This window comes from Maribacter sp. R86514, assembly GCF_044597005.1.
In the GTDB taxonomy this organism is placed as follows: Bacteria; Bacteroidota; Bacteroidia; order Flavobacteriales; family Flavobacteriaceae; genus Maribacter.
The window spans coordinates 3,467,785-3,525,455 of sequence record NZ_CP138999.1 but is presented as its reverse complement, the minus strand read 5'-3'; the positions used below and the strand labels follow the sequence as shown (position 1 = coordinate 3,525,455).

The window sequence follows — 57,671 nt, the reverse complement described above, 5'->3', positions numbered from 1 at the left end:
CCCTTTTTTACTTTTTGTGCTTTCATATGAAGATATTGAGTAGAATATGTACCGTTATGTCTAATCTTTACATATTTACCGTTACCACCTCTTCTTGTAGATTCTACCACTGTACCATCTGCAGTGGCCATAATTGGCGTTCCTATAGGTGCCGCATAATCCGTACCCTTATGTGGGCGTAATTTATAACCGTAGTACTTTATTCTTCGTTTAAGATTATATCTAGATGATAGCCTACCGTACGCTACCGGCATTCTTAAAAAAGTTCTCCTTAGGTTATTTGCATTTTCATCGAAATAATCGACCAAACTTTTTAACGAATCGTTTTCATAAGCAAAAGCATAAATAGGTTTGCCGTTATGTTCAAAAAACGCAGCTTCAATAGGCTCTGCACCGGCATACACCGTATCGTTAATAAATCTCTCATTATAGATGATCTTGAATTTATCGTTCTTTTGTAATCTTGAAAAATCTATTGTCCATGCATAAACATTTGCAAGGTTGTGCGTAACATTATAATCTACACCTTGCTCTAATATGGCTTCTGACAAACTAGATTCTATGACCCCGGAAACTTCTCTTTGAACAAACTTAACTTTGTTCTTTTCTTTATAGACTTTTACACTATCTCGTAAATCTATTACCGTATAGTTTATTGGATCGTTCTCATAAATAAATACCTGAGCTTGTGCACTTGTATCTTTAGATTGTAAAATAGCGTAAGGCTTACCTACACGAATTCTACGCACATCAAAAGTATCTTTAAATTTTTCTGAAACCGTTAGTACTTTTGGGTATTCTACTTTATTATCTTGCATTAACTCACCAAAGCTATCGCCGTACCTGATAGTATCTAATTTAACATGGAATTCATCTAAATTAAAACCAAATCTTTCATTGATTTCCGGTACTTCTACGACCTTTAAGTTTTGAGCTATATCTTTCTTCTCATTATCGGCGTCTTTGCATGATGCAATTACTGTTAATGCCAATAATACCCCCCAATACTTCTGCATTATTCTACTCTTGATTTATCTGGATTCAACATATGGTCTACCCATTGTTTGCCCCAATTGTTTAATTCTTGTTCTGTATATAATTCTGGAAAAAAAACGATTTTTTGAAAACTAGGCGGCAAATACTCTTTCCAATTGGTACCACCCGTTGCATCAATATCACCAGTGTCTTTTCTTAAATATCTATGAGCCGACCCCATGTGCATTAACTGCCAATTTATATTGGCGTTTACATCTAAAGTCTTTAACCCTTCCACTAAGGCTTTATCTTCTCTCTGCTCTTTGGGCAAACTTAAGTATTTATGATATATTGTGGAATTCTCTACCTGTTTTGCTATTCTTATTAGCCTAGGCGTATACCTATACTCAAACTGTTTTAAAGTCAAGGTTTTTTCGCCCGTATCTTTATCTGTAGCGCCTTTTTTCCAATAGATATGTTCGTACAATTCTTCTATAGTAGATTCTGATGAAAATTGAGCTCTTTCTGAAATATGAACCAAATTTTCTAAAGGCGTAGCATATAATTCGATCATTCTAAATTGTGCAGATTGAAAGCCACTTGCAGGCAACAATGCCATACGATACTGTAAAAACTGCTCACGCTCCATACCCTTTATCATTACACTGAATGAAGATATCAGAACTTTATAATAACTGTTGACCCTTCTGACTTTTTCTATAAAAAAATCTAAGTTGTCGCTTTTATCATCTACCAATTGTTTTTGCTCATGCAAAATTAGCTTAAAGTACAGCTCGGTAATTTGATGATACATGATGAAAATCTCTTCATCTGGGAAATGTGTTCTCGGAACTTGTAGACTTAATAATGTATCCAGATGAATATAATCCCAATAGGTAAGATAACGTTGGTGCAATAAACCATCTAAATAAGAGCTTAGATCTTGCCCTGAATCTTTGTATTTTTCTTCTAGCTTAGAGATTTGGGATTTGATCTTCTCTTTATCTTCCATTTAGGGTCTAGTCCATTATAATTTTAAACTGATGCTTAAGACCATTATACCCATCAATATCTGCTTTTATAGCACCTACAGCTAAATCTGCTTTAATTCTTATAGGAATTCGATTGTCATCGTTCGAAACCCATAATGATAAACTTTCTTGCTCTTTAAATACACGCCCAGATTGTACCAAGGGCCTAAATTTTAAGCATTCTACTTTACCATATTTTGTATTCAAAACCTCTAAACCTAAATACTTAAGCTTAAAGTTAAAAATACCATCATCGTCATAAAGCATTTTCAGGGTAATCGCTTTTCCTACCTCAAGGTCTTCTGTTTTATAGTTATTCCTTAAAAAATAAAAAGCGGATATTAGATCCTGTATATTGTTCTCTAATGTAAAATTAAGCTTTTTCTTGTTTTTCTTATCATTAAGTTCTGCATTAGACGCATTATGATCAAAGTTTATCTCTACATCTTTCTTATAACCACCTTCATTAATTTTACGAACAAACCTATATGGTTTACCATCTTGCTTGTCAAAATAACTTTCATAAGTATCGTCTACTTTGAAAAACCAACTAGCTACACCAGTTGTTTCCCCATGCCCTACCACATGATAGACAGATTTATCATCTATTGTGGCAGAATTAACCTGCAGGGTCGCATAACTTGCATTTAAAAATCCGTAATGCATTCTAAATTTCAACCATTCCCCTGTTTTAAAAGCAGTTTTAGGAGCTTGACCTTGGACACCAAAATATGTTAAGATAAGGGCGAGTAAAATTAATTTTTTCATAGTCCGTAGTTTAATGTAAAAATAGCAATAGTTAACTCTCTACAGCTTTGATTACAATAACTTAAACAAAATTTATTCCAAAGTATTGTGGTATAAAAAAAGCCCAGCTTAAAAACTGGGCTTTTCCTAAATAACCAACCAAACTTTAAATTATGAAAAACCACTACTTAAAGTTGTAAGGGAACCACCCCTTAGCTGATGTAAATTTAAGGTACATAATTCTACCCGCAACACTGTTTAACTTACTTTAAGGATAACCTTAACAGTTATTCACAATTAGCATATGTAATTGGGAAACTATTAAGAACTTTAGCGTGATTATGATCACTTAACCTATTAATTATAGTAGGTATGATTAGAACCAATAACCTATACTAACAAAAAATTGAGATTTATCCCTTTCAGGTGTCCAAGAGTACATTAGATTAATAGGACCCAAAAATGACTCTAAGCCATACCCAATACCATAACCAGAATACGATGGTGCCTTAAACCAGTCTCCTGTTCTAAAAAGATCGTCATCAACATTCGCATAATTTGCACTGAACAACACATGGTTATTTTGAGCAAATTCATAATCTAGCCTTGCGTATGCCTTAACAAAACTGTTACCCGGTAAACTAATAAAGTCATACCCTACAAAAGGCACAAAGTTGTTAATGAAATCTGTACCGTAGCCTCCTAATAAAAAATCAAAACTGGTAACACCAGATGTACCCAATTTAAAACCGCCTTCTGTTTCTATATTTATAGACAGATTATTAACTATAGGCATTGCCATACCCATACGGGCTTTAGAAATAGAGAAGTCTTTAAAGTTGTTATTAAAATCTGAAGACAACACATAATAATGCATATCACCATCAAAATACAAGCCCCTAGACGGAAAATACTTATCATCATAAGTATCTAATTTCAATGAACCAAATGCACTTATGAAATTACTTCTTTCGAAATAGGTTCTACCATTACTAGATGTTGTACCGGGCGTAGTTATATTTGGAGTGTCGCCAAATGTTCTAGTACTGTATTGTAAATGCTTAAACTCTGCACCAAGAGTAAATGCAAACTCTTCTTTTACTACGGTCTGTAGATAGATCTGATTTGTAAAATCAGACACATTTAAACTAATTCTATTTAGTGTTGTTTCTGTACCCACTTCAAAATTACCCTCTATCAAATCAAAATCTATTTCTTGATTAAAATCACTAAATCTAGAGTTGACCCCAAAGCTCCAATACGACCCTTTATCTACATAGTACTCAAAATTATACCTAAGATTATCACCTAAAATAAAATCAAAAGAGGCTACATCGTCTTTTGATAATATTCTCTTCTTTGTAATGTTTATAAGGGCAGCACTCTTATATAAATCATCGAAATGGGCACCTAATCGCAAAAACGATGTGTTTTTAGTCTCATCTAACGGAAGAATCAAATCTTCGCCCCCGTTTATATTATCCAATAACTTATACTTGATAGTTCTAAAATTACCTGTTGCCGATAAATTACTAATACCCTGTTGTAATTTTTTAAAATTCGTAGGCTCGTCTAGACTAAACCTTAATTTTCCTTTGACATAACCCCTAGTGTGATCGGTATCACCATCTATTAACAATCTATTGATCGTTAACTGTTTGTTTGGGTTTACTACAGAAATTGAATTTGTATTCTTACTATAGTTGGTAGAAAGCTTTTTTAATTCATCAATTTTTAATTTTGCCGCATCTTCACCAGTTTTTACAATCTCATTCAGCCTATTAAAGTCAATAACCGAGTATTCTTCTATATTTGGTTTAATATAAATATCCGTTTTGGTCGACTTTACTTCCATATCCGCAACGGTTCTATAATTATTGATTTGTAACAAAATTTCCGTAGCCGATAATAGCGCATCGCGATCAGCCAAATCATGTTGAACATCTACGCCTATAATAATATCGGCACCCATGGCCCTTACTTCATCAATAGGATAATTATTGACCACCCCACCGTCTATTAACACCTTATCGTTTATGACAGTTGGTTCAAAAAGAGAGGGCAAAGTTCCGCTAGCCAAAATTGCTTCGGGCAAATAACCTTTGTTTAAAACTACTTGTTCACCCGTTTCAATATCAGTTGCAATACAAACAAATGGCGTAGGCAACTCATTAAAATCATCTATATCTTTTACATGATATAATAATCTCACAAATTCATTATATATATTTTGACCTCCAGAGATTGCAGGAGGCACTGTTACCTTAAAATTCTTGAAAGGCAGGGTCAATGCATATCTTTCAGAATCTTCTTTTTCATAAAAGGTTTTGGCACTTCTAGGTAAATTATCTTGAATTAACGAACCAACATTAGTTACCTTAAAAATAGAGTCTAATTCGCTCGCGTTATAGCCCGCGGCATACATTGCCCCAATAATGGCCCCCATACTAGAACCGCCAATATAATCTATTTCAACACCAGCTTCTTCAATAATTTTTAACGCACCGATATGGGCCATTCCTTTTGCACCCCCACCACTAAGTACCAAGCCAATTTTAGGTTTTTTCTTCTCCTTAAAATTTTGAGCAGCCATAGACCAGGCACTTAAAAGAAGTACCGACAACACTAACAATATTCTATTCAAATTATTTTTTACGAAAAGATTCATATATCTTTTTTGCCTTTGAAGCCCCAACCTCTTCAGTTAGGCCTTCTATGCTAGCTTCTTTAATGCGTTTTACCGATTTAAATTTCTTTAATAATTGCTGTGCGGTTTTTTCACCGACGCCTTCAATACCTTCTAATTCAGAATTAATTGCCCCTTTACTTCTTTTGTTTCTATGAAATGTAATACCAAATCTATGGGCCTCGTTTCGTAAATATTGAATAATTTTCAGACTTTCAGATTTCTTATCTAAGTATAATGGTATAGGATCTTCCGGAAAGTATATTTCCTCTAACCTCTTAGCTATTCCCACAATGGCGATTTTACCTCTCAACCCTAAAAGATCTAAACTTTTTAAAGCTGACGATAATTGACCTTTACCACCATCAATAACAATTAACTGTGGTAAAGGCTGTAGTTCTTCTTGCAGTCTTTTATACCTACGGTACACCACTTCTTCCATTGACGCAAAATCATCTGGACCCGTAACCGTCTTTATATTATAATGTCTATACTCTTTTTTAGATGGCTTACCGTCCCTAAACACTACACATGCCGCTACAGGATTACTACCCTGAATATTACTGTTATCAAAACATTCTATATGCCTAGGTTCAGCAGATAAGCGAATGTCTTTTTTCATTTGCGCCATTATCCTATTCGTATGGCGATCAGGGTCAATAATCTTAATTTGATTAAAACGTTCTTGCCTAAAGAATTTTGCATTACGTTCAGACAAGTCTAAAATTCGTTTTTTATCGCCCAATTTCGGTACCGTAACTTTCAAGCCAGGCGAAACGGCAATATCAAAAGGTACATAAAGCTCTTTAGAATCCGATTTAAATCGATCTCTTATTTCAACTATCGCCAGCTCTAGAAGATCTTCATCTTTCTCTTCAAGCTTTTTCTTAATCTCCATTGTGTGAGATCTTATTATTGATCCATGTGACAACTGAAGAAAATTCACATAGGCAAAAGCATTATCCGATATTATACTGAATACATCAACATTACTAATTTTAGGGTTTACAATAGTTGATTTTACCTGATAATTCTCTAGAACATCTATCTTGTCCTTGATTTCTTGTGCTTCTTCAAACTTCATTTCTTCTGCCAATGCTTTCATCTGACTTTTGAAATAAGTTATTGAAGACTTAAAGTTACCTTTTACAATTTCACGTATATCATCTATTTGCCTGTCATAATCCGTTATAGATTGATACCCCTCACATGGTCCCTTGCAATTACCCAAATGGTACTCTAAGCATACTTTATATTTTCCTGCATTAATTTTCTCTGCAGATAAGTCATAATTACAGGTTCTTAACGGATAAACACTCTTGATCAAATCTAACAGTACCCGCACCGTTTTCATACTGGTGTAAGGACCAAAGTACTCAGACCCGTCTTTGATTACTCTTCTAGTTGGAAACAATCTTGGAAACCTTTCATTTTTAAGACATAACCAAGGGTAAGACTTATCATCTTTCAACAAAACATTATACCGAGGTCGTAATTCCTTAATCAAATTGTTCTCTAACAATAGCGCATCAGACTCTGTTGGTACTACAATGTGTTTTATAGAACGAATTTTTTTAACTAAAACACGCGTTTTACCATATTCATGGTTTTTGTTGAAATATGATGAAACCCGTTTTTTTAAATTTTTCGCTTTACCTACATATAATATACCGTCATTGCTGTCATAGAATTGGTAAACTCCAGGGCTAGTAGGCAATGCACTTAACTGTATTTTTATAGGAATTTCTGTCATAACTTATTACCACTAAATTAGTATATTAAACCCATTTTAAATGATACTACAAAAGTATTTTATTCATGCGAAATCCTTTTGTAAGCGATTATCGATTTAATATTTTAACTACCCTTATATTTTCATATATATAATATTATAATACCTAAATTAGGTTATCTATAATATCAAAAAATATGTTTATATTTAAAACTTTGATTTTCAGGCAATTAATTGGTGTTGCGTTTCGTTATATGAATTAAATAGTTAATTTTTTTATAAAAAAGTGCATTTCAACGTGAAAAAAGTGCATTTCAAAGATGATTTATTAATTATTTTACCTATTTTTAACACAACAACAACAATTATTAGCTCATTTACAAATTTTAAGATTATGGACAGTTATATCATTACATTAGGAACCTACCTTATTTTAATGTTATTTTTCAAAGTATTTTTTGCTGTTGCAGGTAAAGAATAGATTGAAATATACATATGTAAAAATCACTTCAATATGTTGAAGAAAGATTTACGTATAAAATATTCAACACTACGAAGTTCCCTAACACCCTCTCAATTATCTTCAAAAAGTATTGCAATTGCGAATTCTATTTTGCAATTGCCTATTTGGCATCATCTATACTTTCATATTTTTTTACCTATTGAAAAAAAGTCTGAAATAGATACGGAAGGCATTATTTCCATACTCTTAGGTTTAGACAAGAATGTCATTGTACCCAAAATTATTTCTAACACCTTATTAGAGCATTATCTTCTAACCGACAACACGAAATTCACCACAAATAAATTAAACATACCCGAACCTGTTGATGGTATTACTATTGAACCTAAAAAACTGGATGTTGTTTTCATACCTCTTTTAGCTTTTGACGAGCTAGGAAATAGAATAGGATACGGAAAAGGATACTATGACCGTTTTTTAAGTGAATGTAAGAATGATGTTATAAAAATTGGTCTATCTTTCTTTGAAGCCGAACAGAAAATAGAGGATATCAACCCTACGGATATTCCTTTAGATTACTGTGTTACGCCCAATAAAATTTATTCTTTTACAACTTCTTGATCGTTGAAAATTTCTTTCTCTTCAGTCATCGTTTCTTCTTCCTTATTAAAAGCTCTTTTATTAAAAACCAATAATATACCTACACCTGTGCTTATCGCGGTATCGGCAATATTAAAAACAGGTTCAAAGAATCTAAAATTTTGACCACCAACCATAGGCATCCAAGTTGGCCAAGTGGAATCTACCATTGGAAAATATAACATATCTACCACTTTGCCGTAAAATAATTTGCCATAAGGCTCATCTGAAAACAAAGTGGCTACTTCATTATAACTTTCATTGAAAATAGCCCCGTAAAAAACCGAGTCTAAAATATTACCCAATGCTCCTGCAAAAATTAGAGAAACTGCCCAAATTAAAGTATTTGATGCTTTCTTCTTTATGACATCAAATAGCCAATACCCTATTCCGAAAATGGCGAACAATCTAAAAATGGTCAGCACTAACTTACCTACGTTATCTGAAATTGGTAATACATCACTCAATTTTGCACCCCAGGCAGCACCTTCGTTTTCAATAAATAGAATTTTAAACCAGCTAAATACTTCAACCGACTCTCCTAAAACAAAATGGGTTTTTATATAAATCTTACTCCATTGATCAATAATCAATATCAATAGAATAAACAGTACAGACTTTTTAATGTTCATGGGCTTTAATCAATGAGCGCAAAAATATAAATATTATTCGGTTTTAGAGAGATCAATATTTCCGGTAACGGTTTGTAGTTTAAAAGATGAATTACCTGTCGGTATTGGATTTTTAGAAACCGCACCATATTTGCTAACGGCATCAATAATAGCACCATTAGAATAGACTTTAATATTACCACTTTGTGTTTTTACATTAGTATTGCCCATAACATTGTTAAGTACACAGGTGCCGTCAGCCAAAGACACTAGTACGTCATTATATTCCCCTTCCAATACTATTCTGGTATTGGTGCCATAGACTTCTAAATTCTTAAACGAAGGCACTGTTAGTTTTAACAATATAGAAACTACTTTATGTGCATTTAATTTATCGTTAGGATTTTTAAAACTAGGGGCAAAACCCGTATCTACATAAAGCGTAGCCCCATTGGTTGAAACTTCTAAATCCAAATCTTGGCTATACTCCCCTTCCATCTGGGCTTCAACACTGATTTCATTATCTTTTGCAGTATACACCTCTACACTAAAGCAGTTAGTCGCATTTAACTGAATTAAACTAATGTGATCGGCAAGTATATTTTTGTACATTTTCTTTTGCGCACTAAGACCAAAAGAAAGCAAAAGCATAAAACACAATAGGGAAACTCTTACCAAAGAACTGATATTAAAAAACGCCCCTAAAGGCGTTTAAATTATGATTGCATATTCTTAGCTTCAATACTCAATGTAGCATGAGGCACAAGTTTCAATCTTTCTTTATTGATCAGCTTACCAGTTACACGACATATGCCAAAAGTTTTATTTTCTATACGCATCATGGCATTTTTAAGGTCTCGAATAAACTTCTCTTGCCTTATAGCCAACTGTGTATTCGCTTCTTTGCTCATGGTCTCAGAACCTTCTTCAAAAGCTTTAAAGGTAGGCGACGTATCATCGGTACCATTATTGCCATCGTTCATGTAAGCACTTTTCAAGAGTTCTAAATGGCTTTTCGCCTTTTCTATCTTTTCTTCGATCAATACTTTGAATTCTGCCAAATCTTTGTCAGAATACCTCACTTTTAAATCTTCTGCCATCTTTTAATGTTTTTCAATAAACAATTTAGTGTTCACCTCGTCAAAAGCGATTTCTACACCTTTGTCCAATTCTTGTACAAAATTTAATTTAGCCGTTAACGTTTCTGCTTTAATATAATCTACATTATTTTCTACAGCAACTTCAACAAAGCCATCTTTCAATATTTCAATTGCAATTTTATCGGTTACTTCAAAACCAGAATCTTTTCTAATATTTTGAATTCTGTTCACCAACTCTCTTGCAACTCCTTCATTTCTCAACTCCTCATTAATAGTTACATCTAGAGCAACTGTTAATTTACCAGAGGTTGCAACCATCCAACCTTCAATATCTTGAGAAGAGATTTCTACATCCTGTAACTGTAAAGTAATACTTTTATTTTCTAATTGGATTGTTAATTCGCCATCCTGCTCAATTTTTTGGATATCATTCTGATCAAAACCATTGACAATTTGAGCAATTTGCTTCATTTCTTTACCGAATTTCGGACCTAAAGTCTTGAAATTAGGCTTAATACGTTTTACCAATATTCCAGAAGCGTCGTCTAACAATTGAATTTCCTTAACGTTAACTTCAGATTTTATTAATTCTGAAACCGCTTCAATTTCTTCCCTATCCTTGTTATCAAGCACAGGAATCATAATTTTCTGCAATGGTTGACGCACTTTTATCTTCTCTTTCTGACGTATAGATAACACCAAAGATGATATTACCTGTGCTTTATGCATCTTCACTTCCAAGCTTTCATCGATCAAGGACTCATCTGCCACAGGAAAATCTGCTAAATGCACACTTTCAAAACCTTTTTTTACGGTTGCTTTATTTAAATCTAAATATAAACGGTCCATAAAAAACGGTGCAATGGGTGCAGAAAGTTTAGCTACTACATCTAAACAGGTATAAAGAGTTTGGTAAGCCGCAATTTTATCTGTAGCGTATTCTCCTTTCCAAAAACGTCTTCTACACAAACGTACATACCAGTTACTCAGGTTCTCTTGAACGAATTCTGATATTGCCCTTGCAGCTCGTGTTGGCTCATATTCATCATAAGCCATATCAACTGTTCTAATCAATGAGTTGAGCTCAGAAAGAATCCAACGGTCAATCTCTGTACGTTCTGCCATTGGCACATCTGCTTCAGCATACGTAAACTCATCTAAGTTCGCATACAATCCAAAAAATGAATATGTATTATATAAGGTACCAAAGAACTTACGTTTCACCTCTACTATACCTTCAGTATCAAATTTTAAGTTATCCCAAGGGTTGGCATTGCTGATCATATACCACCTAGTTGCATCGGCCCCATGCTCGTTCATCGTTTCAAAAGGATCAACGGCATTGCCTAAACGTTTAGACATTTTCTTACCGTCCTTATCTAAAACCAGTCCATTAGAAACTACATTTTTATATGCAACAGAATCAAAGACCATAGTTGCAATTGCATGCAAGGTATAGAACCAACCACGTGTTTGATCAACACCTTCCGCTATGAAATCCGCAGGAAATGTTTTTCCCTCATCTATAAGTTCTTTATTTTCAAACGGGTAATGCCATTGAGCGTAAGGCATAGAACCACTATCGAACCAAACATCGATAAGGTCACTCTCACGTTTCATTGGTTTTCCTGATTCGGAAACTAAAGTAATTTGATCCACAATATTTTTATGTAGATCTATTTTATCATAGTTCTCATCAGACATATCATCAACAATGAAGTCTGCATAAATATCTTTTTCCAACACCCCAGCTTCAACTGCCTTAGCCATTTCTGACTTTAGCTCGGCTACAGAACCAATGATAATTTCTTCTTTACCGTCTTCTGTTCTCCAAATTGGTAATGGAATACCCCAATAACGCGATCTAGAAAGGTTCCAATCATTAGCGTTTGCCAACCAATTACCAAATCTACCTTCACCAGTTGCTTTTGGTTTCCAGTTTATGGTTTGGTTCAATTCAAACATTTTATCCTTTACATCTGTCACTTTAATGAACCAAGAATCTAATGGATAATATAATATTGGTTTATCTGTACGCCAACAGTTAGGGTAACTGTGCACATACTTCTCTACCTTAAAAGCTTTATTCTCTTGTTTTAATTTAATGGCAATCTCAACATCTATAGAACGTTCTGGAGCTTCACCATCATCATAGTATTCATTCTTAACATACTTTCCTCCCAATTCTTTCAACTCTGGTCTGAACTTTCCTTGCAAATCAACCAAAGGAACCAAATTTGCATTTTCATCCAACACTAACATTGGCGGAATTTCTGGAACTGCCTGCTTGGCAACAAAAGCATCATCTGCACCAAAAGTTGGCGCGGTATGAACAATACCCGTACCATCTTCTGTAGTTACAAAATCACCTGCAATTATTCTAAAAGCGTTTTCTGCATTTTCATAAGGCAATACATAATCCATTAACTGCTCATACCTAATACCTAATAAATCTTTTCCTTTAAATTCTTTTACAACATAGAAAGGAATTTTTTTATCGCCAGACTTATATTCTAACAACTCTGACTTTCCTGACACCTCTGTGAACTTCCCTGAAAATTGTTTCCCTACCAAATTCTTGGCAAGAACTACATTCATTGGCTCAAAAGTATACTGATTATAAGATTCAACTAAAACATAATCTATTTTAGGACCAACAGTCAACGCCGTGTTAGAAGGTAATGTCCAAGGAGTGGTCGTCCAAGCTAAAAAGTAAACGGTACCTTCGTTCTGCAAGAAATCCGGCAATGTTTCTTCTACTGCTTTAAACTGAGCGGTTACCGTAGTATCTGTAACATCTTGATAAGTCCCTGGTTGATTTAGCTCATGAGAACTTAATCCGGTACCAGCTTTTGGGGAATATGGTTGTATGGTATAACCTTTATAAATTAAATCTTTGGAATAGATCTGTTTTAGCAACCACCATACCGTCTCCATGTATTTGGATTTGTATGTGATATATGGATCTTCCATATCTACCCAATACCCAACTTGTTCGGTCATAGAATTCCAGACATCGGTATACCTCATTACCGCTTTTTTGCAAGCAGCATTATATTCTTCAACTGAAATTTTAACTCCGATATCCTCTTTTGTAATGCCTAATTCTTTTTCAACCCCTAATTCAATAGGAAGACCATGAGTATCCCAACCAGCTTTACGTTTTACCTGAAAACCCTTCATGGTTTTATATCGTGGAAAGATATCTTTAATGGTCCTTGCCATTACGTGATGAATACCAGGCATACCGTTTGCAGATGGCGGACCCTCATAAAACACATAACTATCTTTACCCTCGCGAGTAGATATACTTTTATCGAAAATGGCATTCTTTGACCAGTAGTCAAGTATTTCTTCTGCGACCTTTGGTAAATTCAATCCTTGATATTCTGTGAACTTCATATGAAATGCTTATGGTACTGGGTTTAAAAGGCTGCAAAATTATAAAATTTTGATTAAAAAGGAGCGTCTTGACCTTACTGAAATACCTATAAACCATGTATTAATGATTTTATCGACCTTATAAACATCCAAATGTTAAATTTCTACGTATATTACCACGAACAAATAACCATTTAAGTTTACACAAATGAAAAAAGTAATTTTAGGATCATTAGCAATTTTAGCACTTAGTTTGTCTGTTTCTTGTAGAGATGCAGCCGATAAAGCAAAATCTGCAACAGAAGAAGCAGGAGCTGCATTAGAAAATGCAGGTGAAGAATTAAAAGAAGCTGGTAAAGATTTAGAAGAAGCTGGCGAAGGCGCAATGGATGCTGCTAAAGAAGCAAGCGAAAATGCAATGGATGCTGCAGAAGATGCTGCCAATACAGTAAAAGAAGCTGGTCAAGAAGGTATGGATGCCGCTAAGAAAGCTGGTGAAGATACAATGGACGCCGCTAAAGAAGCTGGTAACGATGTAAAAGATGCTGCTAATGATGCTGCTGACAAAGCAGCACAAAAAGCTGAAGACGTAAAAAATGCGGTTAAGCACTAAGAATAACCATTTTTTATAATATAAAAAGACCCGTTAATAGCGGGTCTTTTTTTGTTTAAAAATGATATCCTACTCCAAGAATAACATTTAAACCCGGCGCAACTATACCAGATGAATATGTTCTATAGCGCTGATCGGTTATATTTTCTAGACTGGTAGTGACCTTAAAATTATTGGTAACATCATATTGAGAACGAAAATTTAAAGTATACCAAGATGGGGAAAACGGATTACCGTTTTCATCTACTGCATATATATATTCTTTAGCTTGTTCTGATACCGCCAAATCTTCGCTTGCTATCTCTCCGTTATAATTCAAAAATACATCTGTTCGTAAACGTTGATTTTTCCATACCACATGAAAATCACCAAACGTTGGTGCCGCATGACGCGCAGGAGTGTCAGACCCATCATCTTCCTCTTCAACGCCCTCTGTCAATGTTAAGTTAGACGATAACGACCATTGCTCGGTCAAATAAGCCTCCAATCCGAATTCAAAACCATAGACATAGGCTTTAGCCGCATTTTGAATCGCCTGTACATTGCTTAATTCACCACCATATTCAATTTCAGAAACGCCGTTATAACTAAAATCTCTTCTCACCAAAGCATCTACCAAATAAGTGTAATACGCCGTTCCTTTTAAAATAATCTTATCATTAATATTACGCTGAACCCCAATTTCAGCATTATAAGCATATTCAGGTTCCAAATCTGGATTTGGAACTACTACCGACCCAGGCTCTGAATCAAAAATCTTACCTACATCATCTATATTTGGAGCCCTAAAACCTGTAGATCCATTTAAAGTGACTTGCAAATTAGCTCTTGGAAACCAGCTAAAACCCAAACTCCCCGTTAATGCGCCTGTACTTAAATCTGCTGTATCAAAAGGGAAATCATAAAAAGTATCATCAAATACCGCATCTACCCAAACATGGCTATACCTTAAGCCTGACATGATCGTGAAATTAGGTTTTGCTTTGTATTCCCCATTTACATAACCTGCCAAACTTTGCCAAGTAGAACCATCTGGATATCTGGAAGCCGCATTTGTTTTTTCCTCAGTTACAATATTAAAGTCATTTCCTGTAGACCTTACCTTGTTATAAATATACTCCGTACCATAATACAGTTTAAAATCTCCAATTTTCTTATTCTCAAAGTCTAAATTAAAGTTTACAGCATCTACTTTTTCTTTGTTAGTATTTCTTATCTCATCTTGAAAATCCCTATTAATTCTGCTTTCCTCAAAATGCTGATATGCCAAACCTAACTTTAAACCATCAATAACTTTTCCGTTTCCTTTTTTCTGTACTTGGGCATTACCCATAAACCACCTTTGAGGACCATAGTACCATTCTGATGAACGCAAGCCCAAAGCATCGCTTGCTGGTCTTATCAACCTATCATATCTAGAATAGTCTGACGTTTCAGTATAATATGCCCCTAAGTTTAAATTCCATTTGGCATTCGGTTTATACAGAAATTTTTGCATTAAATTCAGTTGATCATACCCCGTTGGCACTTGCTTTTTAGGAGAATCATTTACTACCAACTCATCAATACCATTTACGGTTTGTACGTATGTATTTCTTAAATAAGAATCTGGACCGTGTGATCCCATTCTTAAATCTTGAAAATTATTATAGGTCACACTAGTTAGCGAAGACCATGTTTTTTTTCCTAAATTAATATCTGCATGAAGGGTATTTTCCATGTTTGCCGATGCAAACCTATAATTGGCATTACCATGCACCAAGAGACTATCATTCTCAGATAATATTGGTTTTTTAGTGTAAAAATTCATCACACCGCCAATGGCATCGCTACCATAAATAACGGAACCCGGGCCAAATATGACCTCTGTATTTTTAATGGTAAAAGGGTCTATGGATATTACATTTTGGACATTACCTCCTCTAAATATGGCATTGTTCATTCTTACTCCATCTACCGACAACAGTAATCTATTAGTAGCAAAACCACGTATCATTGGACTACCACCGCCCATTTGACTTTTTTGCACAAAGACCTTACCACTATTTTGAAGCAAATCTGCAGAAGTCTGAGGTGCTGAAAAGGCTATAGACCTGGCATCCAAAGAAATTATTCTATTTGGGATATCTCTCTTTTGCTGTTCCCATTTAGAAACCGACATTACCACTTCATCTAATTGTTGAGCCTTCATTATTAAGTAAGCCCTTTTTCCTTGTCTTAGCAGTTGTATTTTTGTGGTTTTAAATTCTTGATAACCAATATGTTTTAAGGTAATGCGCTCTTTACCCATAAATACAGAAGCATCAAAAACCCCATCAAAATTTGATAATGCAATCTTAGATTTATCTTTATTGTATACGGCAACATTAGAAATCTCTTCTCCATTATCGGCATCTAAAACGACAATCTCTTGAGCATTTCCAAGACAACAACATAAAAAAAGTGTTATAAATAAATACTTATACATATGTATTGAAAACTTCATTTAAAACGGCAAGCGACTTTGGTTTCCTAAACCCCTGTAAATGCAATTCAAAATAAAGTATTAGGGATTTCAGTAATTCTTGGCGATTGGCTTTTTTCATCTTTACGGTATGCATTGCATCAAAATTTGTGCCCAATAAGGTTTTGAAATAATAAATATTTTCGCCTCTCAACATAGGATTCAATGATTCCACTGCCGCAAATTCACCTTCTAACAAATCAAAATAAGGCTTATCTATCTGATATACATCTGGGTAAAAACCTAAATACCGTGTCAATGACAACATAAAATAGAGATGAAAATTAGCAACATCCTTATGTATATCCAACCATTGTAATGATGCTTCTAGAAACTGAAACAAATCTTCGTTCATTTCCTCCTCACGAATACTATTACTCAATAGCTCTGCCAAGAACAGGGTCATGGCGTTTTTAGCCATATCTGCATATAATGTTTGATAATGATAGAACACCTTTGCTTCTTTCAGTGTTTCTAAAGTACCCTTGTTTTTGTGATTGGCTACAATCTCTAGCTGAGTTAAAGGCTGAAAATAAGCAGCCTTCAATTTCCCTTTTTTAGAAGACAACACACCACGTAATAGATAAGATTTAATTCCGTCAGATGCTGTAAAGGCTTTTACAATTAGGCTTGTATCCCCATATTTTAATGCAGAAAATACTATCGCCTTTGTGGTTACCTGCATATTATAACATCTGTTTCAACAAAGATAGTTGATTGAAGTTTGGTAATGAAAAGGTATAAAAAAATGCGAGGCTCTACTACAGAACCTCGCATTACAAATTTATATGCTTTAGTTAATCTAATTTCTAGATTACCCCTTGTGCAAGCATTGCGTCTGCAACCTTAACAAAACCAGCAATGTTAGCTCCTTTTACGTAGTTACAGAAACCATCTTCTTCTTTACCGAATTCAATACAAGAATCATGAATATCTTCCATAATATCTTTTAAACGCTCATCTACTTCTTCACGTGTCCAGCTAATTCTTAATGAATTCTGAGACATTTCCAATCCAGATGTTGCTACACCACCAGCGTTTGAAGCTTTACCAGGTGCAAACAATATTTTTGCGTTATTGAACTCATGAACAGCATCGGTATTACAAGGCATATTTGCACCTTCTGCAACACACATACAACCATTTTTCAATAAGTTTTTAGCATCTTGTTGATCCAATTCGTTTTGAGTAGCACATGGTAATGCAATATCACATTTAACATCCCACGGAGTTTTACCCTTATGAAATTCTGCAGATGGATATTTATCGGCATATTCAGAAATACGACCTCTTCTATTATTCTTAAGGTCCATTACATAAACAAGCTTCTCATCATTAATGCCATCTTTGTCGTAGACATAACCACTAGAATCTGAAAGGGTTACCACTTTTGCACCTAATAAAATTGCTTTTTCAGCAGCATACTGTGCAACATTACCTGATCCAGAAATTACTACCGTCTTACCATCAAAACTTTCGTTTTTGGTCTTCAACATACTTTGTGCAAAATATACAGTACCGTAACCTGTTGCTTCTGGTCTAATTTTAGAACCACCCCAAGAAAGTCCTTTACCTGTTAATACACCGGTAAACTCATTTCTAATCTTCTTGTACATACCAAAAAGGAACCCAATTTCACGGGCACCAACACCAATATCACCTGCAGGCACATCTGTATTTGGACCAATATGTCTATTTAATTCTAACATGAAGGCATGGCAAAAACGCATTACCTCATCATCAGATTTTCCTTTAGGATCAAAATCAGAACCACCTTTACCACCACCCATTGGTAATGTTGTAAGACTGTTCTTAAATACTTGCTCAAAAGCCAAGAATTTTAAGATACTTGCATTTACGGTAGGGTGAAAACGTAAACCACCTTTATATGGTCCAATAGCAGAATTCATTTGAATTCTATAACCTCGGTTAACGTGAATTTCACCATCATCGTCTACCCAAGCAACTCTAAAAGAAATTAAACGCTCTGGCTCAACCATTCTTAAAAGAATGTTCTTACCATTATATATGTCTTGACTTGCAATATATGGTATAACTGTTTCTGCAACTTCTTGCACCGCTTGAATGAATTCTGGCTCATGTCCATTTCTGGAAATAACCTCGTCCATAAATGCTTTTATTTTATTCTCCATAAAGCTATTTAAACTTATTTAAATTATTGATTTCAAAATATAACGTCAAAATTATGCTATTTGTGTAATTTGAATGCTTATTTTTTTAAAATTCGATAAAAATTGTTGTTTTGACAACAAACTACCTATACTTGCTACATTTAATTTAACATTTAAGCCATTATCCTATCGCTTGTTCTATATCTTCAATTAAATCATCAACATCTTCAATACCAACACTTAATCTTATCAAAGCATCTACCACACCACTACTAAGTCGTTCTTCTTTTGGAATACTTGCATGGGTCATACTTGCAGGGTGACCAGCTAAGCTTTCTACACCTCCTAAAGACTCTGCTAACGTAAATACCTGTAACTTTTCTACAATCTTAATCGCATCTTCATAACTACCTCCTTTAGGCACGAATGAAATCATACCTCCAAAATCTTTCATCTGCTCTTTTGCGATAAGATGATTAGGGTGATCTTCAAAACCTGGCCAGTATACTTTTTCAATTTTAGGATTGCCTTTAAGGTATTCTGCTATTGCTTTTCCATTCTCACAATGGCGTTGCATACGTACATGCAATGTTTTTATTCCTCTTAAGACCAAAAAACTATCCATAGGTCCACAAACGGCACCACTTGCGTTTTGTATGAAATAGAGCTTTTCTGCCAATTCTTTATCTTTTACCACTAAAGCACCAACAACGGTATCGCTATGACCACCGAGATACTTGGTAGCGGAATGCATAACTATATCTGCACCCAATTCTAAAGGCTTTTGTAAATATGGGGTAGCAAATGTATTATCTACCGCTAGCAAAATTTCAGTATTCACAGTTAAAGCAGCTATCGCTTTAATATCTATAATATTCATCATTGGGTTAGTTGGTGTTTCTACCCAAATTAATTTTGTCCTTGAATTTATTTGTTTTCGCACAGCATCTGATCCTTCCATTCCAACAAAATGAAAAACGATACCAAATTTTTCAAATATCTTTTTGAATATTCTGTACGTACCTCCATATAGGTCATTTGTAGAAATTACTTCATCTCCCGGCGCCAATAATTTAATGACCGCATCTATTGCCGCAATACCACTACCAAAAGCTAAACCATATTCTCCCCCTTCTATACTTGCCAATGAATTTTCTAATGCAATTCTTGTTGGGTTGGCACTTCTAGAATATTGATATCCCTTATGACCTCCTGGTGTAGTTTGTGCATAAGTTGAAGTTTGATAAATTGGTGGCATAACCGCTCCATAAGCCTCATCTGGTTGCTGACCTCCATGTATGGTCTTGGTATTAAATTTTAAGTTTTTAGAAGCCATATTCAAGTATTTACAACGTTTAGCTATGCGAAGTGCGGTAATAAGAAAACTTTTCTTTTCCGTCTACGCACGAAGCTAAAGCTTATTGTTTAGTTTTATTTTTTCTTGTTCAAAGCTAAATCCATAAGATTTAGCGACTTTATAAACCTGCCGGCAGGCAGGTATACACAGACCTTTCGATTTTGCCTGACACCCGTATTGTTTATATGTTGTGTTGTACGCACGCTTTTTAGTCAGCTGAATACCATTCTTTTTCCACCTTGTTATAATGATAGTCATAGCCATAATAAGATTTAAACCCTATAGAAAAATTTTCATTTTCATAGAGTTTGTAATTGTACTTTGTCCCAATACTTGTTCTTTCTGGCAAATCAACATTTGCTTCATTTTCAAGTTCAGTTAATGATTTAGGATAAGAACCATTTCTCTCTTTATAAGCCTCAACTATTTCAACTATAGCAACTCCGTTATGTTTTGAATTCTCAATTTGCCATTCTCTAATTGGATTTGAAACTAACCAAATAAAAAGTAACTGAATAATCGATATTATAAAATAGTATTTAAATTTTGTTGATTGCTTTATGTCAATGACAATTGATATTACAAGACCTATTAATAATACAATTAATAGGAAAATTAAATAAAAAAACAGTCCAAATCCTAATTCCCAAACAAAGGAAAAACTCCAGACATATAACACTAAAAACAGAAAGGATAAAATGCCAAAAAGTACTAGAGTAAACTTTTTTGGGTCCGAAATAATTTTCAATTGGTTTTATTTTTCAGCTTGCGTACATCACAAATGTATCGTTATCTTTCGGGGAATACAATGAAGCTGTATTTTTACATTAAATCTAATCTTTCCATGAAATCTAAGCTTACCTGCCTACTCCTTTGTTTTTTATTTTTTGCCTGTAACAACAAGAATTCTGTTTCTTTTGAACCCTTAATTATTGCAACGGATTCTTGTGAGAATTGTACGTCTGTACGTATAGAAATTCCAAAAGCGAACGGAGCAACAAAACTTAGCAAAACCATTAACGATGCCTTAGAAGGTGAAATTATTGCATTACTAAATTTTTATGAGGAGAGTAATGCACAAAACCTCGAAGAAGCAAAAGAGACATTTCTTAATGATTATGAGGAGGTAAACGGAAAATTTTCAGAAGAATCTATGCCTTGGGAAGCTACTGTTGAAGGGAATATCACTTTTGAAAACGAAAGTATCATCACCATTAAGTTAGCATCTTACATCTTTACAGGTGGGGCACACGGCTATGGCACCAACAGATTTCTCAACTTTGATAAAATAAGCGGTAAAGAGTTATATCAAGAAGATTTGTTCAACAGCTTAGACGATTTTAAAACGTATGCCGAAACACTTTTTAGAAAACAAGAAAACATACCCACAGAAGGTTCTATAAACGATACCGGTTTTATGTTCGAAACAGAACGTTTTTATTTACCCGACAATATGGGGTATACAGAAAACGGACTACTCCTATTTTATGAACCGTACGAAATAGCATCTTTTGCAGATGGTCCAGTTATATTGACCATACCTTACGAAGAAGCAAATACTTTTTTAAAGTACCCGAGTAAACCTTAAGTCAACTGTTTTAACAAAAGAGCGATTTGCCCAATATGAAGCCCTTCGTGAAATAAGTTAAAGGCAATTGCATCATCTACATTTTTGAGTGTTACACGCGCACTTGTGGTATACTCATTAAAATTTTGAAAGAGCGAAGTTTCGTAATCTTCTTTTAGCCATTCTGCCGTTGAAATCAAGAAATCTGCCACCATCATCATTTCCTCTTCTGTTGCCGTACCATCTGGTACGGTACCTTTTGCGAATTTGGCAACCAGTTCATTAGGTATGCGCATTTGAAGACCACTGAATTTATATATCAACACTTGCTGGGTCGCTATAGTATGTGCGATATTCCAATAGACATTGTTATTGAAACCTGCCGGAATTTTTAGTAACTTTTCTTTCGGAGTCTTAGTTAATATCGCATGCAGGTTTTTACGATTTTGCAACATTACCTCATATATATTCTCTGTCATCATTTCATATTTTATGCTTGGTAAAAATAGCACAATTAATGATATTTAGGTTTCTTTGTATTTCCAAAGTATACATCAAACAAAGGTGTTTTACTTTCGGAAAGACTAAAAAGCATCTTCCTTACAAATCATACCCATGAAAAAAATATATCACTTAAGCACTTGTTCTACTTGCCAACGTATCATTAAAGAATTGCAACCTCTTTCTGATTTTGAACTTCAAGACATAAAAACAGAACCTATAACCACTTCTCAACTTGAAGAAATGCATAAGCTTTCTAACAGCTATGAAGCGCTATTCAGTAAAAGAGCTGTTTTGTACCGAGAACGTAACCTTAAAGAACAAAACCTTTCTGAAGACGATTTTAAAGCGTTGATTATAGAACAATACACTTTTTTAAAACGACCAGTGATCATTGTTGATGAACAAATATTTATTGGTAATAGTAAAAAAGTGGTTGAAGCCGCTAAAACGGCAATTCATTCGTGAGTAAAAGACTGTTAGCCATATTTGCCGCTATTGGAGCTACAACAATATATGCTTTAAACCACACCATTGCAAAAGGGGTTATGCCCCACTATGTGCAACCCTTCGGGTTTATTATTCTTAGAGTTCTAGGTGCTGCAATTTTATTTTGGTTGATTTCCCCTTTAGGACCAAAAGAACGTATTGACCGTAAAGATTATCTTAGAATGCTAGTTTGTGCGTTATTGGGCATGGCTTTTAACATGTTGGTTTTCTTTAAAGGCCTATCGCTTTCAACTCCAATTAATAGTGCAGTATTGATTACAACTTCACCAATTATTGTACTAATATTGTCTGCGGTCATTTTAAAGGAAAAAATTTCCAGTAGAAAAATCATTGGTATTACAATAGGCCTGCTAGGTGCACTAGGTCTCATATTATTTAGTGCTGAAGTTAGACAAGACGCCCCCAATATTCCCCTTGGCAATTTTCTGATTTTTTTGAATTCTATGTTTTATGGATCTTATTTGGTACTTGTTAAAGTGCTGATAAGCAAGTATCATCCGTTTACATTTATGAAATGGTTATTTTCTTTAGGTGTGCTCATTTGCCTTCCTTTTGGATATCAAGGATTCATGGAAATTTCTTGGAGCACATTACCTTTTGAGGCTTATTTTGGAATTGGCTTTGTAATTATAGGAACCACTTTTTGCACATACCTATTCAATATTTTTGCGCTCACCCAATTGAAAGCTTCTACATTAAGCGCCTTTGTTTACGTACAACCATTATTAGGTATAGCTTATGCAGTTCTAACAGGTCAAGATTCTATTACAACCCTTAAAATTGTTGCCGCTTGTTTTGTATTAGTTGGTGTGTATCTTTCTAGCAAAAAACCTAAAAGACCACTACAAGAGAATTAAACATGCGATTGCTTTGCGTTTTCTAAATTCAAGGTCAACAATTCGACAGCTTTGTTTTCATCACGGTGATGCATAGCGGATACCAGATCAAGATGCTCTTGCAAAATTATATGTAAAGGTCTATTTAACCCGACCAAATCCATAAATGACAATATTTTAGCCGACTTGTACATTTGATACAATGTTCTATTACCACAATTTTTGACAATATACTCGTGAAAATATCGGTCAATTTTATAGAACACATATCCGTTTTTTGGTCCACTTTCAAATGGTACCAAAAGACTTCTTAAATCGTCAATTTTAGATTGCGGGGCATTGCATGTAAATAATTTTACCGCCATGGTTTCCAACGCAATTCTACAATCGAACATTTCTGTGATTTCTTGTTCACACAATTCTCTAACTGAAAGATCATGATCTAAACTACCTACTAAAAGACTTTCTTGTTTTAATTGTAATAGTACTACTGGCACAGTATCATCTTTAATATTTAAAGTATGTGTCAGCCTATGTTCGGTAATGAGTTGCCCTGGAACCAATTTTTTGGTTACAATCAATTTTTTTACTTTACCATAGGTTTCTTTAAAAATTTCTTCTGGTAGACTGACCATTAAATATAAATGTTAGCGTTGTTGGTTATTATAACTTAACAGTCAAAGAGGGGGGTACTAACTGTAATTCATTCGAATATTTAAAAATAAAAAAATTAACACTATAATTCTTATATATGTTTAGGAATTTTCAAAAATCGTCTTGTATCTTGCTTGGTCAAAACCTTGAAACCATCTGCTTTTTCTAGCTCACTGAACCTACTTAACAATTCTTCAACTAGACCTGTTAGTTTTCTTGATTTTAAATCGATCCAAGCGCCCATCATTTCGCAACGCGCTATATTTTCTCCTTTTTCGTTATAAAAATCATGATTGAATTCAAAAAACTTTCCATCTTCACTCAATCCTTTTACTTCCAAAGAAACTTTAATCACATTTCCTAAAAAGGCTTCCTTAAAATAATACATATGTTCATAAAATGCCACGGGACCTATTTTATAGTCTACCATAGTCTTTTGATCAAAACCAAGTTCCATTAAAAAAGCCAATCTTGTGTGGCTCATAAAGTTGACAAACGCAGAATTCGCCAAATGACGATTCGCATCAATATCACTCCACCGTACTTCAAAATCCTTTGTATACATTCTAATATTTTTTGCTATGCATGCATAATACTTTATAAAAATACCATAGTTTTGAAATGTAAGAACTAAAGAACATCGTTTTTTATAGTTATTTTTAAATCACGTTCAAAATTCACATCACTATGTCAAATAAACCCGCATTCATTAAAGAGTTATCCTTGCCTGCAGTTGCAGCACCAATGTTTTTAATTTCTGGACCACAATTGGTTATTGAATGTTGTAAAAATGGCATAGTTGGTACTTTTCCTGCATTGAACCAACGTACTAGCGAAGGTTTTGAAGAATGGCTTATTGAAATAAAATCTGCCTTAAAGACCTTTGAGGAAGAAACAGGTAAGAAAGCTGCTCCGTTTGGTGTAAATTTAATTGTACACGCAACAAACCCAAGATTAGAAGCAGATGTAAAATTATGTGTTAAGCACAAAGTACCATTGATCATTACTTCGTTAGGTGCTGTTTCTGAAGTAGTAGATGCTATTCACAGTTATGGTGGTCTGGTTTTTCACGATATTATTAAAAAGCGTCATGCAGAGAAAGCAGCCGAAGCCGGTGTGGACGGATTAATACTTGTAGCTGCCGGTGCCGGTGGTCATGCAGGTACGATCAACCCAATGCCATTGGTTGCTGAAATAAAGAAATTCTACCATAAGACTATTCTTCTTTCAGGTTGTATTAGTACCGGGAGAGACATTGCATCTGCCCTACAAATGGGTGCTGATTTAGCTTATATGGGTACCAGATTCATAAATACAAATGAAAGCAAAGCCACCCCTGAATATAGACAGATGATTATTGATGCAGGTGCCAGCGATGTGGTTTATACCGCTTCAATTTCTGGTGTACACGCCAATTTTTTAGGTGCTAGTTTAAAAGCTGCGGGTATCACAGAAGAAGACCTTAAAAAAGATGTAAAAATTGATTTTGGAAAAGAAATGAATACTGAAGCCAAAGCTTGGAAAACCATTTGGTCTGCAGGTCAAGGTTCTGCACTCATTGACGATTCCATAGCTGTAACTGAATTAGTATCTCATTTAAAAACGGAATTTAAAGAGGCTATAGAAGAGCAAATTAAAGTTTTGGAAATATACCCTAAGTAAATATCATTTTAGCTTTTACAAATAGATGCCTTTAATTGACTCTACATATGATCCGCCATTGTTTTTCAAGAGCGGACACCTATCTACCATATATTCAGGTTTAGTCAGAAAAGTAGATGAATTAGAGCAAATTCGAATTCGGATCACCCTACCAGATTCTGATTTTTTAGACACGGACTGGAGCTATGCTTCATCTCCATCCCAAAAATTGGTTATCATAATCCATGGTCTGGAAGGAAGTTCAAAGAGAGCCTATATTAAAGGTAGTGCTAAAGTTTTAACACAATCTGGCTATGACGTTTGCGCCATTAATTTAAGAGGATGCAGTGGTACCGCCAATAAACTATTCAGGTCTTACCACTCTGGAGCAACCGAAGATTTACAAGCGGTTATTGAACATGTTCTAAATTTAGATGAATACCAAAGTATTTACCTTCATGGTTTTAGCCTTGGTGGCAACCTACTTTTAAAATATTTAGGTGAAAAAAGAGAAAGGGCTACAGAAATTAAAGGAGCAGTTGCCATTTCAGTGCCTTGCCAATTGGCAGATTCACTGCACCAGTTACTTCAGTTTAAGAATGCAATTTATGCCAAACGGTTCAAGGGAAACCTCATAAAAAAACTAAAGCTAAAGCAAGAATTATTTCCTAACCTTATTACAAATTCAGATATCGAAAACATTAAAACACTTAAAGATTTTGATGATTTTTACACCAGTAGAGCACACGGTTTTAAAGATGCTATGGACTACTATGCCAAAAGTAGCAGTCTTCAGTTCTTAAACAAGATCAAAGTACCTACTCTAATAATCAATGCACTAAACGATTCTTTTTTAGGGCCCCAGTGTTATCCTATAGAAATTGCCAAACACCACAGCAAACTTTTTCTTGAAATGCCTAAATATGGTGGTCATGTTGGTTTCTACGGCATCAATAACTTAACATACGCGGAGCAGCGTACATTAGAATTCTTAGATAATATAAACTAAGGTTAGCGCACAAATATAAAATCGCTCGCACAAATTGTTACTTACTTAAAAATATTAGTTAAAAACTTAACTACATACATATTAAAACATACTTCAACCCGCAAAAATTCATATATTAGTTGCTCATTTACAGACAACACTTAAAAGATAGTAACGTATGCGCAAATTATTCACTTTATTAGCTCTTAGCACAATGATCATTAGTTGTGGTGAGAAAAAGGAAGAGAAAAAAGATGGTTTTGAAATGAACAGAACCAAAAAAGAAGTTAAAAAAGAAACGGCAAGTGAAGGCGTTCCTGTTGATTTAGATAACAAAGGTGTTGGTCCGATAACCAGCGTTACTTTTGACGAGGCAGTAAACGAAGAAATGGCCGCTGCAGGTAAAGAAAAATTTCAAGCTATATGTACGGCTTGCCATATGGCAGAGCAACGTATGATCGGTCCGGCATTGAAAGGTGTTTACGAACGTAGAAGCCCAGAATGGGTAATGAACATGATTATCAATCCTGATAAAATGTTGAAAGAAGATCCTATTGCTAAAGCATTATTGAAAGAATACAACAATGCAATTATGCTTAATCAGAATTTAAATGAAGAGGAAGCTCGTAACTTAGCAGAGTATTTGCGTACGCTATAAAGTTAAACGCCAACCTAATATCGAAAACCCTTTCATGACCATGAAAGGGTTTTCTTTTTACCAATTACTCGTTGTCATTTTATAAAGTATGTTTTTACTACTTTTTACGACCAATTAGGTACTAAATGATTGATATATGCAAAACGATAAAATAAAAATAGATATAGTTTCTGATGTTGCTTGCCCATGGTGTTATGTTGGTAAGAAAAGATTAGAAAAAGCAATAAAAGAATGGGATGGCGCCGAGATAGAAATTGAGTGGCACCCATTTCAATTAGATCCAAATATACCAAAGGAAGGACTAGACAGGGATACTTACCTTACCAATAAATTTGGTAGTGTAGACGGACCTCTGGAAATGACGAAACGTTTAGAAGAAAGCGGAAAAGAAGAAGGTATCAACTTCAACTTTGGAAAGGAATGGTTGGCGGTAAATACATTACCGTTACATCAACTTTTACATGTGGCAGGTGAAGAGGGTTTTAAAGATGCTTTGAAAGAACGTTTTATGAAAGCATACTTTGATGAAAATCTTCATTTAAACGATTTTGCCGTTCTAAGTTCCATTATGGCAGAATATGATTGGACGGCAGAAAAAACAGAAAAAGTTATAAATGACGACGCTATTGCCTATGCAGTAAAACAAGAAATTGCGCATTACCAGCAACGCGGTGTCAACAGTGTGCCTTTCTTTATTATCAATGACAAGTTCGGTATTAGTGGTGCACAACCACCCGCAGCTTTTCTAGAAGCTTTTCAACAAGTAGCACCATTAAAAATAATCGCTACGGGTGATAGTTGTGATCCTTCTACAGGAATTTGCTAATTCAATACTAGCTAAAAATTATTATTAATTATAAAACAAAAGATATGAAAGCATCATTTTCTGATATCATCAAAGGGGACACTCCAGTTTTAGTAGACTTTTTTGCTGACTGGTGTGGACCTTGTAAAACGCTAGCTCCTATTCTAAAGGACGTGAAAACCGATTTAGGAGACGCTATTAAAGTCGTAAAAATCGACGTAGATAAAAATCAAACATTGGCATCTCAATACCAAGTTAGAGGTGTGCCTACCATGATTCTTTTTAAAGATGGAAAGAAGGTTTGGAGACAATCTGGGGTAGTGCCAAAAAATGACTTATTACAAATTATAAATTCTAATTAATAGAATTTTAAACATACTGGACTAGGCAAATCAACTTGGCTTACAAAACGTAGAGTGCCATTTACTGCATCTCTATTAAAAACAACAATATTGTTGCTACGTTGATTTGCTACCAGTACATATTTACCAGTGGGGTCAATAGTAAAGTTTCTTGGCCAATCGCCCTTAACAGACGCTCTACCTACCAATTCTAATTTTCCAGTAGTATCATCTACCTTGAATATTACTACTGTATTCTCCCCTCTATTTGTTCCATATAGAAATTTACCATCTGGTGATAAATGAAGATCGGCACAAAAACTCTCACCTTCAAAATCTGATGCTACAGTATCATACGTTTGTTTACCATAATACTTTCCATCTTCTTTCTGAAACATGGTAATAGTAGAGTTTAATTCATTGATTACATAAAGAAATTCTGCATCATTAGAAGCAACAAAATGTCTTGGTCCAGCACCTTCAGCAACCACCAACTCTTTTTGATCGCTTGGAACAAAATTATTATTGGACGCTGTGTACTTTTTAATTCGGTCAAGACCTAAATCAGACACCATTAATTCTCCGTTTAAGAACGATGCCATATGTGCATGAGCTTTCCTAGTAGAATCCAAAACTTTATGATCTATAATTTGAGGAGAAGGTTTTAGATTTCCATTTTCCAAAGCATTATATATTGCCACATTACCACCAGAGTAGTTTGCTGCTGCCACTAGATTGCCATCATTACTTACACCTACAAAACATGGGTTAGCGCCATGTGTAGATTGTTCTTCTACATATATAAGAGAAGTATCCTTTACTCTGAATGTGGTAATTGACCCATCGTCCTTTTTATAATCATCTACTTCGCTTACGGCATATAAAGAATTTCTATCCGGAGAAAATGATATGTAAGATGGGTTTTTCATCTTAGCAACTAAAGTTTGGTTTGTCAATTCACCGGTACCTAAGTTTAAATTGAATTTATATATTCCCTCACTGCCATTATCCGTATACGTTCCTACGAAAAGAACTTCTTCGTTTTTAGATTCTTCCACCTTACAACTGTTTAAAATAATCAATCCGATAATTGCGATAAGCAAACTTACTTTACTATTCATATTTCCGATACTCTAATCTATTAAAACTCTACTCCATAAAGAGAAAAATCAATCTTGCACTAAAATCAATAAATGTATTAAAGAATTGTTCAAAAAATAAGAATAATTCAATTTTATGTAACAAAAACTTCGAATTTACTACAAATAAGAAAGAAAGAACGATGGGATACGGCGGACAACCAATGAAAGTAATAAAGGCAAATAGGGCGCTACTTAAAAAAAGTAAAAGCTTTAGAGATTTGCGTAAAGATTATCTAGACTACTCGAAAGAAACTAAATTACATTTTAAACAACTTACAGCTGTAGAACGTAAAGTGGTACGTGATAAAATAATAGCTCAAGCTAAAAAAGACAACATTCAAGAAATAGGAACTTACATCCTTTCCATAACAATAGTCTTAGCAGTTTTTTATGCTATCTATATGTATGTATTATAACAAGCGCCCATATGCAGGCTATTATAACCCCCACAACTTAAATGGATTTTTAGTTTCGGGTTCATCTTCTTTAGATTTTGAAAGAGGCTTGTCTACCATAACCTTGTAGGTAGGATCTTCCATAACATTTACATCTATGATATCATCTGCGGCAGCTAATAAACGTATACAGTCATTACTCAAGTGACGTAAATGAACTTTTTTACCCACTTGAGCATAGCGTTCTGTAATCTTGTTTAAAGCCTCTATACCGCTCATATCTGAAACACGACTTTCCTTGAAGTCAATTATCACCTCACTTGGATCACCTTGCACATCAAATTTTTCATTAAAAAGCGTAGTTGAGCCAAAGAACAAAGGACCATATATTTCATAATGCTTTACCCCGTTTTCATCTACATATTTTCTTGCTCTAATTCTCTTGGCACTTTCCCATGCAAATACCAATGCCGATATAATTACCCCTATTAATACCGCTAATGCCAAATTATGAAGTACTACGGTAATTAAAGTAACCAATATCATTACAAAAATATCTGACTTTGGCATTCTTCTTAAAGCCTTGAAACTTGCCCACTCAAATGTACCTACGGAAACCATTACCATAACACCTACCAATGCCGCAATAGGTACCAATTCTATTACCGGTGCACCAAACAATATGATCAGCAATATGGTCAAAGCAGCAATGATACCAGATAATCTTGCCCTTGAACCTGCTGACAGGTTTACCAAAGTCTGTGCTATCATTGGGCAACCACCCATACCACCAAAGAAACCGTTCAAAATATTCGCGCCTCCTTGTGCCAAACACTCTCTGTTACTGTTACCTTTTGTATTGGTAATCTCATCTACCAAGTTCAAGGTTAACAATCCTTCGGTAAGTCCTACCGCTGCCATTATTAATCCGTAAGGTAAAATGATTTTAAAGGCTTCAAGGGTAAAGGGAATAGTCGGGATATGAAAAGAAGGCAGCGATCCGCTAAGTGACTTCAATTTTTCTCCCGGTAACGTATCTTGATTGATAATGTCTACTACCTGTTTGGTTTCTATATCTAAAAAGTACACTATTAGAAAAACTACAATAATCCCTATCAATGAAGCCGGTACCGCTTTAGTAAGTTTAGGAACAAAAACGATTATTGCAATGGTAAACAGCACCAAGCCAACCATAGTATATAATGTTGTACCTGTTAACCAAACCGCAGCATCGCCTACGCCAACTTTGAATTGATCCATTTGTGCCATAAAAATAATAATGGCCAAACCATTAACAAATCCAAACATTACAGGCTGAGGCACTAAGCGAATAAATTTACCAAGCTTTAAAAAACCAACGATCAATTGAAAAACACCTGCCAAAGCAACTGCTGCAAAAACATATTCCAAACCATGAGAGTTCATTAATGCCATTAGCACAACTACCGTTGCCCCGGCACCACCAGAAATTAAACCTGGTCTTCCACCAAAAATCGCCGTGACCAAGCCCATGATAAAAGCACCATACAAACCTACTAATGGCGAAAACCCAGCAAGAATAGCAAACATCAATGATTCTGGGATCATTGTCATTGCAACTGTTAATCCTGCTAAAATTTCATTTTTATAATCTACTTTCTGATTGAAATCGAAAATATTGAGGTACTTCTGCATGCCCGATGAATTTAAGGGCGCAAAAATAAGTCATATTTATTGCCCTCGCCACTAACTAGCAGATTATTACCATATTATCTCTCTACCAGTCTTTTAGCCCTAGTAATTTCTCTCCTAAAGGTGATAATTTAGCAGTATCATATTTGGTTTGCTCCCATTTACGTGGGTCACCCGGAAATGCATACCCTTCTGGGGCTATTTTGTTCTTCCAAGAATTGACTCTCCAATGACGCATTTCTTCATTTTCAGGCTCTGCTGGCATCATTGAAATATACTGCGCTATACGAACTTTATCTTTTGATTTATTGGGTCTTATACCATGAGGTTCGGTACTATTGAAAATTAACAGATCACCTGCCTTCATTTTCACTTTTACTATTTTATCTTCCAAACCATCTAACGAAGGCTGAAAACAATCTCTATCTTCTGGTTGTGTCAATTTCCAAGAATCGTAATTACGGTATAACCAAGGTATACATTGAAAGCCTCCCATATTCTCGTCATCTTGGTCAGCTAATGCCAATACCCCTTGTACGTTTTGTGGCTTGGTCTCAGGGTCATAATCCCAATGAATGAATCCTTTCTTATCTACCCCTGGTGGTAACGGGAAATTTAAATTTGCCCTATCTATTGTCACCCAAAGTTCTTCTGTTCCCCAAACATCTACAAAAGCATCATATACTCTTTGCGTTTGTCTATTGTTCCATAAATGTTGATGGTTGTAAACCTCAACCATACCTGTACCTTTCAACTCTTTCATTTGCATTTCTGCTCTTGGTGGTGCATACCATGTTGAAGAATCCGTAGGACTCTTTTCATCAAACTCCCAAAGAAAATCTGCCGTAGCTTTTGCTTGCTCCAAGGGTACTGCATTCTTTATTACGATATATCCATTTTCCATCCAGAATTTCCAATCTTCCTCGCTGAGTACACGAAGTGGTTTACCGTTAGATCGATCATTCAATTTTTGCTTACTGCTTGTTGCCGTTGACGGATTTCCAGGTATTTCTTTATGCGCTTTATTACCTTGTTCAACCTTATTGTTTATTTGCTGCATAGTACATTAATTTTAAGTTATTGTATAAAGCAAAACTACTGAGGGTAAGCATTTTGGGCTACCGTAATATTGACCTAAATTTGAACAATATTGATTTTATAGCTACTCCATATAGAATTTATATGCAATTTTGTTACATTTAGCCCATGAAGATTGAACTAGAATCCATTGATCCCGCATCTAAAAGTCCGTTCAGACTATTACATGACCCCAAGTTGAGCCATCTTTTTTATTGGCATTTTCATCCTGAATATGAAATCGTTTATATTGAAGGTGCTAATGGAACAAGACATGTAGGCGATCATATTTCTGAATACGAAGAAACCGATTTGGTTCTTATAGGATCTAACATACCACATTTAAATTTCGATTACGGAGTAAAGACTTCCTACAGAGAAGAAGTTTTACATATTAAACCTTCATTTAAGAGCACTTTTGTAGATCCTATACCTGAATTAAAAAATTTAAATAGACTATTAGACCTTTCTAGATACGGCATTGCTTTTCACGGAGAAACTAAAAAAGTGGTAGGTGAATTACTAAAGGAGCTACATACCCTAAAACCTTTTGAATATTTTATGGCAATCATGAATATTCTTAAAAGACTTTCTCAAAGTAATGAGTTTGAATTGCTACACAAGAGACCTTATAAGAATAAATACAGTAAAAAGGAGCAAAGTAGAATTCGTGATATTTATGCCTTGATCGATGAACGCTACCAAGGTAAAATATCGGTTGATGAGGTCGCTAAATTCTGTAATTTAACCAAGCCTGCTTTTTGTCGCTATTTTAAAAAAGCCACGGGTAGTACTTTTATAGAGTTTTTAAATCAATATCGTATCAGTCAATCTAAACGTTTATTGCTTACCGGCAAGAATGTAAGCGAAACATGTTTTGAATGCGGATTTGAAAGCCTCTCCTACTTCAACAGGACCTTTAAGAAAGTAACAGGGGAAAATCCATCAGCATTTAAAAAGAGATTGCAGCGCGATTAAATGAACTAGAACTCTATGTAATAGAGGAAACAATTAAAACGAGATACTGTTATTTTTAGAAGAGTACATTTTTAACTTGAATCCATACTTTAAATGGACCAGGTAAAACTTCTAAAATTTAACTATGGAAATTTTTGACTCGCTTTCACTAAAAACAGTTTTGCAAATATGTGTAGCTGCGGTTTTTATCTATTTATACATGATGTTCATTACACGCGTAACAGGCAAAAGAACATTCGCTAAAATGACCAGTTTTGATTTTGCCGTTACTATTGCCATGGGATCAATCTTAGCCGATGCGGTCAACAAACCTGTTGCAAGCTTAATGCCCGCTATGGTTTCTATAGCATTACTTGCGGGCCTACAAGCTTTATTCGCTAAGCTGTTATCATCGTCTAATGCAGCACAAAAAGTAATAACCAATAGCCCAATTCTTCTAATGAAAAATGGTGCCATTTTAAAAGAAAATTTAAACAAAGCATTAGTAAGCAAAGCAGACCTTATGGGAAAACTTAGAGAGGCAAATGTTTTACAATTGTCACAAGTAAAAGCCGTTATATTTGAAACTACTGGAGATATATCGGTTCTTCATTCAGATAAGCCTATAGATATTGATGCTGTTATTGTAGAAGACGTTAAATCTACCGTATAAAAAATGCCCTATTACAAATAGGGCACTTTTGAGACAATCAACCTAAAAACTATTTTGCCTTCTTACGTTCTACATTCATAGTAGGGTTAGAAGATTTTATTCTTTTCTTATTTTCTGAACCTTTTGCAGATTTTAAATACTCTTGGTATCCTCTACCTCTAAATTCATAAGTTGTACCGCTATCTGGGTGATACAATTCTATAGTAGCATCGTTAATAACATATAATTCAAAATAATCGTTACCAAAGAAATCATAATCTAAGGTCAACGTTTTTAATGAGTTGTCTCCTTGTACATCATAGACTTGATATTCTCCTTCAAAATCCCACTGTAAATTAGAAACATTAGTATTCGGCGCATTTACTGAAGACCTGAAAAAGTTTGGTAAAAACTGCAAGTAATTTTCGTTGTCAAAGTCATTTAACGCTCCTGCTTCACTGGTATATATTTTCTCCCAAGCATCATATTCCTGTATGAAATAATTGATGTTGTCATAGAAGACCGTGTCATAATCAAAATTGTTAGTCTGGTATCCTATTAAGTAATAAGAGGTATCTGTACTAGCATCATACAATTCTATAGTATTATTATTTACCGCATACACTTCCAAAAACCAAGACCCGTCAATATCATGAGCAATATCTACCGTACCTCTTAGTGTACCATAAGTACCTACATCAATACCATAGCCACCACCTGTTTTACCAATTCCCACGATATTATTATTCGCATAAAGCACTCCGCGATCAAAAGAAACCGTAAATGCCCTTTGTAAAAAAGGCACCTCGCCATTACCACTAGTTGCATTAATATCTACATACCATAAATCATAACTTTGTAAAACTTGATCGGTATTGAATGCAGACTCTTCTATAAAATCATCTTCAATAATTACTTCTGTATAACAAGAAACCATTAAAGTTGCCAATAGGAAATATCCCGTAAGTAGTTTTAGTGTTTTCATAAGATTTCATTTAATAGGTTGTCTAACTAGAAACAATCTCCATGCCAAAATTTTTACAGGACTGATTCTAATCATATGATGATCATACAAATAATTGGTAAATTTGCACCATGAACGAGAATGCGAAATTTGCGGTTTTAGGTGGTGGAAGTTGGGCTACGGCTATTGTGAAAATGCTGACTAATAACCAAGAAAAAATTGGCTGGTATATGCGTAATACCGATGCTATTGCCCATATTAAAACTCAAAAGCACAACCCAAATTACCTTACTTCTGTAGAATTTAAGACAGAACAATTGGTGTTGACAAGCGATATTAATGAAGCTGTTAATTATGCCGATGTTTTAATTTTTGCAATACCTTCTGCTTTTTTGGTTGGTGAGTTAGAAAAACTAACGGTTTCGTTGAAGGATAAAATCATCTTTTCAGCCATTAAAGGTATTGTACCAGAATCTGGATTGATAGTAGGCGAGCATTTTCATAACACGTACGAGATACCTTTTGAAAATATAGGTGTTATTACCGGTCCTTGCCATGCTGAAGAAGTGGCTATGGAACGGTTATCTTATTTAACCATTGCTTGCGCAGATACAGAAAAGGCAGAATTGGTTGCCAATAATCTTGCCAGTAATTATATTAAAACCAGCATTAGTAAAGATATTATTGGCACTGAATATGCTGCTATGTTAAAGAATATATATGCTATAGCGGCGGGTATTGCCCACGGATTGGGTTATGGAGATAATTTTCAAAGTGTATTAATGAGTAATGCCATACGTGAGATGAAACGGTATACCAAGCGTATTCATAAAATAGACCGTAACATTAATAAATCTGCTTATTTAGGCGATTTATTAGTAACCGGTTATTCAATTTTTAGCCGTAATAGAATGTTCGGTAATATGATCGGTAAAGGTTACACCGTAAAAAGCGCACAAATGGAAATGAGTATGATTGCCGAAGGATATTATGCCGCCAAAAGTGCTTATAACATAAAAGAGAACTTTACAAAAAAGGTCAAAACTCCTATCATTGACGCTGTTTATAAAGTTCTCTATGAAAACAAGAATCCTAAAAAGGTGTTTCTTGATTTAACCGATCAATTAGATTAACGTCTTTCTAATGAGAAATCTGAATGTTCTTTTAATTCTTCATTCAAGGTTGTTCTCCATTCTTCAACTACGTCATCCGTTACTTTGAACCTATTCTGAAACTCTGCCATCAGCGGTTCCATTAGTGTTCTAATACTATCTATATCAAAATATAGCCTACCGGTTCTTCTAATGAAGAAATCCATAGGGGTTTGCACCATTTCATAATCAATACCGAAAGCCAATTCTGCTTTAGCTAAACGCACATATTTATCCGCTTCTACAATACCCTTATAATTTTCAAGAATTGTCTCTGTTTGCTTACCATAGTTGGTCACTAAAAACCAAGCATCGTGCTTTGTAAAACCTTCTTCTTTAATTTGGTCATATACCTCATCAATGTATTTTTTTACATGTTTGAATTTCTTGAAATCTACATTTCCACATAGAAATATTTTCTCTGTGTAACATTCTTTTAATTCGGTATCGTAATCCTCTTCCATCTTCTTGGCAATACGATCTACTACTCTTTCTGCCATTTTACGGTAGCCTGTTAATTTACCACCTGCAATACTGATTAAGCCTGTATCTGAAACAAAAATCTCATCTTTTCTAGATAGTTCTGAAGCAGATTTACCTTCCTCGTGAATTAGTGGGCGCAGACCTGCCCATGAAGAAACAATATCTTCTAGCTCAAGATTGATATCAGGAAACATATTATTAACCGCAGAAATTAAATAAATAGCATCTGCAAGATCTGTTTTCACCTTATTCTTATTATCATTATAATTGGTATCTGTTGTACCTACATAAGTGATTTTACCTCTTGGTATGGCGAACATCATTCTACCATCTGGTATGTCAAAATAACAGGACTGCTTAACAGGCAATTTTTCATACGGAAATACTAAATGCACCCCTTTGGTCAAATGAAGCTGTTTCCCTTTTTTAGAATTATTTAGGCTTCTTAACTCATCTACCCACGGACCAGCTGCACTGATGACATATTTCGACTTAATGGTAAATTCTTTACCCGTAACCGTATCAATTGCTTTAACACCGGCAACTTTATCGTTTTCATAAACAAACTCATTCACCTTTGCATAGTTCAATGCCTGAGCACCGAACAAAAGACTAGTCTTTATATTTTCTATGGTTAAACGCGCATCATCTGTTCTATACTCTGCATAATAACCAGCACCGTTCAAAATCTTCTTTGGTAATAAAGGTTCCAATTTTAAGGCTTCCTTCTTTTCTAGCATTTTTCGCTTATCATCACCTGTAACCTGAGCAAGAATATCATATACCTTAAGACCAATAGATGTTAACCATTTACCGTAAGAACCATTTTCTATTAATGGCAATAACATTTTTTCAGGCAGTACTAAATGAGGAGCCAATTTGTGAACAATGGCACGTTCAGACCCTACTTCTTTTACCAACCAAAAATCGAACTGTTTTAAATATCGCAATCCACCATGTATTAGTTTGGTAGATTTACTACTGGTACCAGAGGCAAAATCCCCTTTTTCCAATACGGCTACTTTTAAACCACGTGATGCAGCATCTAATGCAATACCGCCACCGGTAATTCCTCCTCCTATAACCACCAAATCAAAATCTTCTGATTCTAGGTGGTCTATCGTATTTTGACGTTCTAAATTGGTAAATTTTATATTCTTCATCACTAGATGTCTTTTTAATTTGAAACGGTAATTTTCGTCGGATAAGAACGAAAACCTAACATAATTAGGCAAAGATAGAACTAGTCATATGCTATTCTATGCTCTAAAAAATTAATAAATTGTAAAATTGGTATGTATGCTACTATTCTTCTTCCCAGCCTTTTGACCTTTCTACGGCTTTTTGCCATTTTTTATACAAACGCTTTCGTTTTACACGATCAAAAGTGGGCTTAAATATTCGGTTCATTGGTCGGCTTTGATCAATGTCTGATTGCTCCCAAAAACCTACTTGAATTCCTGCAAGAAATGCTGCACCCATTGCGGTAGATTCAATAATTTCTGGACGATGAACTTCTGAGTCTAAAATATCTGCTTGAAATTGCATTAGATGATTATTTGCACAAGCACCACCATCAACTCTTAAATTTTTAAGCTGAATTCCAGAATCATCTTCCATTGCCTTTAAAATATCTTTGGTTTGGTATGCCAACGCTTCTAATGTTGCCTTTGCCAAATGTGCTTTACCGGTATCTCTTGTTAAACCGAAAACGGCTCCTCTGGCATACATATCCCAATATGGTGCTCCAAGACCTGCAAAGGCCGGCACTACATAAACCGGGTTCTCCCCTTCGATCGAATTTGCCAATTCTTCGGTTTCTTTTGCATCTTCAATAAGCTCTAAACCATCTCGTAACCATTGTATCGCTGCTCCTGCAATAAAAATACTGCCTTCCAACGCATAATTGACTTTGCCATCTAAACCATAAGCTATAGTGGTTAAAAGTCCGTTTTTAGAAAACTGGGGTTTTTCACCTGTATTCATTAGCATAAAACAACCTGTACCATAGGTGTTCTTTGCTGATCCTTTATTAAAACAAGCTTGCCCAAATAGTGCTGCTTGCTGATCACCCGCAATACCCGCAATCGGTATTTTAACTCCATCTAACTCATAATCACCAAAATTCGCAGAAGATGGTTTTACTTCTGGCAACATAGTTTTCGGTATATCTAGCGCTTTTAGTAGTTTATCGTCCCACTTAAGATTTACAATATCGTAAATCATAGTACGCGATGCATTGGTATAGTCGGTTACATGATTATGGTCTTTGGTCATATTCCAAACCAACCAAGTATCAATTGTACCCATTAGCAAATTGCCTGCTTTGGCTTTCTCTTTAGCGCCATCAACATTATCCAATATCCATTTTACTTTGGTGCCCGAAAAATAAGAGTCAATGACCAACCCTGTAGTTTTTTTTACATGCTCTGTAAGTCCTATTTTCTTTAGATGCTCGCAAATATCTGCCGTACGTTTGTCTTGCCAAACAATAGCATTATATACAGGTTCTCCCGTATTTTTATCCCAAACCACCGTAGTTTCCCTTTGGTTGGTAATACCAATACCAACTATTTCGTTTGGTTTTACCTTTTCCTGTTCAAGTAGCTCTTTTAAAACAGCCATCTGTGAAGATAAAATTTCGTTTGGGTCATGTTCTACCCAACCCGATTTAGGAAATATTTGTTTAAATTCTTTTTGGACCATTCCTTTAATGGTACCGTCATGGTCTACCAACAATGCTCTAGAGCTTGTAGTTCCCTGATCTAATGATACTATAAATTGCCTTGACATGTGCTTTAAGTTATTTCCCTAAATATACAGGAATTAAAGCTGATTCCAAAGCAGTGATTTTTTGAAGCTAATATATGGTCTGCCTGTTTTTTTCAATCATTAATAGCATTGAAGCTTTACCTATAACTTACGGTAATTCCATTATTCTATTGTGCGCTTTCAACAACTTCTTAAACTCGACGAGTTCCTTTTGATATTTTAAGCTGTTGCTCTAATAGATGTAAAAATAACAGTGTAGTTGGTCGATTAAATCAACTTATTTTATAAACTCTTTTTCTATAAAATATGTCACAATCGCTTCTTTCATAAGAACGGTTTGCTCCCCAGCTTTTAATGTTGGTAATTCTTCTATTACATTATAATGAGGCCAACCATCTTCATCAAAAAAACTGAATTCATAAAATCCGTAAGGTTCTAAAAGACGACATATTGCAATATGCATTAAATCTAACTTATCATCTTTTTTGTATTTTCTATGGTATTGTCCTAATTCTTGAACACCCACCAAATAAATAATTGCATCTAGTTCTAAAGGATCTCCATCAGAAAACTTTGTCGAAAGCTTTTCTACCAAAAAATCCCATCGTTCTTTTAATTGTATATCCCTAGCCATATAATTTCCTTCAACTATAGTCTGATCCAGACATTGCAAAGGTACAAATCAAAGTTCTATATTTGTTAAAACACTTTACCAATGGGACTTTTAGATATTTTACTTGGATTACCTTTAGTATGGGGTCTATGGAAGGGATATAAAAATGGTCTTTTCATGGAAATCGCTTCTATTGTTGCACTTGTTGCCGGTATTTTTGGAGCTATACATTTTTCATATATCACGGGAGAATATTTATCTGAGCACTTAAATTGGGATGAACGCAATATGAGTATCATAGCCTTCATAATCACATTCGTGCTAATTATAATTATCGTCAATTTAATTGGAAAACTATTGACTAAAGTCGCCAATTTTGCCATGTTAGGCTCTTTAAATAAAATTGCAGGGGGCATTTTTGGTGCTTTGAAAGTGGCTATTTTATTAGGTGCCGCTTTTATATTTTTCGATCGAATGGACACTACATTTAATTTTATCACAGAAGAAACTAAAGAGGAATCTATTTTATATCAACCTATCAAAGAAATTGGAGCATTAATTTTTGATACTGTGCTCGTGGGCGAAGCCTCTTCAAAGCAGGCTTCAGATGATCCAATAATCATTTAAATTCAATTGTCCGCTAATCTTACTTTTTGTGCACTTTATCGAATAAGCATTTTTGTTTATACCCTGCATTCAATTTTTCTATAATATTACTTCATCGATAACCCAAATCGATTACGAGAGCTTAGAACACTCTTAACTTTTTTACCTACTTCGCTTCGCCGAAAGGCTATTTATTTAAAAGACACTTATATGAAAATGAGATTGCTTTATGCGGTCCCTGTCTTTTTATTACTTTTTCTTGGTTCTTGTACAAGCGAATCTCTTGATGAAACGCCCGTACTTGAAGCTGAAAACGTTTTAATTATTGAGCAGGACCTGTTAGAAATTGTCAATGACCATAGATTAAGCCTTAACACTAATGCCTTGCAATTTAGTGACGTGGCTTATAAATATGCCAACCTTCATACAGACTACATGATTTCCAAAGGTAGTATCAGTCATGATAACTTTAGCTCAAGAGCATCTAACATTGATTCTGAAATAAGTGTTGAAATGGTGGCCGAGAATGTAGCCAAAGATTATCAAACTGCCTTAGAGGCTTTTGAAGGATGGTACATTAGTAGCAGCCACAAAAAAACAATGGAGGGCGATTTTACACATACTGGTATCAGTGTAAAGAAAGATGACCTAGGCAATTACTACTTTACCCAACTTTTTTACAAACAGTAAAGAATTCTAATATTACTTTATTTGATGTTATCTAGACTCTAGTTTAACCCATATAAGTTGATTAGTTTCTTTATACCGACGAAATGGAGAAAATGATATAAAATACATTTTTCTACGTTGTAATCTCACCTGTATTTTATCGATGAGCCTTAATTTTATCATTAGTGGCGGCTTAACGAGTATTTTAACCCATGTAAAGATGTTTTTCTTCACATGGTTGCAACCGATACTACTTTTGGCACACGTAAAATAAGCCCCCGGTATGAAATTTAGCTTCATTTATTTAGGTATTATCGTTATCATTTTATCATCCTGTTCTAGATACGAGAACTTTGCAGGATACGAGGAGACTGAAACTTCAATTTCAGAACTAACTCTAGCTTCTTCAAAAATGCACAGCAAAATGGAAGCGAATCTTTTCGAACTAATTAATAACTATCGTCTTAGTATAGGCTTAAATCCATTTGAGTTTGAAAGCATCACATATTACTATGCTATACGACACACTAATTATATGATTTCTAAAGGAATTACCAGTCATGACATGTTCACCAAACGTGCATCAGGTATTGCCAAAAGAACAGATGCTGTATTTGTTGCTGAAAATGTAGCAAGAAATTATGATACAATAGAGGAAGCTTTCGATGCTTGGTTAGATAGCAAAGGACATAGAAAAAATATAGAGGGAGATTTTAATTACTCGGCCATTAGTATTGTTGAAAATAGTGACGGTAACTATTATTACACCCAAATATTTGTAAGATAATAAAGGAAAGCACATATTTTTTTATAAAGCCTTTGCAAGCCAAAGGCTTTTTTTATGCTTACCTTTTAGGTGAAAAATAATCGTTTCTTTAACTTTCACTTAAATTCACAGAAATGAGTATACAAGCACCATTTAACCTTAACAAATGGATTGAGGAAAACAGAGCTTCACTTAAGCCCCCCGTTGGCAACAAAAATCTATACAAAGATGCCGGCGATTATATCGTTATGATCGTTGCCGGACCAAATGCCAGAAAAGACTATCACTATAACGAAACCGAAGAGTTGTTCTATCAGCTTGAAGGAAATATAGAAGTGCACATTCAAGAAGACGGTAAAAAACGAACCATGCAACTCGGTCCTGGAGATATGTATTTGCACCCAGCCAAAGTACCACACTCTCCAGTTCGTAAAGAAGGATCTATAGGTCTTGTGATAGAACGTAAACGTAACCATATGAACGTTGATGACGGTCTATTGTGGTTTTGCGATAATTGTAACCACAAGTTATATGAAGCCTATTTTACCCTTCATGATATAGAGAAAGATTTTTTAGCTCACTTTAAACATTTTTATAGTTCAGAAGAATTAAGGACTTGTGACAATTGCGGTACTGTAATGCCGGTCGATGAACGTTTTATAGCTAAAGAAGAATGATACTAATAGCAAAAATAATTACTGCTCTTGTAGCTCTGATCCATATTTATATTCTTTGGTTTGAAATGTTTGCATGGACAACAACAGGTAAAAAGGTTTTTCAAAATTTTCCAAAAGATTTATTTGAACCCACAAAGTCTATGGCGGCAAACCAAGGGCTTTATAATGGCTTCTTAGCTGCTGGGTTGATATGGTCATTTTTCATTACCGAAATACAATGGTCTGCAAATGTTGCACTCTTCTTTTTAGGTTGCGTTGCTATTGCCGGTGCTTACGGTGCACTAACCGTAAGTAAAAAAATATTCATAGTACAAAGTATACCTGCGTTAACCGGAATCATATTGTGGTCTATTATAAAGTTCTCTTAGCTACAATTTCTTCTACACAAGGATAAAATTCTTTGTATTTTTGTATCATATCTAACATTAATCACGTAAAAAGTTATAAAATGTCAAAAATTGCAGCAGATTTCGGAATACAAGATGCTCTCACAGCATTAGGAATTAAAGATATCAATGAGGGAACCTCAACCGGATCTAATGATTTTTCTTCAGGCGATATTATTTCATCATACTCACCAGTAGATGGTTCACTAATTGCAAAGGTCAGAACAACGACAAAAGAAGATTACGAAAAAGTAATGTCTACTGCTACGACAGCTTTTAAAGAGTGGAGAACAAAACCTGCACCCCAACGTGGTGAAATTGTTAGACAGTTTGGCGACAAACTTAGAGAACTAAAAGAACCGCTTGGTAAGCTTGTTTCTTATGAAATGGGAAAAAGCTACCAAGAAGGATTAGGTGAGGTTCAAGAAATGATAGATATCTGTGATTTTGCAGTTGGTCTTTCTCGTCAATTACACGGTTTAACTATGCATTCAGAAAGACCCGGTCATAGAATGTACGAGCAATATCATTCTTTAGGTGTTGTAGGTATTATATCTGCTTTTAATTTCCCTGTTGCTGTTTGGGCATGGAATACGGCACTTGCTTGGATCTGTGGTGATGTTTGTGTTTGGAAACCTTCTGAAAAGACACCTTTATGTGGTATTGCATGCCAAAACATAGCTGCCGCAGTAATGAAAGCCAACAACCTTCCTGAAGGTATTTCTTGCTTAATTAATGGCGATTATAAAATTGGAGAATTAATGACCCAAGATAAAAGAATTCCATTAGTGTCTGCTACGGGATCAATTAGAATGGGAAAAATAGTAGCTCAAGCAGTGGCTGCCAGACTTGGAAAATCTTTACTTGAACTTGGTGGTAACAATGCTATCATAGTTACACCAGATGCCGACTTAAAAATGACCGTTATAGGTGCCGTATTCGGTGCTGTAGGTACAGCGGGTCAACGTTGTACTTCTACTAGAAGATTGATCATTCATGAATCTATGTATGATAAGGTAAAAGAAGCTGTCGTTGCAGCATATCAACAATTAAGAATTGGTAACCCCTTAGATGAAAATAATCATGTAGGTCCATTGATTGATACCGATGCTGTTGCTCAATATAACAAGGCTTTAGAAAAAGTGGTTAATGAAGGCGGTAAATTAATTGTTGAAGGCGGAGTATTAGAAGGTGAGGGCTATGAAAGTGGTTGTTACGTAAAACCTGCTATTGCAGAAGCTGAAAATAATTTTGAAATTGTACAGCACGAAACATTTGCTCCTGTACTTTACTTATTAAAATATACTGGTGATGTTGAAAATGCCATTGCTATTCAAAATGGTGTTGTACAAGGGTTATCTTCTGCAATCATGACGAACAACCTACGTGAAGCTGAACATTTTCTTTCTGCTTGGGGTAGTGATTGTGGTATTGCCAATGTAAACATTGGTACTTCTGGTGCTGAAATAGGTGGTGCATTCGGTGGTGAGAAAGAAACCGGTGGTGGTCGTGAAAGTGGTTCTGATGCATGGAAAGTTTACATGAGAAGACAAACCAACACTATTAACTATACCACTGAGCTACCTTTGGCACAGGGTATAAAGTTTGATCTATAATACACTTATAATTTCCTTTGCATATTAACTTTTAGGCTAGGCTGTTTTTGAATTGGTTGGCTCACTTGACCAACTACCATGAAGTAAAGCTTGTACGCCCAAAACAATAAACATGCAAAGGAAATTTAAAAAACCCTTTATTTTTTTCTTCATTTTATAGTGTAATTTACTCTGTATCAAACTAGTAAATTACAGTACTCAATTCAACAATTTCTGTACAGGTTTACACAAATATTGTATAGTTGGATTTTTGGTAGCCTTAACTTTAAGGCACAAAAAAATCCTATCGACTTAAAGAGGATAGGATTTTTTAACCAACTAACTCAAAACTTGAAATTATATAATCAATGCCCAAACTTTGTGGGGAGATTTATATCGTTTCAATACATACGCAAAAATGCAATTAAAAGTTGTTGCACCATACAGTTTTTTTATCGTTTCACCCTCTTATTGTATAGTTGGTAAGTATTTTAACATATCTAATGTTAAGATATTGTTGATTGTAAGGTAATTAGGTGTAAATCTTTTAACATTTTTAAGTTTTTTTTAATAAATTGTGCGCTAAACACTAAACATTACGTACAATGACAAGAACAATCAAGTATTTATTATTGATGTTGATTACCATTGTAGTCGGTACCTACTTCTTTATAACCTGTTGCAGCGAATGCGGTGCGGCAGTTGTTACAGAGCCAACTACAGAAAAGGAAATCATAAAAGAGCCCTCGGCTACATCGTATCCCTTCGCTATAGATGGAAACGGATTTGCCTATAACACCAATGACAATTATAATTTCAATGTCTCTTCGCATAACTTTTTAACACCATTAAGTGCAGACCTTACCAAAGGAATTACAGGTTTACAAGGTCATTTAGCTGAGAACGAAAACAATGTTATTAACGTAACTGGTTATTATACTAGCCAAGAAGAGAATAATACCGCATTCCCTAATTTAGGACTTGCGAGAGCAAATTCAATTAAGAACGACTTAGCTTCAAAAGGATTCTCTACTGCTCAAATTAATACGCAGGGAAAACTTATGGACGAAATGATTGCTAAAGAGGGTACTTATTGGGGTGCAGCTTCCTTTGGTCTTGTTGAAAAATCCGCGACCGCGGAAGATGACCTTAAAGCATTGTATGAAAAAATAAATGCCGATCCATTAATTCTTTATTTCAACACTGCAGAAGCCTCAATTCATTTAGATGCTATGCAACGCCAAAAAGTTGCCGATATATCTAGATATTTAGATAAGGTTTCTGATGCTAAGGCAAGCGTTGTTGGTCATACAGATTCACAAGGGCGAGCAAGTACAAACATGAGACTAGGTCAAGATAGAGCAGAATTCGCTAAAAATTACTTAATGCAAAACGGAATAGCTGCAGATAAGATAATTGCTACATCCAAAGGGCAAACACAACCCATTGCCGATAATGCCACTGAAGAAGGCAGAGTAAAAAATAGACGAACAGTTATTACATTAAAATAAAACATACACTAATCCTATAAATAAGTAAAATCATGAATTTTGAAAATATGAACATTTGGTGCTGGATAATTCCATTATTAGTAGGTCTTATCTGCGGTATTTTAGGTTATCTACTTGGTAGCCGTTCTGCCAAAGTAATAGACAACTCTGCTGAAATAAACAGTCTTACCGCTAGTAATACAAAACTTAAAGGCGAATTGTCTGACTTAAACAATCTTAAAGCTAGCAACAGCAAACTGAAAGCTGATCTAGAAGCTTGTAACCAAAGAGTAATTGCCGCAAGCAAGGTTGTAACACCTCCTCCTGCCGCTCCAAGCGCTCCAAGCACTAATCTAGGTGCATCTGCCGCCTCTTTTGCTGCCGGCGCCGCTACAAGTAGCGCACTAGCTTTTGATGGTGCTGCTGCCAAGGCTGCGTTTGGAAAAACCATTAAGCAAGACGATTTAAAACTTGTGGAAGGTATTGGTCCAAAAATTGAAGGCATGTTTAAAGACCACGGTATTAAAACATGGAAAGAACTTTCTGAAGCTAGTTTAGAAGCCTGCCAAAAAATATTGGATACAGGAGGAACACGATACAAAATTCACGATCCTGCTTCTTGGCCGTTACAAGCTAAAATGTGCTACGAAGGTAAATGGGCAGAACTTGTTAAATGGCAAGATGAGCACAAACACGGTAAATTATAACCTACCGTTTAAAGCAAAAAAAATCCCGATCATTACTGATCGGGATTTTTTATTTTATAATGCTCCGTTTGCCTCTACCCACTTAAAGTGATATTGGTCTTGCGGAAATTTCATTCTTTCTGCAATTCTTTCTAATCTTGATGGTAACTTAATTAAGTAGTCACGAGCCTTTTCAGCCTCTTCATTTAAAGAACGAACAGAATCCAATTCCCAATACGCATTTAACTTGCTTAGAATGTCAACGTAATCTTGCGCTGTATATACACCTAAACGCTGTGCACAGTTAGAGAAGTTCTCAAAAGCAGAACCAATTGTACCACCAGACTCACGTAAAAAATGTGCCGGCATAACAATCTTTTTCTTCATCATATCTGCAAAGGCGATCATCATACCAGATGGATCTTCGCCTAAAATAGTCTTCACGAATTCTCTGTACGCCAAATGGTGTCTCATTTCATCACCGGCAATTATAGTACACATTTTACCTAATAAAGCATTTCCTTTTTTCTTCGCCATTTGCCCCACTCGCTTATGCGAAATATTGGTAGCTAATTCTTGAAAAGAGGTATATACAAAGTTTTTATATGGATCACGATCAGTACCAATATCAAAACCATCAGAAATTAAATGCTGGGTCGTTATTTCAATTTCTCTCATATTTACCCTTCCAGATAAATAAAGATATTTGTTCAACACATCTCCATGTCTATTTTCTTCTGCAGTCCAAGCACGTACCCACTTAGCCCAACCATTTGTTTTATGGTCACCGTGCTGGTCAATACCAACAACATCCATTAACCAAGATTCATAAGTTGGCAAGGCTTCTTCGGTAATGGTATCTGCTACCATGGTTACCCAAAAGTCATAACCTAAATCTTTAGACTCTTCACGAATATCTTTTACTTCTTGTAAAAATGTATCTTTTTCAGAATCTGGCAAAAAATCTGTTGGCTGCCATATATCCTCTGGTTTTATAAGGAAAGATTCCATGAAACTCTCTACCTTAGGCTCTAAGGCCTGCATCACCTCTAATCTTATATTTTTATTAGACATATTTTAAATTTTATTAAAGATCGTCAATAAAACAATCTATTTTAAAGTAAAGTTAACGGTTTTCTTAGTTTCTACCCGTTTCGTTAGGATAAAAGGTATAAACCGGTTCACTTTGCCAGTATTCTTTGGTATTGGCGTTAAACACAGTTAAGGGTCCTTTGAACGCGGCACCCGTATCAATATTCCATACATTGGCGGCATTCTGCGGTGTAGTTTTACCTATGCGCGTTACCGGTGTATGACCAATGTAAATTTCAGCATAATTCTTTAATCGCTTTGGATAATGAATATGGTCATCTTCTAATTCTTTATTCAAAGAAAGCGCCAACTCCCACAAAGTACGATCCCAGTAAAATGTCTTTTTAAAATACTCATGCTCAATGCCTTTCAAATTTGTAAAGCCTGCATGTAAAAACAATCTATTTTCAGCGTCTAGATGATAATTTTCTAAGCTTTCATAAAATTTGATGTGCCTATCCTTGGTTTCTTTTGAAGCTTTGCCATAAGAATTTGAAGTGGCTTCACCACCATGCATAAACCATGTTGGGTTATCTGCCTTACCGGTTAACCATTCATAGCAAAGCTCATCATGATTACCTCTTAGGTATATACAATTGTACCTTTCTTTCAATTCTATAAGACAGTTTACAGTTTCAACCGCTTCACTCCATCCATCAATATAATCCCCTAAAAAAATTATCGTATCATCTTCAGTTATAGCTGCTTTCTCAAGTACTTGCTTTAAAGCTTGTAATCCTGAGTGAATGTCACCTACAACCAGTGTTCTTTTTGTACTCATTTAGCAAAAATCGCAATTATGGTTATCATGGCAAGGATAAAAATCACTAAAAAGAAGATTTTCCAGAAGGAATAAGGTCTGTTTCCACTTAACACTCCCGTTTGCCCATTTATATAAAAATTATACTCTTTACCATCATATCTATATGAACTTATATAAATGGGAAGTAAGATATGTTTAAACTTTTCATCTGAAAGTTTTATATCGGCGTTTGCTACCCTTTGGGTATCACCACCAATATCTCGCCTGATCCAATTATAAGCAATATTCTTGGCTTCTTGAAACGATTTGTGATGCCCTTCTTTTAATGAAACCGTATATTTTTCCGTAACAAAACCAGATAGATATTTTGAATTAAAAGCCACTAAATCTTTCAAATTCCAAAAGGTGACTTTTGCCGGAATTTCTTTTCGTTTCTTTTCTGATGCGCTTATTAAAATATCATCTACAAAACCATCTACTCTACCCGATGCATACGTCCACTTGGTTTTTCTAACACGTCTTGTTCTTCTTGCCTTATTACTATTATAGGTCTGTGTTTCGTAATAATAATCTCCTCGTTGCCCTTGGTAAGAGGCAAAGAGGTTGGCATCAAACGTCCAATACGGAACATATAATCCATGCAAACCTTCTGGATCAAGCGCTGCTTTTTTAAGATTATCCGGTGCAAACCAAATTTTATCTACCCAAGCTTTAAATATTGTCTGTGCTTTATCGGCATCTAATTGAAATGGAACTAGAGCGCCAGGTAATATCCAACCTTCTTTCTCAACATCTTCCCGTATTAAAGGTTCACTACAATACACACAGTTGAGCGATTTATAGTTTTCTTCTACATGCTGGTTGGCACCGCAATTTTTACAATGCAACAACTCTATAGTTTCGGTATAGGCATTTTCACCTACGATTTTTAAGTAGTGTTCTAGCTCTAACTCTTCAAAACTAGTTTTAGATGCCTCAATAAACTCTTCATACCCACAGTACTCACACGTCAATTGATGCGAGCCTGGCTTAAATTTTAACTCAGCACCACAATTGGCACATGCTTTTTTATATTCCGATTGTTGAATATCATCCATAGAAAGTATTCCTTATCTTAAAAAAAGTATTGCTTAAAATTATGCTGTTGGTAATGGTGGTGGCGTATTACCACCCAAGAAAGATTTTAATTCCTCTACCTCTTTTAATGCAGTCCAATTGGGCATACCTTGTTTCCAGATCAACGAATCTCTATTAATTGTTCTACTCGCAAATAATTCTTTGAGCTTATCAAAACCAACAGGACCTAATTGCTGACCGCTTACCGCATAGAAATAGGTTACTTGTGCCGGCATTGGTGGCGGCGCTTGTGGCTGTTGTGCTGTTTGCCCACCTAGTGGTTGCGCTGCAGGTTGCCCCATTAAGCCTCCCATTTGTTGAGCCAATACAAAACCCATACCCATGCCCATACCGGCACCAGCTGTTCCGCCTTCATTTTTAGCTGCCAACTCCATTGCTTTGGCTGCTTTGAACTGCGCCAACTTACCCATGTCCAATTTATCCAATCGGCTGTATTCGAATATTTCCTTTTTAAGTTCTTCAGGCATCGATACATTTTCGATGTAGAATTTCTCTAGCTCTATACCTACCCTATTAAATTCTGGCTGCATTACTTCTTGGCAAGTTTCAGATAGTTCGCTTGTGTTCGCCGCATACAACTCAATTGGCAAATTAGCTTCACCTACCGTATCTGTAAAACGGGTTACTATTAAACTTTTTAAATGTTCATTTACCTCATAGCTTGTAAAATTACCATCGGTACCCACTACATCTACAACAAACTTTCCTGGATCATTTACTCTAAAACTATAGGTACCAAAAGCACGAATTTCTACCAAACCAAATCTATCATCACTTAACATGAACGGATTTTTAGTACCCCATTTTTCATCTGTAAACAAACGTGTGTTTACAAAATACACCTCAGCTTTGAACGGACTATCAAATCCATACTTCCAACCTTTTAAAGTCGTTAAAATAGGCAGGTTCTGCGTATTTAAAGTATATGTGCCCGGTTTAAAAACATCTGCCAATTGACCTTCGTTAATAAAAACTGCGGTCTGCCCTTCCCTAACGATTAATTGCGCATTGTTCTTAATTTCATTTTGGTAACGTTCAAAACGATAAACTATAGTGTCGTCAGTATTATCTAGCCATTCTACAATATCAATAAACTCGTGGCTCAGTTTTTTCTTAATTTCATCAAATATGCTCATGGTCAGTATGTGTTTTAAAATGTGTAATTCAATATATGCAATTCAGCAACAGACCCAAAATACGAAAGGAATTAAATTCATAAAATAATCTGTAAACCACCGTAATTTAATATTTACTTCATAATTTTTAGGAAATAGGTGTTATTTCTAATTAACTTAGACTTCCTAATTTTCTTTTTAAACGTATGAAAAAGGTATTCTGTATTGGAGAATTACTCATTGATTTTGTTGCCGAAAACCAAGGCAAAGATTTATCGAAAGCAAAAGAATTTTCTAAAAAAGCAGGTGGTGCACCAGCCAATGTAGCCTGTGCAATTAGCAAGCTTGGCGGCGATAGCTTTTTTATTGGTGCTGTTGGCAATGACCCATTTGGGACTTTTTTACTACGTATTCTTGAAGATGAAAAAGTTGATATCTCCTTTGCCCAAAGATGCGATACTTTTACCACTTTAGCCTTTGTTTCTATTGATGCCGAAGGTGAGCGCGATTTTGTTTTTAGCCGAGGCGCAGACAAAGAGCTTACTTACGACTCTTCCTTAAAATCTAATTTTGAAAATAACATCATACACTTTGGCGCAGCTACCGCTCTTTTAGGTGGCGCTCTTGAAGAAACCTATAACAGGTATTTATTTGACGGACTAACCAAAAATGCGTTCATTAGTTTTGACCCTAATTTCAGATCGGATCTTTGGAAAAATAAAGAGGATGTTTTTATACGTAAGTGCCATGCTTTTATAGAAAAATCCCATTTATGTAAATTTAGCCTAGAGGAAGCACAGTTACTTTCAGGAAAAGATAAGCTTGAAGATGCTTGCCAGTTCTTTCATGAAATGGGCACCCAAGTAATAGTTGTAACCTTAGGAAGCGAAGGAACTTTGCTTAGTACAAAAGATTTCCATAAAACCATACCAAGCATTAAAGTAACACCAAAAGACACTACCGGTGCCGGCGATGCTTTTATTGGTTGCCTTTTACAACAACTTACTGAACACTCTAAATTAGAAGATGTTTTGGCAAACGAAAACCTGCTTTCGAACATGGTCTCAAAAGCGAACAAAGCCGGGGCCATTACAACGGAAAATTTTGGAGCTATACAATCGCTACCTACATTACAACAATTAGACTCTTAAAATGAATCAAGCTGAATTACACCGGTTGTTGGCTTTAAAAAGTCAAAAGAAAAAAGGTGGAATACCCTTAACTTCTTCATATGAACAAAGATTAGCTACTAATCTTTCGCTTATTAAAACGCAGTTTTTTTCATTATATAAAGAGAAAGAGCATAAAGCATTTTTCTACACCCTTTTAGATACATTAGAAACGCTTTTTAAAGACCGACCTACAGAACTACAAAAACAAGATATTACACGTTTAAATTCTGGGAATTGGTACCAAAGTGAGCAAATGGTCGGTATGCAATTGTATGTTGACCGGTTTAACAAAGACATTAACGGTCTCAAAGAAAAGATACCTTACTTTGAAGATTTAGGTATTAATTTTCTTCACCTAATGCCTATAACCACAAGACCTGCTGGTGAAAATGATGGTGGTTATGCAGTGAATAGCTACCATGAGATCGATCCTAAATACGGCACAAGAAAAGACTTTTTAGCTTTCAGCAAAAAGGCACGTGAAAATAATATGTTTTTAATGCTTGATTTTGTTGTCAACCATACTTCAGATGAGTTTATATGGGCAAAGAAAGCCAAGGCGGGTAGCCAACACCATCAAAATTATTATTACACTTATTCTGACCGCCATATACCTGACGAGTTCGAAAAGTCCTTACCTGAAATATTTCCACAATCGGCACCGGGCAATTTTACCTACAATTCAGAAATGGAAAAATGGGTTATGACCTGTTTTAATAGTTATCAATGGGATTTAAATTATAGGAATCCGGAGGTATTTATAGAGATGCTTGGCAACCTAATGTCTCTTGCCAATTTGGGGGTAGATGTTATCCGTTTTGATGCGCTTGCTTTTCTCTGGAAAAAATTAGGGACATCATCACAAAACTTACCAGAAGCACATACGTTAATTTCACTATTTAGAATGTGCCTACAGGTAATTGCACCAGGTGTTATTCTTTTGGCGGAAGCTATTGTTGCTCCTAGGAATATTATAAAATATTTTGGCGAAGACACCACGGAAGGTAACGAATGTGAAGTAGCTTATAATGCTTCTTTAATGGCTTTATTATGGAATTCAATTGCAACCAAAAAAGCTTCTTTATTAGTAAAAAGTGTGAACGAGATCCCAGTAAAACCCAATGATGCTACTTGGATTAATTACATTCGCTGCCATGATGATATCGGTCTTGGTTATGAGGATGATATTGTACGTGCTACGGGCTATGACCCTGGCGCCCACAAAGAATTTATTTTAAACTATTACTGCGGCAAGTTAGAATGGTCTCCTGCCAAAGGTTTGATGTTTATGTACAATCCTAAAAACGGTGATGGTAGAATTACGGGCAGTGCCGCTTCTCTACTAGGCCTAGAAACCGCCCTAGAACAAAACAATAAAAATATTATCGACTATGCCGTCACTAAAATATTAATGATGCACGGTATTATTTTAACCTACGGAGGCATACCTATGATATATGCCGGAGATGAGATCGCTACCTTAAACGACTATTCTTATGAGCAAAATGAAGATCATGTAAATGACAATCGTTGGGTAAATAGACCAATGCAGAATTGGGGTGTTGTTTCAAAATTGAAAAGTAAAAAAAATAGTCCGTCTACCATAATATATAACGGGATTAAGAATATGATTCGCCTACGAAAAGAGCAGACCGTATTTGCTGATACAAACAATCTTAAGGTTCATGGTTGCCCTAACGAGCATGTATTTGTCTTTCAAAGAACCCATGAAAATGAAAATATCTGGGTGTTGTCCAATTTTAATGAGGTTACAGAAACTTTAAATATAGGCTGGTTGCTTTCTATTGGTATTCACGCCGGTAAAAATTCTATTGATTTACTTACCGGAAAATCATTTGAACTTATTCATAACGAATTGCCTCTAAAACCCTACGAACAACTCTGGATTAAGAATATTTCACCTTCCTAAGCACACGAAGCGCTTCTTTTAGCGAAGCATTTATTCTTGGGTATTTAGGCTTTAAAATCTGCCTAGCTTTTTCCATGCGTTCTTTTGCCTCTTCAAATCCGTTAAGAAAGCATATTAAATATGAATCTGCCAGGTATTTCAATTGCTTTACTTCTGCAATTGTTAATTCGGTATTTTTCTTTGCTTTTGCTACCAAAGCGTTATTACTCTTATAAATCTTTTTCAACTCATCCTCGTCATGTATTGGAGGATTAAAAAGTAAATCGCTCGTAATTTGATAGGTGCCGTTTTCACTGAAATTTATAACTACTTTCTCTAATGGATAATATTTTTGTTTCGAAGCCAAACCAAGCTGTACATATTCAATAGTTGTAAATGAATCATTGTCATATGTAATGGTAACCTCATCTAAATTAGAGTAGAATAATTTTACCTGCTCATTTATTAATTCAATATCTACCCTATAGAAATAGGTTTCTCCGTTCACTACTTTTTTATTGCCGCCAACACACTACAAATTGTTCTTTAAAAACCTTGTAGTCACTTTCTAAATCTTTATGGCGGTGATTTAAAAAGTCTATGACTCCATCTAAAGTAAGCTCAATATTGTTTTTTGCATGTTGTTCGATGGTGGCAACCGCCTCAGAGTTAGTATCTTTCAACTCAATATCAAACACTTTTGGTAAACTTATACTACCCTCCCTAAAAAAAACAGACCCTCCATAATATTTCCAGATGTTCTTTCTAAGGGAGCATATTTTTCCAATAGATTTTATGGTCACCAACCCCACAACTTTACCCTCTGGCAAATGCGGAAATGGAATATTCTCGTATGAAATCAATGGCGGATTATCTAAATAGGCATTTACTAAATTTTGAATCTTACTATCATCAAAAAAGTCTACACCTACTATTTTATTATCCTCATCTTCAACGCCAATTACTATGAAAGAATTATTGGCAGGATTACTATTTGCCAAAGCACAAACATGCTTTAAAAACTTACCCTTACCTTCTTTCTCGCCAATAGAAATAAATCGCTTTTTGTCGTAAAAACTGTTCTCGTCATTATGAGCGAGCAAGTTTTTTACCAATAGGCGTTTATTGATCATAGTTTTAATTTTGGCTTTTGGCTTTTGGCTTTTGGCTTTTGGCTTTTGGCTTTTGGCTTTTGGCTTTTGGCTTTTGGCTTTTGGCTTTTGGCTTTTGGCTTTTGGCTTTTGGCTTTTGGCTTTTGGCTTTTGGCTTTTGGCTTTTGGCTTTTGGCTTTTGGCTTTAAAAGATTTTATTCTAAAATCTTTTCATGACATCACTTTTTATCTACAATAGTTGAAGATGCTTGTGCTGTTGGCATTACTACCAAATCCGCAATATTTACATGATATGGCCTTGTGACTACAAAATGAATGATATCTGCTATATCTTCTGGTTTTAAAGGCTGGAATCCCTTGTAAACCTTATCCGCCTTATCTTCATCTCCTTTAAAGCGAACATTACTGAACTCTGTCTCTACCAATCCCGGATTTACTGCACCAACACGCACTCCAGTGCCGTTCAAATCTATACGCATTCCCTGATTAATGGCATCTACCGCATGTTTGCTTGCACAATACACATTGCCTTTAGGGTAAACTTCTTTGCCTGCAGTAGAACCTATGTTGATAATATGACCGGATTTACGCGCTACCATTTGTGGAATTACCGCTTTAGATACATACAGCAAGCCTTTAACATTAATATCTAACATGGCATCCCAATCATCAATGTTTCCCTCTTGAATGGTATCCATTCCATGGGCATTACCTGCATTGTTTATTAGAATATCTATCTCTGCAAATTCTTTTGGCAACGAATCAACAGCTTCTTTAACCGAAGCCTTGTTTCTAATATCAAAATTCAGGGTATGTACTTGTACATGTTTAACAAGTTCTTCTTTAAGGGCATCTAGCCGATCTTGACGTCTACCACACAATACCAAATCTATACCGTTTTGGGCAAAATGAATCGCGGTGGATTTTCCAATTCCGCTTGTAGCTCCTGTAATAAATGCTGTTTTTGTCATTTTTAATTATAATTATGCAACTTCATGGCCTTCATTGGCTTCTAGCAAGATAAACCAATCTTGTACATCCATTTCTATTGAAACAGCTTCCATTGCCATTTTCAATCGTTTTGGCGTTGACGTACCTACCACTGGGTGTATTTTAGATGGATGTTTTAAAATCCAAGCCAGTAAAAGTTGATCTTCTGTGGCATTATATTTTTTAGTAAAATCCGCCAGTACCTTTTTAATCCTTGTATTTGCTTTGGAGGTTTCTTTGAAATAACCACCAAGAGGACTCCAGCTCATTGCTAGCCTATCAAACGTAATACAATCATCTAAAGTACCATCGTACATTACTGTGTTAGAAGACAATGAAAACTCTACCTGATTTGCTTCTACCTGTATTTCCCTTTCTAAAAGTTGAATTTGAGATGGGCTGAAATTCGACACTCCAAATTGACTGATCTTTCCATCATTTCTCAATTTATCTATAGCTTCCGCAATTTCTGAAGGGTTTATCAAAGGACTAGGCCTGTGTAATAATAGCATATCTAAATGATCTGTCTGTAGCATTTTTAAAGAACGCTCTACAGATGATACTATATAATCTTTGCTATAGTCATAATGCTTAACCCTATTTGATCGTTCTTTTACATAGAACTGAATTCCACATTTACTGATCAATTGAATATCTTCCCTTTTAATTTCACTTTCTTTTAATGCTTTACCGAAATCTTCTTCATTGGTATAATCACCATAAATATCGGCATGATCAAAAGTAGTAATGTTATGGTCAATGCAATGATTCATAAGTGATATCATATCTTTGGTAGCAAGTTGTTTACCCCATTTACCCCAGGTCATAGTACCTGCTATTATTCTAGAATATTTCAATATATTGTATTTTGATTGATAAAATTAAAAAGAAATCCCTTAAAACGTTCATAAAAATAAGGGGTTTTCCAATTTTTTAACCTATCATTAACAGCGACTGAGTGAATAAATTTTCAATTTGCGTAACTGTTAAAATTAGAAGCCTTAACATTCAATAATATATAGTTTTAAATGGAAGAAAATACTTCAATTGACATTAGTGCTGTTAACGAGAAAATAGCAAAAGAAAGCGCTTTTATCGATTTACTGATGCTTGAAATGAATAAAGTAATCGTTGGCCAGAAATATATGGTAGAACGAT

Annotated in this window: 55 protein-coding genes and 1 pseudogene (2 of these 56 only partly in view); 25 read left to right on the top strand and 31 right to left on the bottom strand. The window is 35.1% G+C overall.

Annotated features, from left to right (window positions below; genetic code table 11):
- The 5 genes from SJY30_RS15445 to uvrC all read right to left on the bottom strand — a co-directional run.
- Positions 1 to 1,016, bottom strand: partial view of a peptidoglycan DD-metalloendopeptidase family protein gene (locus SJY30_RS15445; RefSeq protein ID WP_396633025.1) — the 5' portion only. Its footprint begins 265 nt before the window's first position; the window shows 1,016 of its 1,281 coding nt (coding positions 1-1,016); its start codon is at positions 1,014 to 1,016; the stop codon falls past the left edge of the window.
- On the bottom strand, positions 1,016 to 1,987 hold the full coding sequence (locus tag SJY30_RS15440; RefSeq protein WP_396633024.1) for a tryptophan 2,3-dioxygenase family protein: 972 nt from the start codon (positions 1,985 to 1,987) through the stop codon (positions 1,016 to 1,018). The genes SJY30_RS15445 and SJY30_RS15440 overlap by 1 nt, the downstream gene beginning before the upstream one ends.
- Positions 1,988 to 1,994: 7 nt before the next feature.
- Positions 1,995 to 2,774 carry a DUF3108 domain-containing protein gene (locus SJY30_RS15435; RefSeq protein ID WP_396633023.1) on the bottom strand — a complete coding sequence of 260 codons (780 nt, stop codon included), beginning with the start codon at positions 2,772 to 2,774 and terminating at the stop codon, positions 1,995 to 1,997.
- 355 nt (positions 2,775 to 3,129) lie between these two features.
- On the bottom strand, positions 3,130 to 5,421 hold the full coding sequence (locus SJY30_RS15430; protein ID WP_396633022.1) for a patatin-like phospholipase family protein: 2,292 nt from the start codon (positions 5,419 to 5,421) through the stop codon (positions 3,130 to 3,132).
- Positions 5,399 to 7,192: an excinuclease ABC subunit UvrC gene (gene uvrC / locus SJY30_RS15425; protein ID WP_396633021.1), complete on the bottom strand. Its 1,794-nt coding sequence runs from the start codon at positions 7,190 to 7,192 to the stop codon at positions 5,399 to 5,401. The genes SJY30_RS15430 and uvrC overlap by 23 nt, the downstream gene beginning before the upstream one ends.
- Before the next feature lie 493 nt (positions 7,193 to 7,685).
- Here uvrC and SJY30_RS15420 point away from each other — a divergent pair, with 493 nt between their 5' ends.
- Positions 7,686 to 8,255 carry a 5-formyltetrahydrofolate cyclo-ligase gene (locus SJY30_RS15420; protein WP_396633020.1) on the top strand — a complete coding sequence of 190 codons (570 nt, stop codon included), beginning with the start codon at positions 7,686 to 7,688 and terminating at the stop codon, positions 8,253 to 8,255.
- Here the strand turns inward: SJY30_RS15420 and SJY30_RS15415 are convergent.
- The 4 genes from SJY30_RS15415 to ileS all read right to left on the bottom strand — a co-directional run bounded on the left by SJY30_RS15415 (position 8,234) and on the right by ileS (position 13,386).
- The gene (locus tag SJY30_RS15415; RefSeq protein ID WP_396633019.1) at positions 8,234 to 8,905 is read right to left on the bottom strand and encodes a lipoprotein signal peptidase; all 672 of its coding nucleotides are present in this window, start codon (positions 8,903 to 8,905) and stop codon (positions 8,234 to 8,236) included. The genes SJY30_RS15420 and SJY30_RS15415 overlap by 22 nt on opposite strands.
- Before the next feature lie 33 nt (positions 8,906 to 8,938).
- Positions 8,939 to 9,496, bottom strand: coding sequence for a hypothetical protein (locus SJY30_RS15410; protein ID WP_396633018.1), 558 nt, complete (start codon positions 9,494 to 9,496; stop codon positions 8,939 to 8,941).
- Positions 9,497 to 9,600: 104 nt separating this feature from the next.
- Positions 9,601 to 9,984, bottom strand: a complete 384-nt coding sequence (locus tag SJY30_RS15405) for a TraR/DksA family transcriptional regulator (protein ID WP_396633017.1) — start codon at positions 9,982 to 9,984, stop codon at positions 9,601 to 9,603.
- A 3-nt stretch (positions 9,985 to 9,987) separates the two neighbouring features.
- Positions 9,988 to 13,386: an isoleucine--tRNA ligase gene (gene ileS / locus SJY30_RS15400; RefSeq protein ID WP_396633016.1), complete on the bottom strand. Its 3,399-nt coding sequence runs from the start codon at positions 13,384 to 13,386 to the stop codon at positions 9,988 to 9,990.
- A 187-nt stretch (positions 13,387 to 13,573) separates the two neighbouring features.
- Here ileS and SJY30_RS15395 point away from each other — a divergent pair, with 187 nt between their 5' ends.
- A complete protein-coding gene (locus SJY30_RS15395; RefSeq protein ID WP_396633015.1) occupies positions 13,574 to 13,978 on the top strand; it encodes a hypothetical protein in 405 nt (134 codons plus the stop codon).
- A gap of 55 nt (positions 13,979 to 14,033) precedes the next feature.
- Here SJY30_RS15395 and SJY30_RS15390 read toward each other — a convergent pair whose 3' ends face one another.
- The 5 genes from SJY30_RS15390 to SJY30_RS15370 all read right to left on the bottom strand — a co-directional run bounded on the left by SJY30_RS15390 (position 14,034) and on the right by SJY30_RS15370 (position 20,718).
- Positions 14,034 to 16,445 carry a TonB-dependent receptor plug domain-containing protein gene (locus tag SJY30_RS15390; protein WP_396633014.1) on the bottom strand — a complete coding sequence of 804 codons (2,412 nt, stop codon included), beginning with the start codon at positions 16,443 to 16,445 and terminating at the stop codon, positions 14,034 to 14,036.
- A complete protein-coding gene (gene recO, locus SJY30_RS15385; RefSeq protein WP_396633013.1) occupies positions 16,438 to 17,166 on the bottom strand; it encodes a DNA repair protein RecO in 729 nt (242 codons plus the stop codon). The genes SJY30_RS15390 and recO overlap by 8 nt, the downstream gene beginning before the upstream one ends.
- A 124-nt stretch (positions 17,167 to 17,290) precedes the next feature.
- Positions 17,291 to 18,634, bottom strand: a complete 1,344-nt coding sequence (gene gdhA / locus SJY30_RS15380) for an NADP-specific glutamate dehydrogenase (protein ID WP_396633012.1) — start codon at positions 18,632 to 18,634, stop codon at positions 17,291 to 17,293.
- Positions 18,635 to 18,794: 160 nt separating this feature from the next.
- Positions 18,795 to 19,949: a cystathionine gamma-synthase gene (locus SJY30_RS15375; protein WP_396633011.1), complete on the bottom strand. Its 1,155-nt coding sequence runs from the start codon at positions 19,947 to 19,949 to the stop codon at positions 18,795 to 18,797.
- Between the two features lie 229 nt (positions 19,950 to 20,178).
- Entirely contained in the window at positions 20,179 to 20,718 is a 540-nt protein-coding gene (locus SJY30_RS15370; RefSeq protein ID WP_396633010.1) for a hypothetical protein, read from the bottom strand.
- A gap of 96 nt (positions 20,719 to 20,814) precedes the next feature.
- Between SJY30_RS15370 and SJY30_RS15365 the strand changes: the two genes are divergently transcribed.
- Complete coding sequence (locus tag SJY30_RS15365; RefSeq protein ID WP_396633009.1) at positions 20,815 to 21,558, top strand: DUF3298 and DUF4163 domain-containing protein; 744 nt, start codon at positions 20,815 to 20,817, stop codon at positions 21,556 to 21,558.
- On the opposite strand, the gene SJY30_RS15360 is transcribed toward SJY30_RS15365, so the two are convergent.
- The gene (locus SJY30_RS15360) at positions 21,555 to 22,016 is read right to left on the bottom strand and encodes a DinB family protein (RefSeq protein ID WP_396633008.1); all 462 of its coding nucleotides are present in this window, start codon (positions 22,014 to 22,016) and stop codon (positions 21,555 to 21,557) included. The two genes, SJY30_RS15365 and SJY30_RS15360, sit on opposite strands and share 4 nt — an antisense overlap.
- A gap of 136 nt (positions 22,017 to 22,152) precedes the next feature.
- Here SJY30_RS15360 and SJY30_RS15355 point away from each other — a divergent pair, with 136 nt between their 5' ends.
- Together SJY30_RS15355 and SJY30_RS15350 are read left to right on the top strand one after the other, a co-directional pair.
- On the top strand, positions 22,153 to 22,506 hold the full coding sequence (locus tag SJY30_RS15355; RefSeq protein ID WP_396633007.1) for an arsenate reductase family protein: 354 nt from the start codon (positions 22,153 to 22,155) through the stop codon (positions 22,504 to 22,506).
- On the top strand, positions 22,503 to 23,405 hold the full coding sequence (locus SJY30_RS15350; protein WP_396633006.1) for a DMT family transporter: 903 nt from the start codon (positions 22,503 to 22,505) through the stop codon (positions 23,403 to 23,405). Before SJY30_RS15355 ends, SJY30_RS15350 begins: the two co-directional genes overlap by 4 nt.
- Here the strand turns inward: SJY30_RS15350 and SJY30_RS15345 are convergent.
- Together SJY30_RS15345 and SJY30_RS15340 are read right to left on the bottom strand one after the other, a co-directional pair.
- Positions 23,402 to 24,019 (bottom strand): GntR family transcriptional regulator, encoded by a 618-nt coding sequence (locus tag SJY30_RS15345; protein ID WP_396633005.1) that lies wholly within the window; start codon positions 24,017 to 24,019, stop codon positions 23,402 to 23,404. The genes SJY30_RS15350 and SJY30_RS15345 overlap by 4 nt on opposite strands.
- A 110-nt stretch (positions 24,020 to 24,129) precedes the next feature.
- Positions 24,130 to 24,603 (bottom strand): acyl-CoA thioesterase, encoded by a 474-nt coding sequence (locus tag SJY30_RS15340; RefSeq protein ID WP_396633004.1) that lies wholly within the window; start codon positions 24,601 to 24,603, stop codon positions 24,130 to 24,132.
- 122 nt (positions 24,604 to 24,725) lie between these two features.
- On the opposite strand from SJY30_RS15340, the gene SJY30_RS15335 reads away from it, so the two are divergent.
- From SJY30_RS15335 to trxA, 5 genes are all read left to right on the top strand, one after another.
- The gene (locus SJY30_RS15335) at positions 24,726 to 25,700 is read left to right on the top strand and encodes an NAD(P)H-dependent flavin oxidoreductase (RefSeq protein WP_396633003.1); all 975 of its coding nucleotides are present in this window, start codon (positions 24,726 to 24,728) and stop codon (positions 25,698 to 25,700) included.
- A gap of 25 nt (positions 25,701 to 25,725) precedes the next feature.
- Positions 25,726 to 26,688, top strand: coding sequence for a YheT family hydrolase (locus SJY30_RS15330; RefSeq protein ID WP_396633002.1), 963 nt, complete (start codon positions 25,726 to 25,728; stop codon positions 26,686 to 26,688).
- A gap of 157 nt (positions 26,689 to 26,845) precedes the next feature.
- Positions 26,846 to 27,325 (top strand): cytochrome c family protein, encoded by a 480-nt coding sequence (locus SJY30_RS15325; protein ID WP_036157311.1) that lies wholly within the window; start codon positions 26,846 to 26,848, stop codon positions 27,323 to 27,325.
- A 136-nt stretch (positions 27,326 to 27,461) separates the two neighbouring features.
- Positions 27,462 to 28,151, top strand: coding sequence for a DsbA family oxidoreductase (locus tag SJY30_RS15320; protein ID WP_396633001.1), 690 nt, complete (start codon positions 27,462 to 27,464; stop codon positions 28,149 to 28,151).
- A gap of 44 nt (positions 28,152 to 28,195) precedes the next feature.
- Positions 28,196 to 28,492 carry a thioredoxin gene (trxA, locus tag SJY30_RS15315; RefSeq protein ID WP_396633000.1) on the top strand — a complete coding sequence of 99 codons (297 nt, stop codon included), beginning with the start codon at positions 28,196 to 28,198 and terminating at the stop codon, positions 28,490 to 28,492.
- Here the strand turns inward: trxA and SJY30_RS15310 are convergent.
- Entirely contained in the window at positions 28,489 to 29,592 is a 1,104-nt protein-coding gene (locus SJY30_RS15310; protein ID WP_396632999.1) for a lactonase family protein, read from the bottom strand. The two genes, trxA and SJY30_RS15310, sit on opposite strands and share 4 nt — an antisense overlap.
- 161 nt (positions 29,593 to 29,753) lie before the next feature.
- Between SJY30_RS15310 and SJY30_RS15305 the strand changes: the two genes are divergently transcribed.
- Positions 29,754 to 30,029, top strand: coding sequence for a hypothetical protein (locus SJY30_RS15305; protein WP_396632998.1), 276 nt, complete (start codon positions 29,754 to 29,756; stop codon positions 30,027 to 30,029).
- Positions 30,030 to 30,050: 21 nt separating this feature from the next.
- Here SJY30_RS15305 and SJY30_RS15300 read toward each other — a convergent pair whose 3' ends face one another.
- Complete coding sequence (locus tag SJY30_RS15300) at positions 30,051 to 31,682, bottom strand: SulP family inorganic anion transporter (RefSeq protein WP_396632997.1); 1,632 nt, start codon at positions 31,680 to 31,682, stop codon at positions 30,051 to 30,053.
- An 82-nt stretch (positions 31,683 to 31,764) separates the two neighbouring features.
- Positions 31,765 to 32,739 carry a phytanoyl-CoA dioxygenase family protein gene (locus tag SJY30_RS15295; RefSeq protein ID WP_396632996.1) on the bottom strand — a complete coding sequence of 325 codons (975 nt, stop codon included), beginning with the start codon at positions 32,737 to 32,739 and terminating at the stop codon, positions 31,765 to 31,767.
- 146 nt (positions 32,740 to 32,885) lie between these two features.
- Here SJY30_RS15295 and SJY30_RS15290 point away from each other — a divergent pair, with 146 nt between their 5' ends.
- Together SJY30_RS15290 and SJY30_RS15285 are read left to right on the top strand one after the other, a co-directional pair.
- On the top strand, positions 32,886 to 33,734 hold the full coding sequence (locus tag SJY30_RS15290; protein ID WP_396632995.1) for a helix-turn-helix domain-containing protein: 849 nt from the start codon (positions 32,886 to 32,888) through the stop codon (positions 33,732 to 33,734).
- A gap of 124 nt (positions 33,735 to 33,858) precedes the next feature.
- Positions 33,859 to 34,386 carry a DUF421 domain-containing protein gene (locus SJY30_RS15285; protein ID WP_396632994.1) on the top strand — a complete coding sequence of 176 codons (528 nt, stop codon included), beginning with the start codon at positions 33,859 to 33,861 and terminating at the stop codon, positions 34,384 to 34,386.
- Between the two features lie 49 nt (positions 34,387 to 34,435).
- Here SJY30_RS15285 and SJY30_RS15280 read toward each other — a convergent pair whose 3' ends face one another.
- Positions 34,436 to 35,350 (bottom strand): nicotinic acid mononucleotide adenyltransferase, encoded by a 915-nt coding sequence (locus tag SJY30_RS15280; RefSeq protein WP_396632993.1) that lies wholly within the window; start codon positions 35,348 to 35,350, stop codon positions 34,436 to 34,438.
- 110 nt (positions 35,351 to 35,460) lie between these two features.
- On the opposite strand from SJY30_RS15280, the gene SJY30_RS15275 reads away from it, so the two are divergent.
- The gene (locus SJY30_RS15275) at positions 35,461 to 36,462 is read left to right on the top strand and encodes an NAD(P)H-dependent glycerol-3-phosphate dehydrogenase (RefSeq protein WP_036157330.1); all 1,002 of its coding nucleotides are present in this window, start codon (positions 35,461 to 35,463) and stop codon (positions 36,460 to 36,462) included.
- On the opposite strand, the gene SJY30_RS15270 is transcribed toward SJY30_RS15275, so the two are convergent.
- The 3 genes from SJY30_RS15270 to SJY30_RS15260 form a co-directional block, all read right to left on the bottom strand.
- Positions 36,459 to 38,126, bottom strand: a complete 1,668-nt coding sequence (locus tag SJY30_RS15270) for a glycerol-3-phosphate dehydrogenase/oxidase (RefSeq protein ID WP_036157331.1) — start codon at positions 38,124 to 38,126, stop codon at positions 36,459 to 36,461. The two genes, SJY30_RS15275 and SJY30_RS15270, sit on opposite strands and share 4 nt — an antisense overlap.
- Positions 38,127 to 38,268: 142 nt before the next feature.
- On the bottom strand, positions 38,269 to 39,756 hold the full coding sequence (glpK, locus tag SJY30_RS15265) for a glycerol kinase GlpK (protein ID WP_396632992.1): 1,488 nt from the start codon (positions 39,754 to 39,756) through the stop codon (positions 38,269 to 38,271).
- A 256-nt stretch (positions 39,757 to 40,012) separates the two neighbouring features.
- Entirely contained in the window at positions 40,013 to 40,369 is a 357-nt protein-coding gene (locus tag SJY30_RS15260; RefSeq protein ID WP_396632991.1) for a hypothetical protein, read from the bottom strand.
- Positions 40,370 to 40,450: 81 nt separating this feature from the next.
- Between SJY30_RS15260 and SJY30_RS15255 the strand changes: the two genes are divergently transcribed.
- The 8 genes from SJY30_RS15255 to SJY30_RS15220 all read left to right on the top strand — a co-directional run bounded on the left by SJY30_RS15255 (position 40,451) and on the right by SJY30_RS15220 (position 47,244).
- Positions 40,451 to 40,975, top strand: a complete 525-nt coding sequence (locus SJY30_RS15255; protein WP_396632990.1) for a CvpA family protein — start codon at positions 40,451 to 40,453, stop codon at positions 40,973 to 40,975.
- Positions 40,976 to 41,164: 189 nt separating this feature from the next.
- Positions 41,165 to 41,644 (top strand): CAP domain-containing protein, encoded by a 480-nt coding sequence (locus SJY30_RS15250; RefSeq protein WP_396632989.1) that lies wholly within the window; start codon positions 41,165 to 41,167, stop codon positions 41,642 to 41,644.
- Between the two features lie 262 nt (positions 41,645 to 41,906).
- Positions 41,907 to 42,410, top strand: coding sequence for a CAP domain-containing protein (locus SJY30_RS15245; protein WP_396632988.1), 504 nt, complete (start codon positions 41,907 to 41,909; stop codon positions 42,408 to 42,410).
- A gap of 113 nt (positions 42,411 to 42,523) precedes the next feature.
- On the top strand, positions 42,524 to 43,066 hold the full coding sequence (locus SJY30_RS15240) for a 3-hydroxyanthranilate 3,4-dioxygenase (RefSeq protein WP_396632987.1): 543 nt from the start codon (positions 42,524 to 42,526) through the stop codon (positions 43,064 to 43,066).
- Entirely contained in the window at positions 43,063 to 43,434 is a 372-nt protein-coding gene (locus SJY30_RS15235; protein WP_396632986.1) for a DUF1304 domain-containing protein, read from the top strand. Before SJY30_RS15240 ends, SJY30_RS15235 begins: the two co-directional genes overlap by 4 nt.
- A gap of 80 nt (positions 43,435 to 43,514) precedes the next feature.
- Positions 43,515 to 45,068: an aldehyde dehydrogenase family protein gene (locus SJY30_RS15230; RefSeq protein WP_396632985.1), complete on the top strand. Its 1,554-nt coding sequence runs from the start codon at positions 43,515 to 43,517 to the stop codon at positions 45,066 to 45,068.
- Between the two features lie 584 nt (positions 45,069 to 45,652).
- On the top strand, positions 45,653 to 46,558 hold the full coding sequence (locus tag SJY30_RS15225; protein WP_396632984.1) for an OmpA family protein: 906 nt from the start codon (positions 45,653 to 45,655) through the stop codon (positions 46,556 to 46,558).
- 32 nt (positions 46,559 to 46,590) lie between these two features.
- On the top strand, positions 46,591 to 47,244 hold the full coding sequence (locus SJY30_RS15220; protein ID WP_396632983.1) for a hypothetical protein: 654 nt from the start codon (positions 46,591 to 46,593) through the stop codon (positions 47,242 to 47,244).
- 54 nt (positions 47,245 to 47,298) lie between these two features.
- Here the strand turns inward: SJY30_RS15220 and SJY30_RS15215 are convergent, their stop codons facing one another.
- From SJY30_RS15215 to SJY30_RS15200, 4 genes are all read right to left on the bottom strand, one after another.
- Complete coding sequence (locus tag SJY30_RS15215; protein WP_036157363.1) at positions 47,299 to 48,297, bottom strand: acyl-ACP desaturase; 999 nt, start codon at positions 48,295 to 48,297, stop codon at positions 47,299 to 47,301.
- 64 nt (positions 48,298 to 48,361) lie between these two features.
- Positions 48,362 to 49,096, bottom strand: coding sequence for a metallophosphoesterase family protein (locus SJY30_RS15210; protein WP_396632982.1), 735 nt, complete (start codon positions 49,094 to 49,096; stop codon positions 48,362 to 48,364).
- On the bottom strand, positions 49,093 to 50,175 hold the full coding sequence (locus SJY30_RS15205; protein WP_396632981.1) for a DNA helicase PriA: 1,083 nt from the start codon (positions 50,173 to 50,175) through the stop codon (positions 49,093 to 49,095). The genes SJY30_RS15210 and SJY30_RS15205 overlap by 4 nt, the downstream gene beginning before the upstream one ends.
- 39 nt (positions 50,176 to 50,214) lie before the next feature.
- Complete coding sequence (locus SJY30_RS15200) at positions 50,215 to 51,351, bottom strand: SPFH domain-containing protein (protein WP_396632980.1); 1,137 nt, start codon at positions 51,349 to 51,351, stop codon at positions 50,215 to 50,217.
- A gap of 185 nt (positions 51,352 to 51,536) precedes the next feature.
- Here SJY30_RS15200 and SJY30_RS15195 point away from each other — a divergent pair, with 185 nt between their 5' ends.
- Both SJY30_RS15195 and SJY30_RS15190 read left to right on the top strand, forming a co-directional pair.
- A complete protein-coding gene (locus tag SJY30_RS15195; RefSeq protein ID WP_396632979.1) occupies positions 51,537 to 52,481 on the top strand; it encodes a carbohydrate kinase in 945 nt (314 codons plus the stop codon).
- 1 nt (position 52,482) lies between these two features.
- Entirely contained in the window at positions 52,483 to 54,432 is a 1,950-nt protein-coding gene (locus SJY30_RS15190; protein ID WP_396632978.1) for an amylosucrase, read from the top strand.
- Here the strand turns inward: SJY30_RS15190 and SJY30_RS15185 are convergent.
- From SJY30_RS15185 to SJY30_RS15175, 3 genes and pseudogenes are all read right to left on the bottom strand, one after another.
- Positions 54,410 to 55,544: pseudogene (locus SJY30_RS15185) on the bottom strand (ATP-binding protein). The gene SJY30_RS15190 and the pseudogene SJY30_RS15185 overlap by 23 nt on opposite strands.
- A 197-nt stretch (positions 55,545 to 55,741) precedes the next feature.
- Positions 55,742 to 56,494, bottom strand: a complete 753-nt coding sequence (locus tag SJY30_RS15180) for an SDR family NAD(P)-dependent oxidoreductase (protein WP_396632977.1) — start codon at positions 56,492 to 56,494, stop codon at positions 55,742 to 55,744.
- A 12-nt stretch (positions 56,495 to 56,506) separates the two neighbouring features.
- A complete protein-coding gene (locus SJY30_RS15175; protein ID WP_396632976.1) occupies positions 56,507 to 57,370 on the bottom strand; it encodes an aldo/keto reductase family oxidoreductase in 864 nt (287 codons plus the stop codon).
- Between the two features lie 171 nt (positions 57,371 to 57,541).
- Here SJY30_RS15175 and SJY30_RS15170 point away from each other — a divergent pair, with 171 nt between their 5' ends.
- Positions 57,542 to 57,671 carry the 5' portion of a MoxR family ATPase gene (locus SJY30_RS15170; protein ID WP_036157390.1) on the top strand. The gene runs 872 nt beyond the window's last position, so 130 of the gene's 1,002 nt are visible here — the first part of the coding sequence; it begins with the start codon at positions 57,542 to 57,544; its stop codon lies beyond the right edge, outside the window.

Excerpts from the sequence above, each read along its gene's own strand:
- SJY30_RS15220 (WP_396632983.1), top strand. The coding sequence starts at position 46,591 with ATGAATTTTGAAAATATGAACATTTGGTGCTGGATAATTCCATTATTA.
- SJY30_RS15415 (WP_396633019.1), bottom strand. The coding sequence starts at position 8,905 with ATGAACATTAAAAAGTCTGTACTGTTTATTCTATTGATATTGATTATT.
- SJY30_RS15230 (WP_396632985.1), top strand. The coding sequence starts at position 43,515 with ATGTCAAAAATTGCAGCAGATTTCGGAATACAAGATGCTCTCACAGCA.
- SJY30_RS15330 (WP_396633002.1), top strand. The coding sequence starts at position 25,726 with ATGCCTTTAATTGACTCTACATATGATCCGCCATTGTTTTTCAAGAGC.
- SJY30_RS15190 (WP_396632978.1), top strand. The coding sequence starts at position 52,483 with ATGAATCAAGCTGAATTACACCGGTTGTTGGCTTTAAAAAGTCAAAAG.
- SJY30_RS15395 (WP_396633015.1), top strand. The coding sequence starts at position 13,574 with ATGAAAAAAGTAATTTTAGGATCATTAGCAATTTTAGCACTTAGTTTG.
- SJY30_RS15250 (WP_396632989.1), top strand. The coding sequence starts at position 41,165 with ATGAAAATGAGATTGCTTTATGCGGTCCCTGTCTTTTTATTACTTTTT.
- SJY30_RS15200 (WP_396632980.1), bottom strand. The coding sequence starts at position 51,351 with ATGAGCATATTTGATGAAATTAAGAAAAAACTGAGCCACGAGTTTATT.
- SJY30_RS15205 (WP_396632981.1), bottom strand. The coding sequence starts at position 50,175 with ATGGATGATATTCAACAATCGGAATATAAAAAAGCATGTGCCAATTGT.
- SJY30_RS15300 (WP_396632997.1), bottom strand. The coding sequence starts at position 31,682 with ATGCAGAAGTACCTCAATATTTTCGATTTCAATCAGAAAGTAGATTAT.
- SJY30_RS15195 (WP_396632979.1), top strand. The coding sequence starts at position 51,537 with ATGAAAAAGGTATTCTGTATTGGAGAATTACTCATTGATTTTGTTGCC.
- SJY30_RS15235 (WP_396632986.1), top strand. The coding sequence starts at position 43,063 with ATGATACTAATAGCAAAAATAATTACTGCTCTTGTAGCTCTGATCCAT.
- SJY30_RS15335 (WP_396633003.1), top strand. The coding sequence starts at position 24,726 with ATGTCAAATAAACCCGCATTCATTAAAGAGTTATCCTTGCCTGCAGTT.
- gdhA (WP_396633012.1), bottom strand. The coding sequence starts at position 18,634 with ATGGAGAATAAAATAAAAGCATTTATGGACGAGGTTATTTCCAGAAAT.
- SJY30_RS15365 (WP_396633009.1), top strand. The coding sequence starts at position 20,815 with ATGAAATCTAAGCTTACCTGCCTACTCCTTTGTTTTTTATTTTTTGCC.
- SJY30_RS15430 (WP_396633022.1), bottom strand. The coding sequence starts at position 5,421 with ATGAATCTTTTCGTAAAAAATAATTTGAATAGAATATTGTTAGTGTTG.
- SJY30_RS15355 (WP_396633007.1), top strand. The coding sequence starts at position 22,153 with ATGAAAAAAATATATCACTTAAGCACTTGTTCTACTTGCCAACGTATC.
- SJY30_RS15225 (WP_396632984.1), top strand. The coding sequence starts at position 45,653 with ATGACAAGAACAATCAAGTATTTATTATTGATGTTGATTACCATTGTA.
- SJY30_RS15440 (WP_396633024.1), bottom strand. The coding sequence starts at position 1,987 with ATGGAAGATAAAGAGAAGATCAAATCCCAAATCTCTAAGCTAGAAGAA.
- SJY30_RS15180 (WP_396632977.1), bottom strand. The coding sequence starts at position 56,494 with ATGACAAAAACAGCATTTATTACAGGAGCTACAAGCGGAATTGGAAAA.
- SJY30_RS15435 (WP_396633023.1), bottom strand. The coding sequence starts at position 2,774 with ATGAAAAAATTAATTTTACTCGCCCTTATCTTAACATATTTTGGTGTC.
- SJY30_RS15375 (WP_396633011.1), bottom strand. The coding sequence starts at position 19,949 with ATGGCTTCTAAAAACTTAAAATTTAATACCAAGACCATACATGGAGGT.
- recO (WP_396633013.1), bottom strand. The coding sequence starts at position 17,166 with ATGCAGGTAACCACAAAGGCGATAGTATTTTCTGCATTAAAATATGGG.
- ileS (WP_396633016.1), bottom strand. The coding sequence starts at position 13,386 with ATGAAGTTCACAGAATATCAAGGATTGAATTTACCAAAGGTCGCAGAA.
- SJY30_RS15275 (WP_036157330.1), top strand. The coding sequence starts at position 35,461 with ATGAACGAGAATGCGAAATTTGCGGTTTTAGGTGGTGGAAGTTGGGCT.
- SJY30_RS15420 (WP_396633020.1), top strand. The coding sequence starts at position 7,686 with ATGTTGAAGAAAGATTTACGTATAAAATATTCAACACTACGAAGTTCC.
- glpK (WP_396632992.1), bottom strand. The coding sequence starts at position 39,756 with ATGTCAAGGCAATTTATAGTATCATTAGATCAGGGAACTACAAGCTCT.
- SJY30_RS15260 (WP_396632991.1), bottom strand. The coding sequence starts at position 40,369 with ATGGCTAGGGATATACAATTAAAAGAACGATGGGATTTTTTGGTAGAA.
- SJY30_RS15340 (WP_396633004.1), bottom strand. The coding sequence starts at position 24,603 with ATGTATACAAAGGATTTTGAAGTACGGTGGAGTGATATTGATGCGAAT.
- SJY30_RS15245 (WP_396632988.1), top strand. The coding sequence starts at position 41,907 with ATGAAATTTAGCTTCATTTATTTAGGTATTATCGTTATCATTTTATCA.
- SJY30_RS15410 (WP_396633018.1), bottom strand. The coding sequence starts at position 9,496 with ATGTACAAAAATATACTTGCCGATCACATTAGTTTAATTCAGTTAAAT.
- SJY30_RS15210 (WP_396632982.1), bottom strand. The coding sequence starts at position 49,096 with ATGAGTACAAAAAGAACACTGGTTGTAGGTGACATTCACTCAGGATTA.
- SJY30_RS15320 (WP_396633001.1), top strand. The coding sequence starts at position 27,462 with ATGCAAAACGATAAAATAAAAATAGATATAGTTTCTGATGTTGCTTGC.
- SJY30_RS15240 (WP_396632987.1), top strand. The coding sequence starts at position 42,524 with ATGAGTATACAAGCACCATTTAACCTTAACAAATGGATTGAGGAAAAC.
- SJY30_RS15345 (WP_396633005.1), bottom strand. The coding sequence starts at position 24,019 with ATGGTCAGTCTACCAGAAGAAATTTTTAAAGAAACCTATGGTAAAGTA.
- trxA (WP_396633000.1), top strand. The coding sequence starts at position 28,196 with ATGAAAGCATCATTTTCTGATATCATCAAAGGGGACACTCCAGTTTTA.
- SJY30_RS15405 (WP_396633017.1), bottom strand. The coding sequence starts at position 9,984 with ATGGCAGAAGATTTAAAAGTGAGGTATTCTGACAAAGATTTGGCAGAA.
- uvrC (WP_396633021.1), bottom strand. The coding sequence starts at position 7,192 with ATGACAGAAATTCCTATAAAAATACAGTTAAGTGCATTGCCTACTAGC.
- SJY30_RS15285 (WP_396632994.1), top strand. The coding sequence starts at position 33,859 with ATGGAAATTTTTGACTCGCTTTCACTAAAAACAGTTTTGCAAATATGT.
- SJY30_RS15295 (WP_396632996.1), bottom strand. The coding sequence starts at position 32,739 with ATGCAGCAAATAAACAATAAGGTTGAACAAGGTAATAAAGCGCATAAA.
- SJY30_RS15270 (WP_036157331.1), bottom strand. The coding sequence starts at position 38,126 with ATGAAGAATATAAAATTTACCAATTTAGAACGTCAAAATACGATAGAC.
- SJY30_RS15280 (WP_396632993.1), bottom strand. The coding sequence starts at position 35,350 with ATGAAAACACTAAAACTACTTACGGGATATTTCCTATTGGCAACTTTA.
- SJY30_RS15215 (WP_036157363.1), bottom strand. The coding sequence starts at position 48,297 with ATGTCTAATAAAAATATAAGATTAGAGGTGATGCAGGCCTTAGAGCCT.
- SJY30_RS15305 (WP_396632998.1), top strand. The coding sequence starts at position 29,754 with ATGGGATACGGCGGACAACCAATGAAAGTAATAAAGGCAAATAGGGCG.
- SJY30_RS15360 (WP_396633008.1), bottom strand. The coding sequence starts at position 22,016 with ATGACAGAGAATATATATGAGGTAATGTTGCAAAATCGTAAAAACCTG.
- SJY30_RS15390 (WP_396633014.1), bottom strand. The coding sequence starts at position 16,445 with ATGTATAAGTATTTATTTATAACACTTTTTTTATGTTGTTGTCTTGGA.
- SJY30_RS15325 (WP_036157311.1), top strand. The coding sequence starts at position 26,846 with ATGCGCAAATTATTCACTTTATTAGCTCTTAGCACAATGATCATTAGT.
- SJY30_RS15255 (WP_396632990.1), top strand. The coding sequence starts at position 40,451 with ATGGGACTTTTAGATATTTTACTTGGATTACCTTTAGTATGGGGTCTA.
- SJY30_RS15290 (WP_396632995.1), top strand. The coding sequence starts at position 32,886 with ATGAAGATTGAACTAGAATCCATTGATCCCGCATCTAAAAGTCCGTTC.
- SJY30_RS15310 (WP_396632999.1), bottom strand. The coding sequence starts at position 29,592 with ATGAATAGTAAAGTAAGTTTGCTTATCGCAATTATCGGATTGATTATT.